Origin of the sequence: Micromonospora sp. CCTCC AA 2012012, from assembly GCF_040499845.1 — a bacterium.
GTDB lineage: Bacteria > Actinomycetota > Actinomycetes > Mycobacteriales > Micromonosporaceae > Micromonospora > Micromonospora mangrovi.
The window spans coordinates 336,375-392,769 of the sequence record NZ_CP159342.1; the positions used below are offsets into that span (position 1 = coordinate 336,375).

At 74.1% G+C, this 56,395-nt stretch carries 50 protein-coding genes (2 of these 50 only partly in view); 21 read left to right on the top strand and 29 right to left on the bottom strand.

Annotation, left to right across the window (positions count from 1 at the left end):
* On the bottom strand, nucleotides 1-625 hold the beginning of the coding sequence (locus ABUL08_RS01645; RefSeq protein WP_350933855.1) for a DUF2079 domain-containing protein. It extends 1,199 nt beyond the left edge of the window; only the first 625 of its 1,824 coding nucleotides appear in the window; it begins with the start codon at nucleotides 623-625; its stop codon lies off the left edge, out of view.
* A 190-nt stretch (nucleotides 626-815) separates the two neighbouring features.
* On the opposite strand from ABUL08_RS01645, the gene ABUL08_RS01650 reads away from it, so the two are divergent.
* Nucleotides 816-2,048, top strand: a complete 1,233-nt coding sequence (locus tag ABUL08_RS01650; RefSeq protein WP_350933857.1) for an extracellular catalytic domain type 1 short-chain-length polyhydroxyalkanoate depolymerase — start codon at nucleotides 816-818, stop codon at nucleotides 2,046-2,048.
* Between the two features lie 39 nt (nucleotides 2,049-2,087).
* On the opposite strand, the gene ABUL08_RS01655 is transcribed toward ABUL08_RS01650, so the two are convergent.
* Together ABUL08_RS01655 and ABUL08_RS01660 are read right to left on the bottom strand one after the other, a co-directional pair.
* Nucleotides 2,088-2,987 carry a TIGR01777 family oxidoreductase gene (locus ABUL08_RS01655; protein WP_350933858.1) on the bottom strand — a complete coding sequence of 300 codons (900 nt, stop codon included), beginning with the start codon at nucleotides 2,985-2,987 and terminating at the stop codon, nucleotides 2,088-2,090.
* 332 nt (nucleotides 2,988-3,319) lie between these two features.
* Nucleotides 3,320-4,330: an aldo/keto reductase gene (locus ABUL08_RS01660; protein ID WP_350933859.1), complete on the bottom strand. Its 1,011-nt coding sequence runs from the start codon at nucleotides 4,328-4,330 to the stop codon at nucleotides 3,320-3,322.
* Between the two features lie 53 nt (nucleotides 4,331-4,383).
* Between ABUL08_RS01660 and ABUL08_RS01665 the strand changes: the two genes are divergently transcribed.
* Complete coding sequence (locus ABUL08_RS01665) at nucleotides 4,384-4,791, top strand: MerR family transcriptional regulator (RefSeq protein ID WP_350933860.1); 408 nt, start codon at nucleotides 4,384-4,386, stop codon at nucleotides 4,789-4,791.
* Nucleotides 4,792-4,795: 4 nt separating this feature from the next.
* On the top strand, nucleotides 4,796-4,984 hold the full coding sequence (locus ABUL08_RS01670) for a hypothetical protein (RefSeq protein WP_350933862.1): 189 nt from the start codon (nucleotides 4,796-4,798) through the stop codon (nucleotides 4,982-4,984).
* Between the two features lie 4 nt (nucleotides 4,985-4,988).
* Here the strand turns inward: ABUL08_RS01670 and ABUL08_RS01675 are convergent, their stop codons facing one another.
* The 5 genes from ABUL08_RS01675 to lpdA all read right to left on the bottom strand — a co-directional run bounded on the left by ABUL08_RS01675 (nucleotide 4,989) and on the right by lpdA (nucleotide 11,726).
* Nucleotides 4,989-5,912 (bottom strand): LLM class flavin-dependent oxidoreductase, encoded by a 924-nt coding sequence (locus tag ABUL08_RS01675; protein WP_350933863.1) that lies wholly within the window; start codon nucleotides 5,910-5,912, stop codon nucleotides 4,989-4,991.
* An 81-nt stretch (nucleotides 5,913-5,993) separates the two neighbouring features.
* Nucleotides 5,994-6,884: an oxidoreductase gene (locus ABUL08_RS01680; RefSeq protein WP_350933864.1), complete on the bottom strand. Its 891-nt coding sequence runs from the start codon at nucleotides 6,882-6,884 to the stop codon at nucleotides 5,994-5,996.
* A 92-nt stretch (nucleotides 6,885-6,976) separates the two neighbouring features.
* Entirely contained in the window at nucleotides 6,977-8,308 is a 1,332-nt protein-coding gene (locus ABUL08_RS01685) for a low temperature requirement protein A (RefSeq protein WP_350933865.1), read from the bottom strand.
* A gap of 123 nt (nucleotides 8,309-8,431) precedes the next feature.
* Complete coding sequence (sucB, locus tag ABUL08_RS01690) at nucleotides 8,432-10,267, bottom strand: 2-oxoglutarate dehydrogenase, E2 component, dihydrolipoamide succinyltransferase (RefSeq protein ID WP_350933866.1); 1,836 nt, start codon at nucleotides 10,265-10,267, stop codon at nucleotides 8,432-8,434.
* A gap of 67 nt (nucleotides 10,268-10,334) precedes the next feature.
* The gene (gene lpdA / locus ABUL08_RS01695; protein ID WP_350933868.1) at nucleotides 10,335-11,726 is read right to left on the bottom strand and encodes a dihydrolipoyl dehydrogenase; all 1,392 of its coding nucleotides are present in this window, start codon (nucleotides 11,724-11,726) and stop codon (nucleotides 10,335-10,337) included.
* A gap of 178 nt (nucleotides 11,727-11,904) precedes the next feature.
* On the opposite strand from lpdA, the gene ABUL08_RS01700 reads away from it, so the two are divergent.
* On the top strand, nucleotides 11,905-12,234 hold the full coding sequence (locus tag ABUL08_RS01700) for a hypothetical protein (protein WP_350933869.1): 330 nt from the start codon (nucleotides 11,905-11,907) through the stop codon (nucleotides 12,232-12,234).
* A gap of 127 nt (nucleotides 12,235-12,361) precedes the next feature.
* On the opposite strand, the gene ABUL08_RS01705 is transcribed toward ABUL08_RS01700, so the two are convergent.
* A complete protein-coding gene (locus ABUL08_RS01705) occupies nucleotides 12,362-13,927 on the bottom strand; it encodes a leucyl aminopeptidase (RefSeq protein ID WP_350933870.1) in 1,566 nt (521 codons plus the stop codon).
* A gap of 161 nt (nucleotides 13,928-14,088) precedes the next feature.
* On the opposite strand from ABUL08_RS01705, the gene gcvT reads away from it, so the two are divergent.
* Nucleotides 14,089-15,219: a glycine cleavage system aminomethyltransferase GcvT gene (gene gcvT / locus ABUL08_RS01710; protein ID WP_350933871.1), complete on the top strand. Its 1,131-nt coding sequence runs from the start codon at nucleotides 14,089-14,091 to the stop codon at nucleotides 15,217-15,219.
* A gap of 128 nt (nucleotides 15,220-15,347) precedes the next feature.
* On the opposite strand, the gene ABUL08_RS01715 is transcribed toward gcvT, so the two are convergent.
* The 4 genes from ABUL08_RS01715 to ABUL08_RS01730 all read right to left on the bottom strand — a co-directional run bounded on the left by ABUL08_RS01715 (nucleotide 15,348) and on the right by ABUL08_RS01730 (nucleotide 21,084).
* The gene (locus ABUL08_RS01715; protein WP_350933872.1) at nucleotides 15,348-16,640 is read right to left on the bottom strand and encodes a DUF2314 domain-containing protein; all 1,293 of its coding nucleotides are present in this window, start codon (nucleotides 16,638-16,640) and stop codon (nucleotides 15,348-15,350) included.
* A gap of 65 nt (nucleotides 16,641-16,705) precedes the next feature.
* Nucleotides 16,706-17,479: an adenosylcobinamide-GDP ribazoletransferase gene (gene cobS, locus ABUL08_RS01720; protein ID WP_350933873.1), complete on the bottom strand. Its 774-nt coding sequence runs from the start codon at nucleotides 17,477-17,479 to the stop codon at nucleotides 16,706-16,708.
* Nucleotides 17,469-19,430, bottom strand: a complete 1,962-nt coding sequence (locus ABUL08_RS01725) for a bifunctional adenosylcobinamide kinase/adenosylcobinamide-phosphate guanylyltransferase (protein ID WP_350933875.1) — start codon at nucleotides 19,428-19,430, stop codon at nucleotides 17,469-17,471. Before ABUL08_RS01725 ends, cobS begins: the two co-directional genes overlap by 11 nt.
* A gap of 82 nt (nucleotides 19,431-19,512) precedes the next feature.
* The gene (locus ABUL08_RS01730; RefSeq protein WP_350933876.1) at nucleotides 19,513-21,084 is read right to left on the bottom strand and encodes a serine/threonine-protein kinase; all 1,572 of its coding nucleotides are present in this window, start codon (nucleotides 21,082-21,084) and stop codon (nucleotides 19,513-19,515) included.
* Nucleotides 21,085-21,231: 147 nt separating this feature from the next.
* Here ABUL08_RS01730 and ABUL08_RS01735 point away from each other — a divergent pair, with 147 nt between their 5' ends.
* Together ABUL08_RS01735 and ABUL08_RS01740 are read left to right on the top strand one after the other, a co-directional pair.
* Nucleotides 21,232-21,432: a hypothetical protein gene (locus tag ABUL08_RS01735; protein ID WP_350933877.1), complete on the top strand. Its 201-nt coding sequence runs from the start codon at nucleotides 21,232-21,234 to the stop codon at nucleotides 21,430-21,432.
* Nucleotides 21,432-22,226 (top strand): site-2 protease family protein, encoded by a 795-nt coding sequence (locus tag ABUL08_RS01740; RefSeq protein WP_350933878.1) that lies wholly within the window; start codon nucleotides 21,432-21,434, stop codon nucleotides 22,224-22,226. The genes ABUL08_RS01735 and ABUL08_RS01740 overlap by 1 nt, the downstream gene beginning before the upstream one ends.
* A 148-nt stretch (nucleotides 22,227-22,374) precedes the next feature.
* On the opposite strand, the gene ABUL08_RS01745 is transcribed toward ABUL08_RS01740, so the two are convergent.
* Nucleotides 22,375-23,373 (bottom strand): aldo/keto reductase family protein, encoded by a 999-nt coding sequence (locus tag ABUL08_RS01745; protein ID WP_350933879.1) that lies wholly within the window; start codon nucleotides 23,371-23,373, stop codon nucleotides 22,375-22,377.
* 56 nt (nucleotides 23,374-23,429) lie between these two features.
* The gene (locus ABUL08_RS01750; RefSeq protein ID WP_350933880.1) at nucleotides 23,430-28,901 is read right to left on the bottom strand and encodes a WG repeat-containing protein; all 5,472 of its coding nucleotides are present in this window, start codon (nucleotides 28,899-28,901) and stop codon (nucleotides 23,430-23,432) included.
* 163 nt (nucleotides 28,902-29,064) lie between these two features.
* Between ABUL08_RS01750 and ABUL08_RS01755 the strand changes: the two genes are divergently transcribed.
* Genes ABUL08_RS01755 through ABUL08_RS01765 form a run of 3 tightly spaced genes read left to right on the top strand, consistent with a single transcriptional unit; the run spans nucleotide 29,065 to nucleotide 31,722 of the window.
* Entirely contained in the window at nucleotides 29,065-29,916 is an 852-nt protein-coding gene (locus tag ABUL08_RS01755) for an ABC transporter permease (RefSeq protein ID WP_377521794.1), read from the top strand.
* Nucleotides 29,909-30,760 carry an ABC transporter permease gene (locus ABUL08_RS01760; protein ID WP_377521795.1) on the top strand — a complete coding sequence of 284 codons (852 nt, stop codon included), beginning with the start codon at nucleotides 29,909-29,911 and terminating at the stop codon, nucleotides 30,758-30,760. Before ABUL08_RS01755 ends, ABUL08_RS01760 begins: the two co-directional genes overlap by 8 nt.
* Nucleotides 30,757-31,722: an ABC transporter ATP-binding protein gene (locus ABUL08_RS01765; RefSeq protein ID WP_350933883.1), complete on the top strand. Its 966-nt coding sequence runs from the start codon at nucleotides 30,757-30,759 to the stop codon at nucleotides 31,720-31,722. The genes ABUL08_RS01760 and ABUL08_RS01765 overlap by 4 nt, the downstream gene beginning before the upstream one ends.
* A 62-nt stretch (nucleotides 31,723-31,784) precedes the next feature.
* On the opposite strand, the gene ABUL08_RS01770 is transcribed toward ABUL08_RS01765, so the two are convergent.
* The 3 genes from ABUL08_RS01770 to nadA all read right to left on the bottom strand — a co-directional run bounded on the left by ABUL08_RS01770 (nucleotide 31,785) and on the right by nadA (nucleotide 35,215).
* Nucleotides 31,785-32,393, bottom strand: coding sequence for a DUF3043 domain-containing protein (locus tag ABUL08_RS01770; RefSeq protein ID WP_350933884.1), 609 nt, complete (start codon nucleotides 32,391-32,393; stop codon nucleotides 31,785-31,787).
* A 75-nt stretch (nucleotides 32,394-32,468) separates the two neighbouring features.
* Complete coding sequence (gene murA, locus ABUL08_RS01775; protein ID WP_350933885.1) at nucleotides 32,469-33,881, bottom strand: UDP-N-acetylglucosamine 1-carboxyvinyltransferase; 1,413 nt, start codon at nucleotides 33,879-33,881, stop codon at nucleotides 32,469-32,471.
* 158 nt (nucleotides 33,882-34,039) lie between these two features.
* Nucleotides 34,040-35,215, bottom strand: a complete 1,176-nt coding sequence (gene nadA, locus ABUL08_RS01780) for a quinolinate synthase NadA (protein ID WP_350933886.1) — start codon at nucleotides 35,213-35,215, stop codon at nucleotides 34,040-34,042.
* Nucleotides 35,216-35,283: 68 nt separating this feature from the next.
* On the opposite strand from nadA, the gene ABUL08_RS01785 reads away from it, so the two are divergent.
* The 3 genes from ABUL08_RS01785 (at nucleotide 35,284) to ABUL08_RS01795 (ending at nucleotide 38,131) form a co-directional block, all read left to right on the top strand.
* Nucleotides 35,284-36,420: a glycerate kinase family protein gene (locus ABUL08_RS01785; protein WP_350933887.1), complete on the top strand. Its 1,137-nt coding sequence runs from the start codon at nucleotides 35,284-35,286 to the stop codon at nucleotides 36,418-36,420.
* A gap of 162 nt (nucleotides 36,421-36,582) precedes the next feature.
* Nucleotides 36,583-36,951 (top strand): iron-sulfur cluster insertion protein ErpA, encoded by a 369-nt coding sequence (gene erpA, locus ABUL08_RS01790; protein ID WP_242793048.1) that lies wholly within the window; start codon nucleotides 36,583-36,585, stop codon nucleotides 36,949-36,951.
* Between the two features lie 202 nt (nucleotides 36,952-37,153).
* Entirely contained in the window at nucleotides 37,154-38,131 is a 978-nt protein-coding gene (locus ABUL08_RS01795) for a carbohydrate kinase family protein (RefSeq protein ID WP_350933889.1), read from the top strand.
* 38 nt (nucleotides 38,132-38,169) lie between these two features.
* Here ABUL08_RS01795 and ABUL08_RS01800 read toward each other — a convergent pair whose 3' ends face one another.
* Nucleotides 38,170-38,397: a sulfurtransferase TusA family protein gene (locus tag ABUL08_RS01800; RefSeq protein WP_350933890.1), complete on the bottom strand. Its 228-nt coding sequence runs from the start codon at nucleotides 38,395-38,397 to the stop codon at nucleotides 38,170-38,172.
* Between the two features lie 114 nt (nucleotides 38,398-38,511).
* Complete coding sequence (locus ABUL08_RS01805; protein WP_350933891.1) at nucleotides 38,512-39,663, bottom strand: cysteine desulfurase family protein; 1,152 nt, start codon at nucleotides 39,661-39,663, stop codon at nucleotides 38,512-38,514.
* A 171-nt stretch (nucleotides 39,664-39,834) separates the two neighbouring features.
* Between ABUL08_RS01805 and ctaC the strand changes: the two genes are divergently transcribed.
* Both ctaC and ABUL08_RS01815 read left to right on the top strand, forming a co-directional pair.
* The gene (ctaC, locus tag ABUL08_RS01810; RefSeq protein ID WP_350933892.1) at nucleotides 39,835-40,806 is read left to right on the top strand and encodes an aa3-type cytochrome oxidase subunit II; all 972 of its coding nucleotides are present in this window, start codon (nucleotides 39,835-39,837) and stop codon (nucleotides 40,804-40,806) included.
* Between the two features lie 10 nt (nucleotides 40,807-40,816).
* Nucleotides 40,817-41,242 carry a cytochrome c oxidase subunit 4 gene (locus tag ABUL08_RS01815; RefSeq protein ID WP_350933893.1) on the top strand — a complete coding sequence of 142 codons (426 nt, stop codon included), beginning with the start codon at nucleotides 40,817-40,819 and terminating at the stop codon, nucleotides 41,240-41,242.
* A gap of 166 nt (nucleotides 41,243-41,408) precedes the next feature.
* Here the strand turns inward: ABUL08_RS01815 and ABUL08_RS01820 are convergent, their stop codons facing one another.
* The 4 genes from ABUL08_RS01820 to ABUL08_RS01835 form a co-directional block, all read right to left on the bottom strand.
* Entirely contained in the window at nucleotides 41,409-41,612 is a 204-nt protein-coding gene (locus ABUL08_RS01820; RefSeq protein ID WP_350933894.1) for a hypothetical protein, read from the bottom strand.
* Between the two features lie 303 nt (nucleotides 41,613-41,915).
* Complete coding sequence (gene trpD / locus ABUL08_RS01825; RefSeq protein ID WP_350933895.1) at nucleotides 41,916-42,962, bottom strand: anthranilate phosphoribosyltransferase; 1,047 nt, start codon at nucleotides 42,960-42,962, stop codon at nucleotides 41,916-41,918.
* 80 nt (nucleotides 42,963-43,042) lie between these two features.
* The gene (locus tag ABUL08_RS01830; protein ID WP_350933897.1) at nucleotides 43,043-43,441 is read right to left on the bottom strand and encodes a helix-turn-helix domain-containing protein; all 399 of its coding nucleotides are present in this window, start codon (nucleotides 43,439-43,441) and stop codon (nucleotides 43,043-43,045) included.
* A 93-nt stretch (nucleotides 43,442-43,534) separates the two neighbouring features.
* Nucleotides 43,535-44,488: a cytochrome c oxidase assembly protein gene (locus ABUL08_RS01835; RefSeq protein WP_377521799.1), complete on the bottom strand. Its 954-nt coding sequence runs from the start codon at nucleotides 44,486-44,488 to the stop codon at nucleotides 43,535-43,537.
* Between the two features lie 108 nt (nucleotides 44,489-44,596).
* Here ABUL08_RS01835 and ctaE point away from each other — a divergent pair, with 108 nt between their 5' ends.
* The 5 genes from ctaE to ABUL08_RS01860 all read left to right on the top strand — a co-directional run bounded on the left by ctaE (nucleotide 44,597) and on the right by ABUL08_RS01860 (nucleotide 49,793).
* Entirely contained in the window at nucleotides 44,597-45,196 is a 600-nt protein-coding gene (gene ctaE, locus ABUL08_RS01840) for an aa3-type cytochrome oxidase subunit III (protein WP_350933898.1), read from the top strand.
* Nucleotides 45,197-45,269: 73 nt separating this feature from the next.
* Nucleotides 45,270-46,106 carry a cytochrome bc1 complex diheme cytochrome c subunit gene (gene qcrC, locus ABUL08_RS01845; protein ID WP_350933899.1) on the top strand — a complete coding sequence of 279 codons (837 nt, stop codon included), beginning with the start codon at nucleotides 45,270-45,272 and terminating at the stop codon, nucleotides 46,104-46,106.
* Between the two features lie 67 nt (nucleotides 46,107-46,173).
* A complete protein-coding gene (gene qcrA / locus ABUL08_RS01850; protein ID WP_350933900.1) occupies nucleotides 46,174-47,259 on the top strand; it encodes a cytochrome bc1 complex Rieske iron-sulfur subunit in 1,086 nt (361 codons plus the stop codon).
* A complete protein-coding gene (qcrB, locus tag ABUL08_RS01855; protein ID WP_350933901.1) occupies nucleotides 47,256-48,887 on the top strand; it encodes a cytochrome bc1 complex cytochrome b subunit in 1,632 nt (543 codons plus the stop codon). Before qcrA ends, qcrB begins: the two co-directional genes overlap by 4 nt.
* Nucleotides 48,888-49,124: 237 nt before the next feature.
* Nucleotides 49,125-49,793 (top strand): DUF4142 domain-containing protein, encoded by a 669-nt coding sequence (locus ABUL08_RS01860; RefSeq protein ID WP_350933902.1) that lies wholly within the window; start codon nucleotides 49,125-49,127, stop codon nucleotides 49,791-49,793.
* 67 nt (nucleotides 49,794-49,860) lie between these two features.
* On the opposite strand, the gene ABUL08_RS01865 is transcribed toward ABUL08_RS01860, so the two are convergent.
* The 5 genes from ABUL08_RS01865 to ABUL08_RS01885 all read right to left on the bottom strand — a co-directional run bounded on the left by ABUL08_RS01865 (nucleotide 49,861) and on the right by ABUL08_RS01885 (nucleotide 55,447).
* A complete protein-coding gene (locus ABUL08_RS01865; protein ID WP_343445870.1) occupies nucleotides 49,861-50,148 on the bottom strand; it encodes an Lrp/AsnC family transcriptional regulator in 288 nt (95 codons plus the stop codon).
* A 52-nt stretch (nucleotides 50,149-50,200) separates the two neighbouring features.
* Nucleotides 50,201-51,184, bottom strand: coding sequence for a nucleotidyltransferase family protein (locus ABUL08_RS01870; RefSeq protein ID WP_350933903.1), 984 nt, complete (start codon nucleotides 51,182-51,184; stop codon nucleotides 50,201-50,203).
* On the bottom strand, nucleotides 51,181-51,720 hold the full coding sequence (locus ABUL08_RS01875; protein ID WP_350933904.1) for an NUDIX hydrolase: 540 nt from the start codon (nucleotides 51,718-51,720) through the stop codon (nucleotides 51,181-51,183). The genes ABUL08_RS01870 and ABUL08_RS01875 overlap by 4 nt, the downstream gene beginning before the upstream one ends.
* Nucleotides 51,721-51,769: 49 nt before the next feature.
* Nucleotides 51,770-53,563: a RelA/SpoT family protein gene (locus ABUL08_RS01880; protein ID WP_350938434.1), complete on the bottom strand. Its 1,794-nt coding sequence runs from the start codon at nucleotides 53,561-53,563 to the stop codon at nucleotides 51,770-51,772.
* Between the two features lie 129 nt (nucleotides 53,564-53,692).
* Entirely contained in the window at nucleotides 53,693-55,447 is a 1,755-nt protein-coding gene (locus ABUL08_RS01885) for a DEDD exonuclease domain-containing protein (protein ID WP_350933905.1), read from the bottom strand.
* A gap of 127 nt (nucleotides 55,448-55,574) precedes the next feature.
* On the opposite strand from ABUL08_RS01885, the gene ABUL08_RS01890 reads away from it, so the two are divergent.
* On the top strand, nucleotides 55,575-56,395 hold the 5' portion of the coding sequence (locus tag ABUL08_RS01890; protein WP_350933906.1) for an NYN domain-containing protein. 682 nt of this gene lie beyond the right edge of the window; the window shows 821 of its 1,503 coding nt (coding positions 1-821); it begins with the start codon at nucleotides 55,575-55,577; its stop codon lies off the right edge, out of view.

Genomic DNA, 56,395 nt, shown 5'->3' on the forward strand with positions numbered 1-56,395 from the left:
AGGCGACCGCCACCAGCACCCCGAGCAGCACGCCGCCGCGCACCGCGTTGCCGGGTCGGCGCAGCGCGAACACGCCCTGGATCAGCAGCGGCACCAGCCAGCCGGCGGTCCAGTTCAGGTGGGCGTTGGCGTGCGACACCATCGCCGGGCAGTAGCCGATGAAGAGCGCGCCCACCCCGGCGGCCAGCGGGCTGCGCACCAGGTGCCGGCTGAGCAGCCAGTACCAGGCGACCGCCGTGGCGGCCAGATTGAGGGTGAGGATCACCAGGAACGTCGCCGGCGGCCCGACCAGGTACGTCAGCGGCGCGAAGACCCACGCGTAGACGGTGATCGAGGTGTTGACCGCGAGGTTCACCCCGTCGGGCACGTTGATCAGGTGGGTGAAGAGCGGGTTCTGCCCGTGGGTGAGGGTGTGCCCGCCGAAGGCGAGCAGCCACTCGAAGAGCGCCTGGTCGCTGGAGTTGACGGTGATCATGCGGGTGCCCGGGTTCCGCCACATTCCGCTGGTCACCCAGAACGCCAGCGCGAGCGCCGCCAGCACCACGATCAGGTCGGCCCGGCGGTCCCGGACGGCGGGCGGCGACGCGGGCGACGGGTCGGTGGCCACGGACGGGGAGGTCGGCACGCAGCGGACGTTACCAATCGGACCGGGAACCACCGGTCAGACACGAAAGCTCACCGCGCCACGGCGGGGCCGGCCATATTGCCGCATCGACAAATGTGGTTGCCCTCGCCATGTCGGCCGGCGGAAACATCGACGTAACGTCACGGCAACTCGGGGGTGACCCAGTTCACATTTCTCTCAGGAGGTCGCCGTGCGCCGCTGTCCATCCATCCTCACTCGGCTCGCCGGGGTGGCCGCCGGGATCGTGCTGGCCGCCGCCGCGGTGCTGACCGTCGCCGTGCCCGCGCAGGCCGCCACCCTCACCCAGGTCACCGGCTTCGGCTCCAACCCGGGCAACCTCGCCATGTACGCGTACCGCCCGGACGGCCTGCCGGCGAACGCGCCGGCCGTGGTCCTGCTGCACGGCTGCACCCAGAACGCCACCGGCTACTTCACCAACTCCGGCTGGCAGAAGTACGCCGACCTGTGGAAGTTCGCGCTGATCGTGGCGCAGCAGTCCTCGGCGAACAACTCCAGCTCCTGCTTCAACTGGTTCGAGACCGGGGACACCGCGCGCGGCCAGGGCGAGGCACTGTCGATCAAGCAGATGGTCGACTACGCGAAGTCGAACTACACCCTCGACCCCAGCCGGATCTTCGTCAGCGGGCTGTCCGCCGGTGGGGGGATGAGCGCCGTCATGCTCGCCACCTACCCGGAGGTCTTCGCCGCCGGCTCGGTCATCGCCGGGCTGCCGTACCGCTGCGCGACCAGCACCACCAGCGCGTACTCCTGCATGAACCCCGGGGTGGACAAGACCCCGGCGCAGTGGGGCGACCTGGTCCGCGGCGCCTACCCGGGCTATGCCGGCGCCCGGCCGCGGGTGGCGATCTGGCACGGCACCTCGGACACCACCGTGGCGCCGCTGAACGCCGCCGAGTCCCGCGACCAGTGGACCGACGTGCTGGGCGTGTCGCAGACCCCGACCAGCACGGCGTCGCTGCCCGGCGGCACCAGCCTCGAGGTGTACGGCAATGACGCGGTCCGCCTCTACCGGGTCGCCGGGATGGGGCACGGCACCCCGGTCGACCCGGGTTCGGCGACCGACCAGTGCGGAACGGCCACCGCGTACTTCCTGGACACCATCTGCTCGACCTACCGGGACGCGCTCTTCTTCGGCCTCGGCGGCGGCGTGCCGCCCACCCCGACGGCCACCGCCTCGCCGACCGTCCCGCCCAGCCCGACGACCTCGCCGACGCCGACCCCGACGACCTCGCCGGTCTGCGTCACCGCCAGCAACTACGCCCACGTGACCGCCGGCCGCGCCTACCAGTCCGGCGGGTACGCGTACGCCCTCGGCAGCAACCAGCGGATGGGCCTCTACAACACCTTCTACACGACCACCCTCAAGCAGACCGGCCCGGGTTACTGGGTGATCGGCTGCTGACCCGCGCCCCGGTGACAGGAGGAGCGTCGGCTCCTCCTGTCACTCGGTCAGGGCGGCGTGCAGGGCGCTGGCCAGGTCGGGATGGGTGAAGGTGAAACCGGCCCTGGGCAGGACGCCGGGCAGCACGCGGGTGCTGGTGAGGGCCTCCTGGGCGAAGCCACCCAGGGCCACCTTGAGGGCCAGCGCGGGGATCGGCATGATCGCCGGGCGGTGCAGCTGGCGGGCCAGTTCCCGGGTGAACTCGGCGTTGGTGACCGGGTTCGGGCCCACCCCGTTGACCGGGCCGGCCACGTCGTCCCGGTCCAGCAGGAAGACCGCCGCGTCCAGCCAGTCCCGCATCGAGATCCACGGCAGCCACTGCCGGCCGCTGCCCAGCTTCCCGGCGATGCCCAGCTTGAACGGCAGGAGCTGCGGCTTGAGCAGGCCGCCGTCGCGGTGCAGTGGCAGCCCGGTGCGCAGCCGTACCACCCGGACCCCGGCGTCCTCGGCGGGCCGGGTCGCCGCCTCCCAGACCCGGCACACGTCGGCCAGGAAACCCTCGCCCGCCGGGGCGTCCTCCTCCACCACCCGGTCGCCGGTGTTGCCGTACCAGCCGACGGCGGAGGAGTTGAGCAGCACCTTCGGACGTTCGGCGGCGGGCAGCCCGGCGATGGCGATCGCCAGGGTGGTGGTGCTGTCCACCCGGCTCGACCGGATCAGCTTCCGGTAGTCGTCGTTCCAGCGCTCGTCGCCGACGCCCGCACCGGCCAGGTTCACCACCGCGTCCGACCCGGCCACCACGCCCGGGTCGAGCTGCGCGGCGGAGGGGTTCCACCGCCGCTCGTCCGGGGTACGCGCCGGCCGCCGGACCAGGCGGGTGACCTGGTGCCCGTCGGCGGTGAGCCGGTCGACCAGCCGGGTGCCGAGGAAGCCGGACGCGCCGGCCATGAGGATCCGCATGCTCCCATCTTCGGTCACGGACCCCGACTTGGATGCATTGCGTCGAATCGGTCCCGGTCACCTCGCGACTGCGGCGGCCCGGGTGGGCGCGGATGCCTGGTCGGTCGCTACGAGTTCGATGACGTGAATGAATCGGAGGCGTCAGGTCGGGGTCGCCCGGCTCGTGCCCCGGCCGATCGGCTCGGGTGGCGCCCACGCGTTCCACGAGCGTGTGGGCGGTCACCCGGCCGCTGGGGCGCGTCAGTGGAACGCCATGGAGGTGAAAGCGCCCCGATGACGTACCTGACGTTCCACTGACGCCCGAGGTTCGCGCCGGCGGCGCAGCGGTGCGGTCAGGCGGTCGCCGGGGCGCCGCGCAGGTCGGCGAGGAGCCGCTCCACCTCGGCGAAGGCCGCGTCGGGCAGCGGGCCGTACGCCAGGGCGCCGAGGTTCTCCTCGGCCTGGGCCACCGTCCGGCAGCCGGGGATCGGCAGGGTACGAGGGCTGCAAGCGAGCAGCCAGCCCAGCGCGCCCTGGGCGAGGGTCCGGCCGTCGGCGGTCAGCGCCTCGCGTACCCGGGCCACCCGGTCGGCCCACTCGGCGCGCGGCACCCCGTCGGTGAACCAGGGCAGCCACTCCGGGGCGACCCCGCGGACGTCGTCACCGCCCCGGGCGGCGGGTGCGCCCTGGTACTTCGCGGTGAGCAGCCCCATCGCGAGCGGCCCCCGGTTGAGGCTGGCCAGGTCGAACTCGTCGCAGACCGCGAACATCCCCGCGTTGTCGCGCAGCACCGACTGGTCGTGCTGGATCGCCGCGCAGTGCGGTCCGGCCGCGGCGAACGCCCGCGCCGAGGCGGGGTCGTCGGTGCTCCAGCCGTACGCCCGGATCTTGCCCTCGGCGACCAGTTCCTCCAGCGTGTCGACCAGGTCCAGTGCCTGCGGCACCGGCAGTCCGTTGATGTGCAGCTGGTACAGGTCGACGTGGTCGGTGTCGAGCCGGCGCAGCGAGCCCTCCAGGCTGCGTCGCGCGTACGCCGGGCTGGCGTCCTCGCCGGTGGCCTGCCGGGTGGCCTCGTCGGTGGGGTGACCGAACTTGGTCGCGATCACCGCGCGGTCGCGGCGGCCGGCGAGGGCCCGCCCGAGGACCCGTTCGCTGTGCCCCGCGCCGTAGTTGCTGGAGGTGTCGAAGAGGGTCGCCCCGAGGTCGAGTGCCCGGTGGACGGTCCGGACGGACTCGTCGTCGTCCACCTCGCCCCAGCCGAGCGGCTGGGCGCCCGCCCAGAGCGGGCCGCCGATCGCCCAGCAGCCCATGCCGATGGCGCTGACCTCGATGCCGCTGCGTCCCAGTCGTCGTGTCGTCGTCATGGGACCACTCTTCAACCTGGAGCGCGCTCCAGGTCAAGCGGTACCCTCCGACGGTGAGCGGACGACATTCGCCGTCGGAGACGGCCCGGCGCAGTGGGTTCAGCCTCGACACCCTCCGGTACTACGAGCGGATCGGCCTGCTCAGCGGGGTGAGCCGCACGTCCGGCGGGCGTCGCGTCTTCACCGACGACGACCTGGGCTGGCTGGCGGTGCTGCGCTGCCTGCGCGACACCGGCATGCCGATCGCCGAGATGTGCCGCTACGCGGAGCTGGCCCGGACCGGCGACCACACCGCCCGGGACCGGCAGGAACTGCTGGAACGGCACGCCGAACGGGTCGAGGAGCAGATGGTCCTGCTCGGCCGCCAGTACGACCACCTCCGCGAGAAGATCCGCTTCTACGAGGAGCTGCGGGGCGGGCCCGAGAGCCCCGTACCGGTCGCCGAACGTCAGGACGCCTGACGCCGTGTCGACGCACCGGCCGGTGGTGGCCGAACGACTGCTCCTGCTCGACCGGGTCGGGTGGTTCGTCCTCGCCCGGCCGGTGCTGATCGAGGCCGGCCAGACCTACCGGGTCGACCACGAGGCGAACGAACTCCACGTGGACCGAGGTGCCGGCCGGAGCAGCCGGATCCCCGGCCGGACCTGCCGCTGACCGGTCAGCGGGCCTCGGCCAGGCGGGGCAGCAGCGGGCCCAGCGGCCCGACCGCGTCGGCCCGGACGACGAAGCGGGTGACGCCCCAGCGGCGTCGGTGTGCCGCGACCGCCGCGACGATCTCCTCCGGCGTCCCGATCAGCACGAACGGCGTGGCGAGGAGTTCGGCGACGGTCAGGCCGGTGTCGGCGGCGATGGGCGCGGCGGCGGCCGCCGCGTCGTCGGTCACCGCCACGTGCTGGACCAGGACCTCCACCGCGGGCGGCGCGGCCCGACCGGCCGCGCCGGCCGAGACGTGGGCGAGCTGCGCGTCGAGCTGGTCGGCCCGCCACCGCACGTCGTGCGCGTGGCCGTCGGCGAGGGTACGACCGAAGCCGGTCAACCCCACCACGTCGGCGTACGCGCCGGCCCAGCGCAGCAGCGTCGAGTTGGCCGTACCCAGGGTGAGCGGCACCCGGGCCTGGACGGGCCGCGGCCCGGTCAGCCGGGCCGACCGGACGACCAGCTCCGGGGTGTCCACGGTGACCTCCTGACCGGCGAGCAGGTCCCGTACGGACTCGGCGACGGCGACGCAGCGGCCCACCCGGGTGGCGACGTCGGGCCGTTCCCGCCCGACGGCCCGCCACTCGGCGGGGGTGTGGCCGGCGCCCAGGCCGAGTCGGGCCCGACCCCCGGAGAGCACGTCCAGGGTGGCCACGTCGGTGGCGAGCAGGATCGGCTCCCGGACACCGGCGTTGGACACGTACGAGCCCAGGCCGAGCGTCGAGGTCACCGCCGCGGCGGCAGCGAGCGCGACGAACGGCGACGCGCCGTGACCGGGGTGGTCGCCGGCGAGCAGGGCGTCGAAGCCGGCCGCCTCGACCCGCCGGGCCAGGTCGAGCCAGCGCGTCGCGTCGGTGGGGTTGGCCTGCACGGAGAAGATCGCCATCGCCCCAGCATCGGGGGTCCGGGCCGGCGTGGCGACCCCGTCGCGCCCGCTTCTGCCGAGGGCCGAACCGGGCCCGACCGGTCAGCCGGCCCGGTGCAGGGCGTCGAGGCGGGCGAGATCGGTGGGGGAGAGGCGCAGCGCGCCGGCCGCCACGTTCTGCGCCACGTGGTCCGGGTTGCCGGTGCCCGGGATGGCCAGCACGTTCGGCCCCTGGTGCAGCGTCCAGGCCAGCCGGACCTGGGCCGGGGTCACCCCGTGCGCCGCTGCGACGGCCCGCACCTCGTCGTGCTCCGCGCCGCTCGCGCCGGCCTCGCGTCCGCTGGTGGCGAGCGAGAAGAACGGCACGAAGGCGATGCCCTGCGCCGCGCACTCCCGGACCAGCTCGTCCTGGCCCGCCCGGTAGCCCAGGCCGTAGGAGTTCTGCACGCAGACCACCGGGGCGACGGCCTGCGCCTCGGCGAGCTGCTGCGGGCGGATCGCCGAGACGCCGAGGTGGCGGATCAGCCCCGCGTCGCGCAGCTCGGCGAGCGCGCCGAAGTGCTCGGTGAGCGGCTCCGGGCCGTACACCCGGAGGTTGACCACGTCGAGGTGGTCCCGGCCGAGCTGGCGCAGGTTCTCCTCGACCTGGCCGCGCAGCTGGTCGGGCCGGGCCATCGGCAGCCACCCGCCGGACGGGTCCTTCCCCGGCCCCACCTTGGTGACGATCACCAGATCCTCCGGGTACGGCGACAGCGCGGTGTTGATCAGCTCGTTGGCCGAGCGCAGCGACGAGAAGTAGAACGCGGCGGTGTCGACGTGGTTGACGCCCAGCTCGACCGCCCGGCGCAGCACCGCGATCGCCCTCTGCCGGTCGCTCGGGCCGCCGTCGGCGTTCGTGGTCAGCCGCATCGCGCCGAGACCGATCCGGTTGACCGTCAGGTCACCCAGTCGCCAACTGCCCGCCGCCGCGGCGTCGATCGTCCCCGTGGTCATGCTCTGCTCCGTCCCCGTGGTCGGCGCCCGGGTGCCGGCCGCCGGTTCCCGACACGCACCGTACGACGTTCCGGTTCAGCCCGCCGTCCCGCTCAGGTGGACGGCTCGTCGCGCTCCGGCTCGTGCCAGCGGGCCCGGTACGCGGCCTCGTTCGCCTCGTGACTGCTCCGCTCCTCGAAGACCAGCGCCCGCAGCGCCTGCCGGGACTCGCTGAAGACCACCACCTCGGCGGCCACCAGCCCCACGCAGATGACGGTCAGCAGGATCAGGCTGACCAGCGCCGGCAGCACGCCGGCGACCGGGATACAGCCGGCCAGCAGGAGCACCGTGCCGACCCGGGTCCACGAAACGGTGCCCAGCGTCCGGAACTGAAACAGCATGTTGCCGCACAGATAGCAGATCACCCCGCCGAACAGCAGCGCCTCAGCCGAGTGGTGGGCCGACTCGTGGATGGGGACGTTCGGGGCCGCGATCTGGTGCACGATCTGCTCCGCGCCCAGCGCGAACAGGATGATGCCGGCGATCATCGGTAGGTAGAAGTAGGCGTAGGCGTCCCGGGCCATGGCCACCCGGGGGCCGTCCTTCGCGGCGTGCAGGGCGATCCGGGCCGCCGGCCCGATGACGTCGTAGTGCACCCACCACAGGGCGGCGGTGAAGAAGATGCCGAGCACCGCGGCGGCGACCGCGGGCCAGGTCGGCGGCTGGCCGAGCAGATTGCTCCCCACGCCGACGGAGATGACCGACTCACCGAGCGCGATGATCAGGATCAGGTCGTACCGCTCGGTCCAGTGCTCGGCGGAGGCGACGCCCCAACCCCAGGTGCCGGCGATGAGGCCGGTGGAGTACTGGAGCACCACGACGGTGGCCCACAGCCCGTCCCGCAGCAGCGCCGCCGAGGCCAGGCCCGCCAGTTGCGGCGGGATCAGCGCGGCGGCGAGGAGCAGCATGGTGCTGCCCACCAGCTCCGGCGCGAACCGCATCAGCTGTCGGCGCTCGACCGGACTGTCCCGCACGGCGTGCAGGTAGAGCGACAGGTGGATGATCCGGATCACGGTGTAACTGACCGCCGCCACCATCGGGCCGGCGGCGTTGCCGCGCGGGTCGCCGAACGCCTGCGGAAGCGACAGGGCGAAGGTGAACAGCGCCGCCATCGCGATGGTCATCAGGACCGGGACGAAGCCCTCGCCCAACCGGACCCGGGTGGCGACCACGCTGTGCACCACCCACGACCACCAGAGCACCGCGAGCACCAGCAGGGCGTGCAGCAGCGAGGTCCCGCTCGGGTTCAGCGCGGTGGCCCGGGTGATGATGAAGAACGAGAAGACGAAGACCAGGTCGAAGAAGATCTCGAACCGGCCCACCCGGGCGCCCGGGGAGACCGCGACCGCCGGCCCGAGCCGCCCACGCCACCTGCCGCCGCCCACCGACCGAGTCTGTCAGCCGTACGGTCGGCCCCGGGCTGGAATCCGCGCAGCCGCCGCCGGCCGGCCCGAACAGAAGTGGGCGCCCCGGTCCAGGAGACCGGGGCGCCCATTCCGTGCGGGGTGTTACAGGCCCAGCTCGGCCTCGAAGTTGCCGGCCTCCAGCCGCTCCTTGACCGCGACCAGGAAGCGGGCGGCGTCGGCGCCGTCGATCAGCCGGTGGTCGTAGGAGAGGGCCAGGTAGACCATCGAGCGGACCGCGACGACCTCGCCCAGCTCCGGGTCGTTGACCACGACCGGGCGCTTCACCACGGCACCCGTGCCGAGCATCGCCGACTGCGGCGACGGCACGATCGGGGTGTCGAAGAGCGCGCCCCGGCTGCCGGTGTTGGTCAGCGTGAACGTCGCCCCGGCGATCTCGTCCGGGCTGATCTTGTTGGTCCGGGTGCGCTCGGCCAGGTCGGCGATCCGCTTGGCGATGCCACCCAGGTTGAGGTCACCGGCACCGTGGATGACCGGCACCATCAGCCCACGCTCGGTGTCCACCGCGATGCCGAGGTGCTCGGCGTCGGGGTAGGTGATCGTGCCCGCGTCCAGGTCCATGCTCGCGTTCACGATCGGGTACGCCTGGAGCGCCTCGATGGCCGCCAGGGCGAAGAACGGCAGGAAGGAGAGCTTCACGCCGTGCTTGGCCAGGAACGAGTCCTTGGCCTGCGCCCGCAGCTTGGCGATCCGGGTGACGTCCACCTCGACCACCGTGGTGAGCTGCGCCATCTCGTGCAGCGACTGCTGCATCCGCTTGGCGATGGTGGCCCGGATCCGCGGCAGCTTCTCCGTGGTGCCCCGCTTGCCGCTCGGCTGCGGCTTCGCGGCCGGCTTGGCGGGGGCCGCACCGGCGGCGGGAGCGGCGGCCGGCTGCGCGGCCGGGGCGGCCTTCGCGGCCTTGGCCTTCTCGGCCGCCTCCAGCACGTCCTGCTTGCGGATCCGGCCGCCGACACCGGTGCCGGTGATCGAGGAGAGGTCCACGCCGTGCTCGCCGGCCAGCTTGCGCACCAGCGGAGTCACGTAGCCGGCCGCCTCCTCGCCGCCACCCTGCACGGGTGCCGAGGGACGCTGCGGGGTCGGGGTCGGCGCGGCGGGCTGGGCCGCCTGCTCGGCCTTCGCCGGCTCGGCGGCGGTCTCCGCCTCCGCGGCCGGCTCGTTGTACGACATCCCCGGGGTCGGCTCCTCGACCGTGGGCTCCGGCTTCGGCGCGGGCTTCGGCTCGGCCTTGGGCTCCGGCTTCGCCTCGGCCTTCGGCTCCGGCTTGGGCTCCGCCTTCGGCTGGGCCGGGGCGGCACCGGCCGCGCCGATGATCGCCAGGTCGGCGCCGACGTCGGCGGTCTCGTCCTCGGCGACCTTGATCTCCAGCAGGGTGCCGGCGACCGGCGAGGGGATCTCCGTGTCGACCTTGTCGGTGGAGACCTCCAGCAGCGGCTCGTCCACCTCGACGGTCTCGCCGACCTGCTTGAGCCAGCGGGTGACCGTACCCTCGGTGACGCTCTCACCCAGGGCCGGCATCTTCACCGGGGTGCCCTCGCCCGACGGCGCCGGGGCGGCCTCGGCCGCCGGCTCCTCGACGGCCGGCTGCTCCGCCTCGGCCTGCGGCTCGGCGGCGGCCTCCTCGGCCTGCTCGGCCGGGGCCTCCTCCTGCTGCTGCGGGGCGGCCTCGCCGGCCGACTCGCCCTCACCCGCGATGACGGCCAGCTCGCTGCCGACCTCGGCGGTCTCGTCCTCACCGACGACGATCCGGCTCAGCACGCCCGCCGCGGGCGACGGGATCTCGGTGTCGACCTTGTCGGTCGACACCTCGAGCAGCGGCTCGTCGACCTCGACGGTGTCGCCCTCCTGCTTGAGCCAGCGCGTGACGGTGCCCTCGGTGACGCTCTCGCCGAGCCGGGGCATGGTGACCGATACCGGCATGTTCTCCAGACTCCTTCATTCCCCTGGTGGGATCTTCGCCCGTCGCCGGACGCCGCGGGTTGTCGTGTCAGGCGTGCGCGTGCAGCGGCTTGCCGGCGAGGGCCAGGTGCGCCTCGCCCAGGGCCTCGTTCTGGGTCGGGTGGGCGTGCACGAGCTGCGCCACCTCGGCCGGGTACGCCTCCCAGTTGAAGATGAGCTGCGCCTCGCCGACCATCTCGCCGACCCGGGCACCCACCATGTGCACCCCGACGACGGGGCCGTCCTCCACCCGGACCAGCTTCACGAAGCCGGCCGTCTTGAGGATCTGGCTCTTGCCGTTGCCGCCGAGGTTGTAGTTGTAGGTCTTGATCTTGTCGGCGCCGTACTGCTCCTTGGCCTTCGCCTCGGTCAGGCCGACCGACGCCAGCTCCGGGTCGGAGTAGGTGACCCGCGGGATGCCGGCCTCGTCGATCACGGCCGGGTTCTGGCCGGCGATCTCCTCGGCGACGAAGATGCCCTGCTGGAAGCCGCGGTGCGCGAGCTGGAGGCCCGGCACGATGTCGCCCACGGCGTAGACGTTCGGCACGCTGGTGCGCAGCCGCTCGTCGGTCAGCACGTAGCCGCGGTCCATCTTGACGCCCTGCTCCTCGTAACCGAGGTCGGCGGTGTTCGGGCCGCGGCCGACGGCGACCAGCAGCAGCTCGGCCTCGACCGTGTCGCCGCCGGAGATGGTCAGCTTGACGCCGTTCTCGGTCTTCTCGACCTTCTCGAACGGCTTGCCGACCTTGAAGTTGATCTTCCGCTTGCGGAAGGCCCGCTCCAGCGCCTTGGACGACTCCTCGTCCTCGGCGGCGACCAGCCGGGGCAGCGCCTCGACGATGGTCACGTCCACCCCGAAGGACTTCCAGACGCTGGCGAACTCGACGCCGATCACGCCGCCGCCCAGCACGATCACCGACGACGGGACCCGGTCCAGGGTCAGCGCGTGGTCGCTGGTGATGATCCGCTCGCCGTCCACCTCCAGGCCCGGCAGGCTCTTCGCGTACGAGCCGGAGGCCAGGATGACGTTGCGGCCGGTGTAGCGCTTGCCGTCGACCTCGACGACGTTCTTGCCGACCAGCTTGCCGGCGCCCGCCACGAAGGTGATGTTCTTCGAGCTGCCCACCAGGCCCTGGAGGCCCTTGTAGAGCCGGGCGATCACGCCGTCCTTGTACGAGTTGACGCCGGCCATGTCGATGCCGACCAGCTCGGCCTTGACGCCGAACTGCTCCGACTCACGGGTCTGGTCGGCGATCTCGGCGGCGTGCAGCAGCGCCTTGGTCGGGATGCACCCGTTGTGCAGGCAGGTGCCCCCGAGCTTGCCCTTCTCGATGAGCGCGACGGAGAGATCCAGCTGGGCGGCACGCAGCGCCGCCGCGTAGCCGCCGCTGCCACCTCCGAGAATGACGATGTCGAAGGTTGCGTCGTTCGGCTCGCTCACGTCCAACTCCCAGGTCGCGTCGCTGCTTCGGGGGTTACGGCGGAGTAACAGGCACACCCCACCTCGGTCATCTTGTCACCACCCCGGCCGGAGCGCGTACCGAGGTGCCCAACGACACGTCGCCGACACGTACGCTTGGCACCGTCTTCGATGACGGCGCACGGGGGGAGAGGGTTCGGTGGGTCTGTTCCGACGACGCCGACGTTCGGGCGTGGTGAGCCGCGAGCGGACCGTCGACCCCGCCGATCTCGACCACCTGGAGAACTTCGTCCGCACCCGGCGCGGGGTCGAGGCGTACATCGAGCCCCGGACCACCGTCACCGAGACCACCGTCATGCTCATCGCCGACGACGGCGAGTGGACCCGCCGCCGCGTGCACACCCCCGAGGCCGCCCGCCGCTTCGCCCACAAGCTGGCCATTCCGATCTACGACGTCCGCCTGATGGGCTACCCGCAACGCATGCGCGACTACAACGAACGCCGCAAACGCCGCCCCGACCTCTTCTGACCCCCGCCGCCCCGCCGCCCGCCGCCGCCCCCGGGCGGGGTCTCTTTCACGGAAAGAGTGGCCATTCCGCACGGGATGGCCACTCTTTCCGTGAAATTGTTGCGGGTCGTCGGGCCCGCGGGGTGGGTCAGCCGTTGGTGGCGACGTCGTCGACCAGGTGGAGCAGGGTGCGGACGGGGACGCCGGTGCCGCCCTTGGTCCAGTAGCCGGTGGGCTCACCCGAGTGGTAGCCCGGGCCGGCGATGTCGATGTGCGCCCAGGCCACGTCGTCGGTGACGAACTCGCTGAGGAACACGCCGCCCTGCAGCATGTGACCGGCCCGGTCCATGCCGGCGTTGACCTGGGAGATGTCGGCGACGGCCGACTCCATGCCCTTGCGGACGTCGTCCGGCAGCGGCATCGGCCAGGCCGGCTCGCCGGTCGCGTCGCCGGCGACCTTGACCCGCTCGCACAGCTCGGGGCTGCCCATCACGCCGGCGATCCGCTTGCCGAGCGCGATGACCTGACCGCCGGTGAGGGTGGAGGTCTCGAAGAGGTAGTCGGCGCCGTCCTCGCAGGCCCGGGCGATGGCGTCGGCGAGGATCATCCGGCCCTCGGCGTCGGTGTTGAGCACCTCCACCTTCTTGCCGCTGTACATGGTGATCACGTCACCCGGGCGGTAGCTGGTGCCCGACGGCATGTTCTCCGCCATCGGCAGGTAGCCGGTCACCGTCACGTTCGGCTTCAGCGCCGCGATCGCCAGCATGGCCGCGCCGACCGCCGCCGCGCCGGCCATGTCGGACTTCATCTCCCACATGCCCTGCGCCGGCTTGATCGAGATGCCGCCGGTGTCGAAGGTGATGCCCTTGCCGACCAGCGCGACCCGCTTGCCGTTGCCCCCGCCCTCCGGCGTCCAGGTCAGCTTGACCAGCCGCGGCGGGGCCTCCGAGCCCTGCCCGACGGCGATGATGCCGCCGTACCCGCCGGCCTTCAGCGCCGCCTCGTCGAGCACCTCGACGCCGAGTCCGGCCTCGCGCGCGGCGGTCGCCACGGCGTCGGCGAACGACGGCGGGCGCAGCTCGTTGGGGGCGGTGTTCACCCAGTCCCGGCTGAGCCGGACCGCGCCGGCCACCGCCTGCGCCCGGTCGATCTCCGCCCGGGCGGTCGCGTCGCCCGCGTCCGGCACCGCGACCAGCACCTCGGCCACCGGCTCCCGCCGGGTCGGCTGCGGCCGGGTCTTGTAACCGGCGAACCGGTAGCCGCCGAGCAGCGCACCCTCGGCGACCGCGCGCAGCGCGGCCGGGGCGTCGGCGTCGTCCGGCAGCGGCAGGGCCAGCGCCACCCGGGGCGCGCCGGCCAGGGCGCGGACGGCCCCACCGGCGGCCCGGCGCAGCGTCTCCGGGGCCGGGGCGGCACCGGTCGGCTCGGCGCCGAGGCCGACGGCGACGACCAGCGGTGCGGTGACCGTGCCCAGAGTGGCCAGCTTGATCACCTCGCCGGGGCCGCCGGTCGCGCCGAGCAGCGCCAAGGTCTCGGTCAGCTTGCCGTCGAAGGCGGCGGCGATGCTCTCCGCGCCGCTGGCCAGCAGCAGCGAGCCGGCCGGGGTGGCGCCCTGCTCCGCGGGCTGGCAGTGCACGCCGATCACGATCGCGTCGACGGCGAGTTCGGCGGGGTCGGTGTCGACCAGGCTGAGGGTGGTGCTGGGCGATGTCACTGAAGCCACTCCGGGCGGGCCGGGCCGGTCGCGTCGTCGCGTACCGGCGATGAAGGTCTCCGGCGGCAACCTACCCGCCGGACGTCGGGTGTGCCCGCCGATCGTCCCGACGGGTCCCGCCGATGCTAACGAGCCGCTCATACACCGGTAAGTTGCCACCCATGACCGAGGTGACCTCCGCCGCCGCCGCGACCCGGCTGCGCCGTTCCCCGCTGCACGAGCGGCACACCGCTCTCGGCGCCAAGTTCGCCCCCTTCGGAGGCTGGGAGATGCCGCTGGAGTACGCCGGTGGCGGCGTGCTCAAGGAGCACACCGCCGTCCGTACCGGGGTCGGCGTCTTCGACGTCTCGCACCTGGGCAAGGCCCGGGTCACCGGGCCGGGCGCGGCGGACTTCGTCAACGCCTGCCTGACCAACGACCTGGGCCGGATCGCCCCCGGCAAGGCGCAGTACACGCTCTGCTGCGACGACGCGACCGGCGGCGTGGTGGACGACATCATCGCCTACCTGCACGCCGACGACCACGTCTTCCTGATCCCCAACGCGGCGAACACCGCGCAGGTGGTGCACCGGCTGCGGACCGCCGCGCCGAGCGGCGTCACCGTCACCGACCAGCACGAGCGGTACGCCGTCCTCGCCGTCCAGGGCCCCCGCTCGGCGGAGCTGCTCGACGCCCTCGGCCTGCCCACCGCGCACGAGTACATGAGCTTCTCCACCGCCACCCTGCACGGCACGCAGCTGACGGTCTGCCGCACCGGCTACACCGGCGAGCTGGGCTACGAGCTGGTCGTCCCGGCCGAGCACGCCGTCGCGGTGTGGGACGCGCTCTTCGCCGCGGGGGAGGCGTTCGAGCTGCGGCCCTGCGGGCTGGCCGCCCGGGACACCCTGCGCACCGAGATGGGCTACCCGCTGCACGGGCAGGACCTGTCGCTGGACATCACCCCGGTGCAGGGCCGCTCCGGCTGGGCCGTCGGCTGGGACAAGCCGGCCTTCTGGGGCCGCGACGCGCTGCTGGCCGAGAAGGCCGCCGGCCCCCGGCGTACGCTCCGCGGCCTCGCGGCGGTCGACCGGGCCATCCCGCGCCCCGGCATGGCCGTGTACGCCGGTGACACCCGGGTCGGCACGATCACGAGCGGCACCTTCAGCCCCACCCTCAAGCAGGGCATCGCCCTGGCCCTGATCGACACCGACCCGAAACTCCCCGACGGCGACGTGATCGAGGTCGACATCCGCGGCCGCCGCGCCCCGCTCCGCCTCACCCGCCCCCCCTTCGTCCACCCCTCCGTCAAGTAACCCCCACCCACGCGCCCCCCACCCGCCCTCGTGCGTTGATCATGAAGTTTGCGTCTCCGGACGGCCGGATCCTGACGCAAACTTCATGATCAACGCGGGTGGTGTGGGGGTGGGGTGGGGGTGGGGGGTTACTCGGGGGTGGGGCGTTCGCCGGCGTCGAGGACGGCCTGGGTCCAGCCGCCTTCGATGACGCCGGTGCCGTCGAGGAGGGCCCAGTCGACGACGTCGGTCGCTTCGACCACCACGGGGGCGCCGATCCGGACGGTGGGGTCGGTGGCGGCGTCGCTGGCGCTGGCGCCGACGATCCGCTCCGGCGTCTCCCACGACGTCACCCCGGCCCAGACGAACTCGGGGCCCTCGTCGCCGGGCAGGCCGTACTTGACCACGAGCTGCGTCTCGGTGGGCAGCTGACCGGCCAGGAACCGGGCCCGGATGTCGCCCAGCCCGGCCCGGGCGGTGGCGATCGCCCGGCTCATCGCGTCGCCCGGCCGGGCGTACCGGACGTCGGGCTGGATGCCGGCGAAGAGGGTGGCGCAGGCCGCCGCGAAGTAGCGCCCGTCCGGCCCCGGGTGCCCGGGCGGCGGGCGGAGGCTGAGGAACGAGTCGGCGTCCGGGTCGGTCGCCGGGTCCAGTTCCAGGCGCAGCAGCACCGGAGCCGTCGCGCCGTGCTGCTCCGGATTGCCGTACGCGACGGCGATGTCGTGGCCGGTCACCGTGGCCAGCACCGGCAGCTGCACGAACGCCGGCACCTCCTCGCCGGCCAGCCCTTCGGTCCAGTCCCGCAGCAGCCGCCGCGCGGCGCCGGTCATCACCGCGCCCCAGGCCCGGGTCAGGTGGTCCGGTACGCCCTGGGTCTGCAACTCCAGCAGCCCGAACCGGCGCAGCCCCTTGGTGGTGAACCAGAGCCCGTCGGCGTCCGACGAATAGGGCACCAGCACCCAGTCGACCAGCCGGATCCGGCCCTGCTCGTCGGGCAGCGAGCGCAGCGCGGTCGCCGGGTCGAGGAACTGGAGGCCGAAGACGTCCACCACGTCCCCGTCGACCGTCTCGGCGACCGCCGCGGCGACGGCCCGGGCGGCCCACTCGTGCGCGGGCGGCCAGCCCGGCCGGTACTCCGCCTGCACCACCACCAGGTGGGTGGCGGCGGCCAGCCGGGCGAGTTGCGCCTCGGTGGCCCCGAACGCGGTGAGCAGGTCCGGCGGCAGCTCGGGGAACTCCTCGATCGGCCGGGTGTCCACGCTCATCAGCGGGCTGTCCAGCATCTGCTTCGCCAGCCCGTACACCGGCTCGGCCAGCCGGCCGGCGAGCCCCGCCACGGCGGTCTTCGGGCTGACCTTCGGCAGCCCGCTGATCGGCACCAGATAGGTGGCGTCCAGCGACTCCGGGACCGGTACGGGCAGGAAGTCGTCCGTGATGAGCATGCCGTCCCCCATCGACCGCGCCGCTGCTGTCGTCTCAGCACGCTACCCGGCCCGGCGGTCCGCGCTCAGCCGGACAGCACCAGTCCCAGGTAGACCAGCGTGGTGACGATCTCCACGACCGCCCCGAGCACGTCACCGGTGATCCCGCCGAGCCGGCGTACCCCGTGCCGCAGCAGCCCCACCGCGACGGCGAGCGCGGCCAGCACGGCGACCGGGCCCTGCCACGGGCGGCCCGGCACGGCGGGCACCGCCAGCAGCGCGACGGCGGCCGTGCCGACGACCAGCGCGACCGGCCCCACCGTCCCGGCGACCAGCGCGCCCAGCCCGTCCGGCCGGGCGGCCGGCACCCCGCGTCGGCAGGCCACCGCGACGCCGAGCCGACCGGCGGCGGTCGCCGCGACCACCGCGGCCAGCGCCGCCGCCCACCCCCGCCCGGCCAGCTCCGCGAGCACCGCGGCCTGGAGCAGGAGTACGACCACCAGCGCGACCACCCCGAACGGGCCGACGTCCGGCTTCTTCATGATCTCCAGCGCCGCCGCCCCCCGCCGGTACGACCCCAGCGCGTCCACGGTGTCGGCCAGCCCGTCCAGGTGCAGGCCCCGGGTGAGCAGCGCGCCGAGCGCGACGGTGACCCCGGCGGCGACCAGCGGTGGCGCGAGCGCGGCGGTCAGCAGCAGCACCCCGCCGAGCAGCGCACCGAGCAGCGCGCCCACCGCCGGGGCGAGCGCCATCGCCCGGGCCGCCGCCGCCCGGTCCACCCGACCGGCGCGCAGCGGCAGCGTGGTGAAGGTGGTGACCGCCAGGCGGACGCCGTCGGCGAGCCGCGCCTCAGCCGGCACGCCGGCCGCTGGCGTCCGACACCGCCTCGTCCGTCCCGGTGGAGTCCGGCCCGGTGGTGGCGGGTCCGGGTCCGGGGCCGGCAGGCTCCGGCTCGGCGAAGTCCGGCTCGGCGGTGGCGGGCTCCGACCCGGTGGTGGCGGGTCCCGGGCCGGTCGGCGCCGGCTCGGTGAAGTCGCCGTCGTCCGGGTCGCCGCCGAGCGACGGGTGCACCGGCAGCGTGGCGGCCAGCGCCAGCGCCGAGCGCAGCAGCGGCAGCGCGGCCAGCGCGGCGGCCCCCTCGCCCAGGTCGAGCCGCAGGTCCAGCAGCGGGGTCAGGCCGAGCACGTCGGCGGCCAGCCGGACGGCCGGCTGCCCACCGTGGTCGGGCAGCAGGCACCAGTGCCGGGCCTGCCCGGCCAGGTCCCGGCTGACCATGCCGGCGGCCACCCCGACCGGCCCGTCGAGCAGCACCGGCAGCCGCCGGGCGGTCGCCCCGAGCAGCACCCCGGTGGCCACCGCCACGTCACCACCGCCCAGCTCGGCCAGCACGTCCTTGGCGTCGCGGGTCGAGCGCCGGGTCCGGTGCAGGGCGTCGCGGACCGCCGCGCAGCGCGTCATCCAGGCGGCGTCGTCGACCTCACCCGCCCCGTTCACCACCCGGCCGAGCACCGCCGGCGGTTCCGCCCCGGCGGTCGCCGCGAGCACCGCCGCCGCGGCGGCCTCGGTGCCCGCCCCGCACGCCGCCAGCACCAGCAGTTGCACGCCCGCCTCGGCGGCCTGCTCGGCCAGCCGCCAGCCCTGCCGCAGGGCCGCCTCCACCTCGTCGGGGGTCAGCGCGGGCCCGTCCTCGATCGGCGCGGCGGTCGGCGCGTCCACCACCTGGAGGCTCGCGCCGCTCTCGGCGGCCAGCCGGGCCAGGGCGCCCCGGCCGGCGCGGGCCTGCCGGGCCCGCCGGGCCGACTCGCCGGGCGCGGTGCCGGCCGCCGCGCCGCCGGTGTGGTCGCCGTGCAGCAGCAGCACCCGTACGGACGTCCACGGCGTGGGGGTGCTGGTGCCCTGGGTGGCGGCGGCGAAGCCGACCACCCGGTCGAGCACCCCGAGCCCGGCGCCGGGCACGTCCAGCGTGGCGAGCCGCTCCACCGCGAGCGGACCGGCGTAGTCGTCGGGCATCGGCAGTTCCATGCCGGGCTGGATGACCAGGCCGGTGCTGACCATCGGCAGCGCCATGGTCGGCGCCGCCCAGGCGGCGGCCGGCTCGGCGGGCGCGGGTGTCGGCGCCGGGGCCACGGTCGGGGTCAGCACCTCCGGCAGCGCCGGCTCGGCCGGCCGGCCCGGCGCGACGCCGTTGGACGCGGCGGTCGACCCGTCCGGCGCGCCGGCCTGACCGGGACCGGGCTGGACCGGCACGCCGAGCGGTCGGGGCGCGGCCGGCTTCAACCAGGACGGTTGACCGGCGACCACCAGCACCACGGCGTCGCAGGCGTCGGCGATCGCCCGGTTCGTCGCGCCCAGCGCGTCGGTGAAGGCCCGGCCCAGCGGCGTCGTCGGCACCAGGGAGAGCCCGACCTCCGGGCTGACCAGCACCAGCCGGGCGGCGCTCGCCCGCACCGCCGCCGCCAGCTCGTCCACCGTGGCGGTGTCGTCGGCGGGCTGGTGGGTCGGGTCGAGCAGCACCGTCACCCAGCCGCCCAGGTCGTCGACGAGCACGGTGTCGTGCGGCGCGGCACCGGCGATCACGTCGGCCAGCCGGCGCGGATCCCCGGCGGTCTCCTCGGTGGTCCAGCTTCCCGGCCGGCGGGCCCGGTGGGCGGCCAGCCGGTTGGCCCACTCCGTGTCGTCGGGGTCCCCGGCGGGGGCGGTCGCCACGTAGCGGACCGTCGGCGCGTCGGCGACCAGCGATTCCGCGAACTCGGACTTGCCGGACCGGATACCGCCGAGCACCAGGAGCGTGTTCCACCCGTCAACGGACATGCCCGTACCTTAAGGCCGTCCGGCGGACCGCCGCCCGCCGCCCCGGACGCCGCCCGGCCCGTGGGGCCACCCCGGCGGTGGCTCAGCCGCAGTGCTCGAACGCGCTGGCGTAGCTCGCCCCGCCGGTCGCGCCGCCCCACCGTACGCAGGCGCCGGCGGCGGCCGCCCGGACCGGCCCGGCGTAGTAGTCGAACGACCCGCTCGCGGTGTCCCGGGTCTTCCCCCGCACCTCCAGGTACGCCGACACGGCGGTGGCCCGGCCGACGTTCCGCTCCTTCAGGGTGACCACGCAGTTGGTGCCGGTGCCGCCGTTCCAGAGCAGGTACACCCGGCCCTGCCGCACCCCGCCGACGGTCAGCGCCGCCGAGTCGATCACCCGGTAGCCGCTGCCGCACACCTGCGTCGCCGGGTACGGGTTCGGCTTCTCGGGAGCGCTGGCGGTGGCTGACGGCACCGGCGTCGCCGAGGCGGTGGCGCCGCCGGTCGGACCGGTCGCCGACGCGCCGGTCGTCGGGTCGGCGGTCCGGTCGGGCACCGGCGACCGGCTGACCCGCCCGGTACGACCCGGCGTCGGCCGCGCCGACGTCCCGGTGACCACCGGCTGCGCCGACCCCGGCGCGGCGAACGCCGACCCGTCGGCCACCCCGGCGCGACGCTCCGGCCGGTCGGTGTCGCCGGAGGAGTGGCGCGCGGCCACGGCCACGGTGACCGCCACCGACAGCAGCACCACGCCACCGGCCCCGGCGAGCGCCAACCGCCGCCCCCACCCGGCCCGGCCACCGGTCGGCTCCGCCGCGGTCGGCTGCCCCGGCCGGACGACCGGCGTCGCGTCCCGGGCGTCCTCGGCGGCGTCGGCCATCGCGGCGGCGCTGGGATACCGGTCGCCGGGGTTCTTCGCCAGCGCCCGGCGCACCACCTCCCGGACCGCCGGCGGGGTGTCCGGCGGCAGCGGGGCCGGGGCGTCCTGCACGTGCCGCAACGCCACCTGTAACGGGTTCTCCCCGTCGAACGGCGGCCGGCCGGCCAGGCAGTAGTAGGCCACCGCGCCGAGCGCGTAGACGTCGGTGGCCGGCGAGACCGGCTGCCCGACGGCCTGCTCCGGCGACATGTACGACGCGGTGCCGAGCACCGTGTGCGCGGCGGTGATCCCGGCCGTGGCGCCCGAGCGGGCGATGCCGAAGTCCACCAGCACCACGCCGCCGTCCCGCTTCACCAGCAGGTTCGCCGGCTTGACGTCCCGGTGCACGATCCCGGCGGCGTGCGCGGCGTGCAGCGCGCGGGCGGCCCGGGCCACCACCGACATGGTGGTCGCCGGGTCGAGCCGCCCGGCCCGGCGCACCCAGGTCACCAGCGGCTCGCCGTCGACGTACTCCATCACCAGGTAGCTGACCCGGCTGCCGTCGGGCAGTGTCGCCGTACCGACGTCGTGCACCTGGACGATGCCGGGGTGCCGCAGCGCGGCCAGCATCCGCGCCTCGGCGCCGAAGCGGGTGGTGAACTCCGGATCGGCGACCAGCGCGGGCAGCAGCACCTTCACCGCGATCGGCCGGGCGAGCAGCGTGTCGGTGCACCGCCAGACGGCGCCCATGCCACCGGTCGCGATGCGGTCGGTCAGCAGATAGCGGTTGCCGAGCAGCAGTCCTGGAGTCAGCACCGCGCCACCGTACCGGCCGCAGCGGCACCCGTTGATCCACCCGGCGGCCCGTCCGGCGGTGGCGGGCCGGGCCGTCCCGCGTCCGGCCGACTACGCTTGCGGGGGTTCGCGTCCCGTGGGGACGACGGCGGCGAGGGGAGACGCGGCATGGCGTGGAGCTGGCGGTACGAGGGCACGAACGGCGAGTCGGTGGAGGGACCGGCCGAGTCGTTCAGCAGCCAGGCGGATGCCGAGTCGTGGATCGGCCAGACCTGGCGGGAGCTCGCAACGTCCGGCGTCACCTCGGTCGCACTCGTCGAGGACGACCGGGTGGAATACCGGATGAGCCTGCAGCCCCCGGCCGAGTGATGGGCTACGACCGCCCGGGCGAGCGCCTCGTGCTGGGCGTGCCCCGGGCGGCGTTCCGGCCCAGCCCGGTCTTCCTCGCCCTGGTCGCGCTCTTCGTGACCAGCGGCGTCATGGCCTGGCAGCGCTACGGCAACGCCCGGTTCGACGTCTTTCTCTTCGTCGTCTCCGGCTGGCTCGTCTCACTCTGCCTGCACGAGTACGCCCACGCGGTGGTCGCGTTCCGGGCCGGTGACCGCGACATCGCGCACCGGGGCTACCTGACGCTCAACCCGTTCAAGTACACCCACCCGCTGCTGTCGATCGTGCTGCCCGTGGTGGTGGTGCTGCTCGGCGGCATCGGCCTGCCCGGCGGCGCGGTCTGGGTGGACCGGCACGCCATTCCCGGTCGGCTGCGGCACACCCTGGTCAGCCTGGCCGGCCCGGCCACCAACGTGCTGTTCACCCTGCTGCTGGTGGCCGCGCTGCGGGTCGGCTCCGGCACCGGCGGCTCGCCGGAGTTCTGGGCCGGGGTCGCGCTGCTGACGTTCCTCCAGCTCACCGCCAGCGTGCTCAACCTGCTGCCGGTGCCGGGCCTGGACGGCGGCAACATGATCCAGCCGTGGCTGAACCCGCAGTGGCGGCGCGGCTATGACCTGATGGCCCCGTGGGGCTTCATCCTGCTCTTCGCGCTGCTGTGGAACCCGCGGATCAACGGCTGGTTCTTCGGCGCGGTCTTCTGGCTCGCCGACCTGCTCGGGCTGCCGCCCGGACTCTACCTGCGCGGGCTGGACCTGATCCGTTTCTGGCAGGGCTGACCACCGGCCGGCGGCCGACCCGACCGGTGGTCGGTGGCGGGGCCGACCGGGCACCGGCAGCCGGCGCGCAGCGCCGGGGCGGCGTCGGCCCGGCGTACCCGGAAAGGGGCCCGGGCCGACGCGGAGGCCGCGCCGGCCCGGGGGAGCGTCACGGCCGCTGGGCCGGGCTCTCGGTCTTCGCCGCGTCCCGCTCGGTGACCGGCTCGACGATCTCGTCGATGGCCTTGAGCAGGTCGGCGTCGAGCTTCACGCCGGCCGCCTTGACGTTGTCGTGCACCTGCTCGGGCCGGGACGCCCCGACGATCGCCGAGGCGACGTTCGGGTTCTGCAGCACCCAGGCGACGGCGAGCTGCGGCATGGTCAGCCCGGCCTGCTCGGCGAGGGGCTTGAGCCGCTGCACCCGGGTCAGCACCTCGTCGTTGAGCCAGGCCGCGATGAAGTTCGCCCCCGACTTCTCGTCGGTGGCCCGGGAACCGGCCGGCGGCGGCTGACCCGGCAGGTACTTGCCGGAGAGCACGCCCTGCGCCATCGGCGACCAGACGATCTGGCCGAGCCCCAGCTCCTCGCTGGTCGGCACCACCTCGGTCTCGATGACCCGCCACAGCATCGAGTACTGCGGCTGGTTGGAGACCAGCGGGATACGCAGCTCACGGGCGAGCGCGTGCGCCTCCCGGATCTGCGACGCCTTCCACTCGGAGACGCCGATGTAGTGCGCCTTGCCGGCGCGCACCACGTCGGCGAACGCCTCCATCGTCTCCTCCAGCGGGGTGCTGTAGTCGTACCGGTGGGCCTGGTAGAGGTCCACGTGGTCGGTCTGCAGCCGGCGCAGCGAGCCGTCGATCGACTCCATGATGTGCTTGCGGGACAGTCCCCGGTCGTTGCGGCCCGGCCCGGTCGGCCAGAAGACCTTCGTGAAGATCTCCAGCCCCTCGCGGCGCTCGCCCTTGAGCGCCCGGCCGAGGACCGACTCGGCCTTCGTGCCGGCGTAGACGTCGGCGGTGTCGAAGGTGGTGATGCCGCTGTCCAGGGCGGCCCGCACGCAGGCGGTCGCCGCCTCCTCCTCGACCTGCGAACCGTGGGTGATCCAGTTGCCGTACGAGATCTCACTGACCATCAGGCCGGAGCGGCCCAGGTGACGGAATTCCATGCTCCGACCCTAGCGCCGCCCGATCATGGTCGCCGTGCGGCGCTCCCGTGGCCCGGTCAGAGCACCGGTGTGGCATCCGTCAGCAGCCGGTCGAGCGCCGTCACCACCTCGGCGCGGCCGGGATGCACCGGGTCGAGCAGCGGCTCGCCCCGCCGGTCCAGCGCCCCCCACCGGCCGGCGGCCGTACCGACCAGGAACGCCACCGGGTGGATCACCAGGGTCGGGTACGCGGGCTCCACCAGCACCCGCCCCGCCCGGTCCACCACCCCCCGACGACCGGCCAGCTCCACCACGGCCAGCCCCTCCTCGGTGAAGCCGTCCACCTCCCGCCCGTCGGCCAGCGGGGTGCGGAAACCGTGGTAGCGGGTCGGCACGACGAGCTGACCGGTCCGGTCCACCGCGCCCCAACCGCCGTCCCGACGGACCACCGCCACCCCGCCGGTGAACGGGCGGACCTCCTCGAACCCCGGCGGGACCTTCACGATGTTGGTCGGGTCGACCGCCATCCAGTTGCCCTTGCCGTCCATCGAGACCCAGGCCAGGCCGTCGGCGAACGAGCCGACCGCCCGGTAGCCGTTGTTCGCCGCGATCAGCACCGCACCCGACGCGTCGAGCAGCGCCCAGCGGGACGCCTCCGGCCGGCGTACCCAGGCCATCCCCTCCCGGAAGGGCTGCACCTCGGCGAACTCGCAGGGGATCACCAGGTTGCCGTCGGCGTCGGCGTACCCCCAGCGGTCCTCCTCCTCGTCGAAGGTCGGCGCCGGCGGCCGCCCGCTGCCCAGCAGCTCGTCGCGGCTGCGCGGCCGGGGGCCGAACCCGTCCGCCGTGGCCCGCTGCCGGACCGCGTCCAACGCCACCGCCGCCCGGGCCGCCAACTCCGCGTCCGCACCCTGGCGCAGGTCCAGGGCCAGCTCGACGTGCTGGCACGCCTCGATCAGCCGCCCCTGGTCATAGCAGGACCGGCCGGCGTGCTCGTGCAGCACCGCCCGCAGCCGGTCGGGCAGCTCCGGCGAGTTGGCCTCCGCGAAGAGCCGGTCGGCCTCCGCGTGCTCACCCCGCCAGCGCAGCACCTCCGCGAGGCGCGCCCGCGCCAGCGCGGTCCGCCGCAACTCACCGGTGGCTTCCGCGTACGTCAGGGCGAGCCGACCGTCGGCCAGGGCGTCGTCCAGGTCACCGAGGATCCGGGAGGCGACCGCCCGGAGGCTGAGCAGCCGGGCCCGGCTCCGGTTGTCCAGCGCCACGCCCAGCTTGGCGGTCAGCCCGTCCCGTACGCTCCGCAGCTCGGCCGGGTCGGTCACCTCCTCGCGCAGCGTCTCCGGGTTCAGCCGCCACCGGAAGGCGGCGAGCGCCTGCTCGGGATCCGTCGGCGGCGTCTCCCGGCGGTTCTCCGGCAGCGTCTCCGACCGTTCTTCCGGCGTCGTCCCCCGGTCGTTCTCCGAGGGCGCCGCGTCCGGCTGGCGCTCGGCCGGCGCGGTGTCGAGGGTCGGGTCGGTGTCAGCGGTGCGGGACGGCGACTGCGTCGGCGCGGCGACGGGTCGTCCGGCCGGCTCGGTCCCCTCGGACGCGGGCGGCGCGGACACCGGCCGGGTCGCCGCACCGGCCACGGCGGGCGCCGGTGGTCCCGACACCGGCCGGGTCGCCGCGTCGGCCACGGCGGGCGCCGGTGGTTCCGGGACCGGCTGTGCCGGCGTGTCCGGTGCCGCCGGGGCCGGTGGCCTGGGCACGGGCAGGGCGGGCGGCGCGGACACCGGGTGGGCCGAAGCGTCCAGTGCCGGTGGCGTGGACAGGGGTCGAGCGGGCGGCGCGGACACCGGGTGGGCCGAAGCGTCCGGTGCCGGTGGCGTGGACAGGGGTCGAGCGGGCGGTGCGGAGACCGGGGTTGCCGACGCCGCCGGTGCCGGTGGTGCGGAGACGGGTCGGACCGTCGGTGGGGAGGCCGGGGTTGCCGACGCGTGGGGTGCCGGTGGTGCGGAGACCGGCCATGCCGAGGCGACCGTTCCCGGCGCGGCGGATGCGGAGACGGGTCGGGTGGGTGGTGCGGAGACCGGGTGTGCCGAAGCGTCCGGTGCCGGTGGTGCGGAGACGGGTCGGGCGGGCGGTGCGGAGACCGGATGGGTCGAGGCGTCCGGTGTCGGCGGCGCGGACACCGGCCGGTCGGACGGCGATGGTGCCGCCGGACGGGGTGGTGGCGGCAGCTCCGACTCCGGGACGGTGTCGGCGGGTGGCGCCGAGACGGGCCGCACGGGCTGCGGACCCGCCGGGCCCGGCACGGGTGCAGCAGGCGGCGCGGACACCGGCGTGGCCGGTGGCGCGCTGACCGGTGCGGAGGCCCCTGGCGGGACCGGTCCGGCGTGGGGCTGCGTCACCTCCGCCACCTGCTCCGGTGGCCTGCCCACCGGCCGGTACGCGGGCGGCGCCGGAGCCGGACCGGCGACTGCGGCCGTACCGGCCTGCGGCGCGGGCCGGTACGCGGGCGGTGCCTCGGCCCGCAACCGCTCCAGGTCGGGCCGGTAGGCCGGTGGCGCGGACACCGATGCGTCCCGTCGACCGGAGGCCGGCCCGTCGGCGGTGGACTGCCCGGCCGGCTCGTCGGCGGCGGTCTGCCGGGCCGCCGGCTCGTCAACCGGAGGCGCGGGCGGATTCGGTCGGAACCACGCTGCGGCTGCCTCGGCCCGGGGGCGGTCGGCCGCCGTGATCGGGCCGTCCGCGTCCGACCCGGTCGTCTTCGACGGGCCGGAGGCGGCAGCGTCGGCGCGCCGCTCCGCGGTGGGCCGGGAGGCCGCCGGGTCGTCTCCGGCGGAGGCGGGAGCGGCTGCCGGCCGGTTAGTCCCCGGCTCCGGCTCCCCGTCGGCCGGTGCCGCCGGGGTCCCGGAAAGCCCGGCCCCTTCGGCCCGGACCGGTGGCGTCGGTGGCGCGGAGACGGGCGCGCCCGCCGGCCCGGACATCTGCGGAGCCGGTGGCGCGGAGACGGGTGTCGTGGACTCCGGTGGTGCCGGTGGCGCGGAGACGGGTGTCGTGGACTCCCGTGGTGCCGGTGGCGCGGAGACGGGTGCCATGGATTCCCGTGGTGCCGGTGGCGCGGGTGCCGGTGTGACCGGCGGCGCGGAGACCGGCTCCGGAGCCGGCTCGGACATCGGCGCGACCGGCGGGGCGGAGACCTGCGCCGCCGGGGCCGGCACGACCGGCGGGGCCGGGATCGGGGTGGCCGGGGCCGGGGTGGCCGGCGGAGCCGACCCGGGCCGTGGCGGTGGGCCGACCTGGTCCGGACCGGCGGCGGGGACGGCCGGGGCCGACCGGACGACGGGCTGGTCGGCCGGCGGCCCGGAGACGGGCCGCCGTGGCGTGTCGGGTGCCGCCGGGCGGACCGTCGCGGCGGTGGGAGTCGACGGCGGGACCGGACGGGACGTCGGGACCTCGGTCGACTCGGGACCGCGTGCGTCCCCCGGGCTCCCGCCCGACGTGGCGGGGGGACCCGGAACGGAGGGTGCCTCCGGCGGGCCGGCGACCGGCCGTACGGCTGCGGGGCGCTGGTCCCGGTCGGTGCCGGCCGGGGGAGGGGGCGGCGAGCGGAACTCGACTCGCAGCCCGGCGGCGGGCGGTGCGGAGACCGGCGGCGGGACCGGCCCGGCGGCCCGGTCGCGGCTCCCGTCGGTGGGCGGGTACGCGGGCGCGCCCGAGGTGGGCGCGGTCGACCGCTCGTCCGGCCGGGTACGCGCGGCGGGCTCGACGGGTGGCCGCCGGTCGTCCTGCCGTGGCGGGACCGGGGCAGCCGCCCGGTGCGGCTGTTCCTCGGGCCGGACCCAGCCGTCCGGTCCGGTACGCGGGCGCCAGCCCTCGCCCGGGCCGCGTTCGCCCCGGTGGTCCTGCCACTGCTCGGGCCGGGCCCGACCGGTCGGCCGGTCCTCGGGCCGGGAAGCCGTCCGCTCCTCGGGCCGGGAAGCCGTCCGCTCGTCGGGCCGGGAAGCCGTCCGCTCGTCCGGGAGCCGTCGGCCGTCGTACCGGGCGGCGGCCGGGTCGGCCGGGTGCCCGGGCCGGTGTTCGGGGCGCACGCCTCGCCACTCGTCCCGACCGGGGACAGCGGGCGGCGCCGGGTGGCCGGGTCGCGCCTCGGGCGGGACGACCGGCCCGGCCGCCTGCCGGTACCGCTCGTCGGGCCCACGCCGCTCGTCGGACCGGGGGCGCTCGTCGCTGCGGTACCGCTCGTCGCCGCGCGGGCGGCCGTCGGTGCGGGAACCGTCGTCGGGACGCCGGCGCTCGTCGGGGTGGAAGGCCGCCTCGGTGCGGGCGCGCTGCTCGGTCGGCCGCGCGTCCGGGCGGGAGCGGGTCGGGTCGTCGTGGTGGCGGTCCGCCGGGCGATGACCGGGCGGGAGATCGCCGGGACGGGGCTCGTCGCGGTACCAGGGCCCTCGGGCCGGTTCCGGTTGGCGCGGGTCGGCCGGCCACCGCAGCCCGTCGGGCGTGGTGCCGGTGCCGCGGTGGGTCTCGGCCCGGGCCGCCGCGTCCCGACGCGGGTCGCGGGCCGGGTCGTGCCGAGGGTCGCGGGCCGGGTCGTGTCGAGGGTCGCGGGCCGGCTCGTGTCGGGGGCCGCGGGTGGGGTCGTGCCGGGGGTCCAGGTCGGCCGCCCGGCGCGGATCGGCGGCGCGGCGCGGGTCCGGCGTGCCGGGCCGGTGGGGCGGGGTGTCGCGGCGCGGGTCGTCGGCGGCGGGTCGCGAGGACCGGCCGTCGAACCCGGGGTCCCGGCGATCCGCCGGACCGTCCGGCCGGCCGTCGGTCACCGGGCGGCTCCAGCGCCGCTCCGGCCAGGCGGCCGCGTCCGCACCGGCGGACGGGCGCGCGGCGGGGCGGTGCGGGAACTCGTCGGGCTCCGCGAGCCAGCCGGGCTCGGCGGGGGAGGAGGGACGCTGCGGCACGCCGTCAGGCGCCCGCCGGCCCGCCTCGGGACGGGCCCGGTCGCGCTCGCCGTGCCAGCCCGCGCCGTTGCGCTCCACGGTCCACTCGGGGGCGCGCTGGCCGTACCGGCCGGGGTCGCGCTCCGCCGGGCCGCTCCAGCCGCGCCGGTCCCGGTCGGTGGGCGCCGACCGAACGGCGGCACCGTCGGCCGCCGGGCTGACCGGCCAGGTCGCCCGTGGATCCCCGCCCGCCGGGCTGACCGGGTACGTCCCGCGCGGGTCACCGCCCGCGGGGCTGACCGGGTACGTCCCGCGCGGGTCACCGCCCGCCGGGCTGACCGGGTACGTCCTGCGGGGGTCACCGCCCGCAGGGCTGACCGGGTACGTCCCGCGCGGGTCCCCGCCCGCCGGGCTGACCGGGTACGCGTCGTCCTCGCCGGCCGGGGCGGGGCTGACCGGGTGCACCTCGGCGCGGCCCACGGCGGTGGCCCGCCCACGGGGCGGGGGCGGGGTCAGGTATTCGATGCCGATGTCGCCCGGGTAGCGCTGACCAGGGAACTGTGGACGCCACTCGGTGGTGGGTTCCGCCGCCCAGGACGGCTCGGCCGGGTCACGCCAGCGGTCGTAGCCGCCGCTCATCTCCGGACCCTTTCGCCGCCCGCGCGGCGCGGCCCCGGGGCCGGCTCGCGTCGCTCGCTCACGGCGATGTCACCTCGTCGGAAAATTGTCGCGCTGGGCACCCGGGCGTGCCGGTAGAGTCGCCCGGTCCGGCACGTCATGGCTGCGCAAGGAGGGTAGCGGCGTGGGCTCGGTCACCGCCACTGTGGCACTGCGCACCGGCGCAAACGTTACCCCATGGTTTCGGACATTTGGCGCATTGGTCGCAGCCGGCTTCCGTCGGCACGCCACCTACCGGCAGGCGGCCCTGGCCGGGGCGGTGACGAACTCGGTCTTCGGGTTCCTGCACTGCTACGTCTTCCTCGCCGTGGCCGGCGCGGCCGGCACCGCCGCCGGCTACGACCGCGCCCAGCTCGCCACCTTCGTCTGGGCGGGCCAGGGGCTGCTCGCGGTGATCCTGCTCTGGGGCTGGACGGACCTGGCCGACCGCATCCGTACCGGCGAGGTCGCCAGCGACCTGCTCCGGCCGGTGCACCCGGTGACCAGCCACCTCGCCACCGACCTGGGCCGCGCCGGCTGGGCGGCGGTCGCCCGGCTGGTGCCGCCGGTGCTGGTCGGGCCGCTCTTCTTCGACGTCCACCTGCCCCGGCGCTGGGCCACCCTGCCGCTCTTCGTGCTCTCCGTGCTGGTCGCGATCGTGGTCTGCTTCGGCTGCCGGTTCCTGGTGAACGCCACGGCCTACTGGCTCCAGGACGTACGCGGGCCGATGATCCTCTGGACCCTCTGCTCCGGGGTGCTCGCCGGCCTCTACTTCCCGCTGGGCTTCCTGCCCGACTGGCTGGAGCTGCCGCTGCGCTACGCCACCCCGTTCCCGAGCCTCTTCCAGACCCCGCTCGACGTGCTGGTGGAGCGGCACAGCACCCCGGTCCAGGTCGGGCTGGTCGGCCTCCAGGTGGGGTGGGCGGTGCTGCTCGTCGCCGCCTGCCGGCTGGTGCAGCGCCGGGCGGAACGCCGGATGGTGGTGCAGGGTGGCTGACCGGGTGGCGCTCGCGGAGCCCGGGGCGGCGGCCGACCGGCGGCCGGGGGCGCTGGCCGCGTACCGGGCGCTGCTGGGGGCGCAGGCCCGGGCGCAGGCCAGCTACCGGGTGTCGTTCGTGGTGGACCTGGTCGGCAACGTCGGGGCCACCGTCTTCGACGTGGTGACCATCCTGGTGCTGTTCGGGGTGACCCGGGAACTCGGCGGCTTCACGCTGCGCGAGGCGCTGGTGATGGTGGGCCTCTCCGCCTTCGCGTTCGCCACCGCCGACCTGCTGGTCGGCAGCATCGAGCGGCTGCCCCGGTACGTCCGGACCGGTCTCTTCGACGCCGTGCTGGTCCGCCCGTTGGCGGCGCTGCCGCAGCTGCTGCTGATGGACCTGCCGGTCCGCAAGGTCTCCCGGGCGGCCTTCGGGCTGGTCGTGCTGCTGGTGGCGGTCACCTCGGCGGGCATCGACTGGACCCCGGGGCGGCTGGCGCTGCTGGTGGTCGCCCCGGCCGCCGGCGTGGTCTTCTTCGGCTCGGTCTTCGTGGCCACCGCCACGGTGTCGTTCTACTGGGTCGACTCCGGCGAGCTGGCGAACGCGGTCACCTACGGCGGGCGCGACTTCACCTCGTACCCGATCACCGTCTACGGCGGCTGGTTCCGCGGCATCTTCGCGTACGGGCTGGGGTTCGCCTTCGTCAGCTACCACCCGGCGCTGGCGCTGCTCGGCCGGGCCGACCCGCTCGGCCTGCCGTCCTGGGTGGGTAGGGCCGCGCCGGGCGTCGCGCTGGTCGCCGCCACCCTCGCCGCCGCGGCCTGGCGCGTCGGCATCCGCCACTACCGGAGTACGGGGTCATGAGCGTCATCGAGCTGAGCGGGCTGCGCAAGGAGTTCACGGTCCGGGTGAAGGCCGGGCGGCTGCGCCGCGAAAAGCGGACGGTCACCGCGGTCGACGGGATCGACCTGCGGGTGGAGCGCGGCGAGATGCTGGGCTACATCGGCCCGAACGGCGCCGGCAAGTCGACCACCCTGAAGATGCTGACCGGGGTGCTGACGCCCTCGGCCGGCGAGGCCCGGGTCTGCGGGCTGCGGCCGGTGGCCGAGCGCACCCGGCTGGCGCTGCGCGTCGGGGTGGTCTTCGGCCAGCGCTCGCAGCTGTGGTGGGACCTGCCGTTGCGCGACTCGTTCGACCTGCTGCGGCACGTCTACCGGGTGCCGGCGGGGGAGCACGCGACCCGGCTGCGCCGCTGCCGGGGCCTGCTCGACCTGGACGAGTTCCTGGACACCCCGGTACGGCAGCTCTCGCTGGGCCAGCGGATGCGCGGCGAGCTGACCGCCGCCCTGCTGCACGGCCCCGAGGTGCTCTTCCTCGACGAGCCGACCATCGGGTTGGACGTGGTGAGCAGGCAGGCCGTCCGGGGTTTCCTGGCCGAGCTGGGCCGGGCCGGTGACACCACGCTGGTGCTGACCACCCATGACCTGGCCGACATCCAGCGGCTGTGCCGCCGTCTCGTGGTGATCGACCACGGCCGGGTGGTGCACGACGGTTCGATCGCCGCCCTGCACAGCCGGTACGGCTCCCGCCGGCTGGTCGTCGCCGAACTGGACACCGTGCTGGCCGTGCCGCCGGTGCTGCCGGGCGCACCGCTTCAGCGGGTGGAGGCCGACGGACACCGGCTGGTCTTCGCGTTGGAGTCGGCGGGTGTCGCTGAGGTGGTCGCCGGGCTCGCCGGCCTGGCCACGCTCCGCGACATCTCGATCGTCGAGCCCGACATCGAGGACGTCGTCGCCCGCCTCTACCGCAGCCCGGCGCAGGTGTGACGAAGGGCCCCCTCCGCCACGCGTCCGGTGGCGGAGAGGGCCCTGTCGACGGCCGGGCCGGGTCAGATCTTGTCGCCGATCTCCACCTGGGGTGCCGGGGCGCGCATCCGGCGGAAGGTGATCGACCGCATGATCGCGTACAGGTAGAGCGAGCCGAGCTTCTGGTCGCTGCGCGGGAACCGCTCCCGCACCAGCTTCTTGATCTTGCGGGAGATCAGCACCGAGTCGATCACCACGCCGAGCGCCAGCGCGCCCCACAGCAGGTTGGAGACCAGCCGGACGATCGGCGGCATGGCCTGGTTGGAACCGACCAGCACGATCAGCGCCCCACCGAAGAACCAGGTGCCGACCGTACGCCGGGAGTCGACCACGTTGCGGGCCAGCAGCCGCTCCGGGCCGCGGTCACGCGGGCCACCCTCGCGACGGAACTCCGCCGCCGCCTCGGCGCGGGCGACCCGGCGCTGCTCCCGCGCCTCCTCCTTGGTCAGCGGCCCGGCCGGCGCGCCGGGACGTCGACCGGCGGTGGGCCGCTTCGGCGTGACCCGGCCCAGCTCCTTCTTGCTCGGGGTGTAGCCCCGGGGGCGGGCAGCGGCGGACCCCTCGTCGGTCGTCACCGTGGTGACGGAATCCTCGACGAGGTCGGCGGGCTTACGACGAAACAGCGACGGCACGTGGTGCAGGGTAGCCAAACGGTCGAGCCCGGTGCACATCGCGGTGCACCGGGCCCGGCTGCGGGTCGTGTGACGTTACGGACGCTCGACGTGCGCGCCCAGGTCGGCGAGCTTCGCCTCGAAGTCCTCGTAGCCCCGGTTGATCAGGTCGACGCCGTACACCCGGGAGGTGCCCTCGGCGGCGAGCGCCGCGATCAGGTGGCTGAACCCGGCGCGCAGGTCCGGGATGACCAGGTCGGCCGCGTGCAGCTTGCTCGGGCCGGCGATCACCGCGGAGTGCTTGAAGTTGCGCCGGCCGAAGCGGCACGGGGTGCCGCCGAGGCAGTCCCGGTAGACCTGGATGTTGGCGCCCATCGTGTTCAGCGCCTCGGTGTAGCCGAGCCGCTGCTCGTAGACCGTCTCGTGGACGATCGACAGGCCGCGGGCCTGGGTCAGCGCCACCACCAGGGGCTGCTGCCAGTCGGTCATGAAGCCGGGGTGCACGTCGGTCTCCAGCGCCACGGCGTTCAGCTCGCCGCCCGGGTGCCAGAACCGGATGCCGCCCTCCTGGCCCGGGTCGCCGAGCTTCGGCGGGCGGGCGTCGGTGACCTCGTACTCGCCGCCGACGGAGCGGAAGATGTTCAGGAACGTCATCATGTCGGCCTGCTGCGCGCCGAGCACCTCGACGTGGCCGCGGGTGGCCAGCGCGGCCGCCGCCCAGCTGGCCGCCTCGATCCGGTCCGGGATCGGCCGGTGCGTGTAGCCGTGCAGCTTCTTCACGCCCTGGATCTCGATCACCCGGTCGGTGTGGACCTTGATGATCGCGCCCATCTTCTGCAGGATGCAGATCAGGTCGATGATCTCCGGCTCCACCGCCGCGTTGCGCAGCTCGGTGACGCCCTCGGCCATCACCGCGGTCAGCAGCACCTGCTCGGTCGCGCCCACGCTCGGGTACGGCAGGGCGAACTTGGTGCCGTGCAGCCCGTTCGGCGCCGACAGGTGCAGCCCCTCCGGGGTCTTCTCCACGGTCGCGCCGAACTCGCGCAGCGCCTGGAGGTGGAAGTCGATCGGGCGCGGGCCGATGTGGCAGCCGCCCAGGTCGGGGATGAAGGCGTGGCCCAGCCGGTGCAGCAGCGGCCCGCAGAACAGGATCGGGATACGGCTGGAGCCGGCGTGCACGTTGATCTGGTCGGTGCTGGCGCTCTCGACGTTGGTGGGGTCGAAGACCAGCTCACCGTCCTCGCCGCCGTCGGTCACCTTGACCCCGTGCAGGCCGAGCAGCCCGCGGACCACCTCGACGTCGCGGATCTTCGGCACGTCGAACAGCCGGCTGGGGGAGTCGCCCAGCAGGGCGGCCACCATCGCCTTGGACACGAGGTTCTTCGCGCCGCGCACGCGGATCCGCCCTTCGAGCGGAGTTCCTCCGTGTACGACCAGGACGTCGTCGGTCAACGCAACCTCCAGCGCGTTGGTGCTGCCGTGTGAGTGAGTGGGGTCCACGATCTGCATCGCTACCCGGTACGCGGCCTGTCGAAAACGGCCCGCGGTTTGTCGTCGCCCCGGCAGCATAGCCCTCCGTGACGAAAATGGAATCGGTCACATCACCAGCGAGGGCACGAACCGGGGTGTCCGGCGCGTTTCCGTACCAGTGACGTGACCGTCCGTGATCAGGCGCCCGGCAGGGCGAGCATCTGGTCGAGGGCCACCCGGGCGTGGTGCGCGGTGTCCGGGTCGACCGTGATCCGGTTGACCACCCGACCCGCGACCAGCTCCTCCAGCGCCCAGACCAGGTGCGGCAGGTCGATCCGGTTCATCGTCGAGCAGTAGCAGACCGCCTTGTCCAGGAACATGATCTGCTTGTCCGGGTGGGCCAGCGCCAGCCGGCGGACCAGGTTCAGCTCGGTGCCGACCGCCCAGGCCGAGCCGGCCGGGGCCGACTCGATGGTCTTGATGATGTATTCGGTGGAGCCGACCTGGTCGGCGGCGGTGACCACCTCGTGCCGGCACTCGGGGTGCACCAGCACGTTGACCCCCGGCACCCGCTCCCGGACGTCGTTGACGCTGTCGAGGGTGAAGCGGCCGTGCACCGAGCAGTGGCCGCGCCAGAGGATCATCTTCGCGTCGCGCAGCTGCTCGGCGGTGAGCCCGCCGTTCGGCTTGTGCGGGTCCCAGAGCACGCAGTCGTCGAGCGAGAAGCCCATCTCCAGCACCGCCGTGTTGCGGCCCAGGTGCTGGTCGGGGAAGAAGAAGACCTTCGACCCCTGCTCGTACGCCCACTCCAGGGCGCGCCGCGCGTTGGAGGAGGTGCAGACCACGCCGCCGTGCCGGCCGACGAAGCCCTTGATGTCCGCCGAGGAGTTCATGTAGGTCACCGGGACCGTGTCGGCCGCGATGCCCAGCTCGGTCAGCACGTCCCAGGCGGTCTCGACCTGCGACAGCACCGCCATGTCGGCCATCGAGCAGCCGGCGGCCAGGTCGGGCAGGATCACCTGCTGCGCGTCCGAGGTGAGGATGTCGGCGCTCTCGGCCATGAAGTGCACGCCGCAGAAGACGATGTATTCCGCGTCGGGTCGGGCCGCCGCCTCGCGGGCCAGCTTGAACGAGTCGCCGGTCACGTCGGCGAACTGGATCACCTCGTCGCGCTGGTAGTGGTGGCCCAGCACGAAGACCTTCGTGCCGAGCGCGGCCTTCGCCGCCGCCGCGCGAGCCACCAGGTCGGGGTCGCTCGGCGCGGGGAGGTCACCCGGACACTCCACGCCACGCTCGGTGGCGGGGTCGCTGCCGCGGCCGAGGAGCAGCAGCGCAGTGGCGGTGTTGGAGGGCTCAACCCAGGTCGAAGTCACGCCTCCCATGGTCCCACAGCGCGGCGGGCCCGCAGCCGCCGCCGGTGTGGCCTGCCACACTGCTCGACATGCGCGTGCTGCTCTGCCCCGACAAGTTCGCCGGCACGCTGCCGGCCCAGGAGGTGGCCGCCGCGGTGGCCGAGGGCTGGCGGACGGTCTCCGGCACCGACGACCTGCTGCTCCGGCCGCTCGCCGACGGCGGGCCCGGCTTCGTCGCGGTGCTCGCCGAGGCGCTCGGCGGGCGGCGGCTGCCGGTGCCCACCCTGGACCCGCTCGGCCGGCCCGCCGCCGGTGAGATCCTGCTCACCGACGACGGCACCGCCTATCTGGAGAGCGCCCAGGCCTGCGGACTGCACCTGCTCACCGCCGCCGAACGCGACCCGAAGGCCACCACGTCGTACGGGCTGGGGCTGCTCGTGGCGGCCGCGGTGGAGGCCGGGGCGCGGCGGGTGGTGGTGGGGCTGGGCGGCTCCGCCACCAACGACGGGGGCGCCGGCATGCTGACGGCGCTCGGCGGCACGCCGCTGGACGAGGCCGGCCGGGCCCTGCCGTACGGGGGAGCGGCGCTGGTCGCCACCGCGACGCTGGACGGCGTGCCGCGGCTGCGCGGGGTGGACCTGGTCGCCGCCACCGACGTGGACAACCCGCTGCTCGGACTGCACGGCGCCAGCAACGTCTACGGCCCGCAGAAGGGCGCGGACCGCGCCGACGTGCTGCTGCTGGACGCCGCACTGGAGCGCTGGGCGGCGGTGCTGGAGAAGGACCTGCCCGGCTGCCCGCCCGGCCTCGGCGCGCTCCCCGGCGGGGGCGCGGCCGGCGGGCTGGGCGCCGCGATCCTGGCGCTGGGCGGTCGCTGCGAGTCCGGCATCGGCCTGGTCGCCCGGGCCATCGGGCTGGACGCGGCGCTGGACCGCGCCGACCTGGTGATCACCGGGGAGGGCTCCTTCGACCACCAGTCGCTACGCGGCAAGGTGGTGGCCGGGGTGGCCGGGGCCGCCCGCGACCGGGGGGTGCCCTGTGTGGTGCTGGCGGGACGGTTGAGCACCGGCCGGCGGGAGGCCGCCGCGGCCGGCGTCACCGAGGCGTACAGCCTGGTGGAGCACTTCGGCGGCGAGGAGCGCGGCGGCGTCGAGGCGGCGATGGCCCGGCCCGCCGAGGGGCTGCGGGCGCTCGGCGCCCGGCTGGCCCGGCAGTGGAGCCGCTGAGCGGGCCCGCCTGCGGCGCGGCTCACCGGGCCCGGACACGCCACCGGAGGTGACCGCGGCCGGGGCGGCGTACCATCGGTGCTGGACCACACCGGGAATCACTGGGCGACGAGCGACGTTGGCCAGTGCGTCCGGACCCATACCGCGCAGGGAGATTTCCACGTGACCACGCCAGCGCAGACCGAGTCGACCGAGGCCAAGGCCCCTACTTCCGTCGTCCTCACCGACGTCGCGGCGCAGAAGGTCAAGGCCCTGATCGAGCAGGAGGGCCGCGATGACCTGCGGCTCCGGGTCGCGGTGCAGCCGGGCGGCTGCTCCGGCCTGCGGTACCAGCTCTTCTTCGACGAGCGGTCGCTCGACGGTGACGTCGTGACCGACTTCGGCGGTGTCGAGGTCGTCGTCGACCGGATGAGCGCCCCCTACCTGGCCGGCGCGACGATCGACTTCGCCGACCGGATCGACGCCCAGGGCTTCACCATCGACAACCCGAACGCCGGCAACTCCTGCGCCTGCGGCGACTCGTTCAGCTGAGTCGTCCGCTCGCCCGGCCGACGTCGGGAAGCTGATCAGAAACGGCGGAACCATCCCTCGTGGGTGGTTCCGCCGTTTCTGTCGTGGCTGGGGGTTTCCCTAGAGTGACGCCCGGATGTGCGGTGGTGCACCGACCGGAGGCCGGCCGGTGACCCGGACCGGTAGGCTGACCCGCGCCGTGCTCCCGACCACGAGGGTTGACATGAAGATCGCCGTGACCGGCTCGATCGCGACCGACCACCTGATGAGCTTCCCGGGTCGCTTCGCCGACCAGCTCATCGCCGACCAGCTGGACAAGGTCTCGCTCTCCTTCCTCGTCGACGAGCTGGTGCTCCGGCGCGGCGGCACGGCCGCCAACATCGCCTTCGGCATGGCCCAGCTCGGGCTGCGCCCGGTGCTGCTCGGTGCCGTCGGCGCCGACTTCGCCGACTACCGCTCCTGGCTGGAGCGGCACGGCGTCGACTGCGACTCGGTGCACGTCAGCGAGGTCGCACACACCGCCCGGTTCGTCTGCACCACCGACACCGACATGTGCCAGATCGCGTCCTTCTACGCCGGGGCGATGAGCGAGGCGCGCAACATCGAGCTGGCCCCCGTCGCGCAGCGGCTCGGCGGCCTGGACCTGGTCCTGGTCAGCGCCAACGACCCGGCGGCGATGATCCGCCACTCGGCGGAGTGCCGGGACCGCGGCTTCGCCTTCGTGGCCGACCCGTCCCAGCAGCTCGCCCGGATGGACGGCGCGGACGTGATCGGCCTGATCGACGGCGCCGAGTACCTGATGACCAACGAGTACGAGAAGTCGCTGCTGCAGAGCAAGGCCGGGCTGAGCGACGAGCAGCTCCTGGACCGGGTCCGGGTCCGGGTCACCACGCTGGGCAAGCAGGGCGTCGAGATCGCCGGGCGGGGCTTCGACACCATCCGGGTGCCGATCGCGCGGGAGATCCAGGCGACCGACCCGACCGGCGTCGGCGACGGCTTCCGGGCCGGCTTCTTCGCCGCCCTCAACTGGGGCGTCGGCCTGGAGCGGGCCGCCCAGGTGGGCTGCCTGCTCGCCACCCTGGTGCTGGAGAACTTCGGCGGCCAGGAGTACGAGGTCCGCCGTGACCTCTTCGTCAAGCGGCTGGCCGAGTCGTACGGCGACGCGGCAGCCGACGAGGTCCGGCCGCACCTGCTGCCCTGACACCGGTGGCGCAGGGGCCCCACCGAGGGCTCCTGCGCTCACCCCAGTCGGCGCACGTCATAGCCGGGGCCGTCGGGGGAGGCGCCGACGAACTCCTGGCCGCGCATCCGGCACCAGGCCGGGATGTCCACCGCCGCCGCCGGGTCGTCGGCGAGCACCCGGACCACCGTCCCGACCGGCAGCTCCGGCAGCCGGCGGGCGAGATTGATCACCGGCAGCGGGCAGCGCTGCCCCCGGCAGTCGAGCACCTCGTCCGGTCCGCTCACAGGCCGACCTCCGTTCGCGACTGCGGGGCTCGCAAGGGCGGCTCACTCCTCGCGCTCACAGGCCGACCTCCGTTCGCGACTGCGGGGCTCGCAGGGGCGGCTCACTCCTCGCGCTCACAGGCCGACCACCCCGGCCTCGGCGCGCAGGTCGGCGACGATCCCCGGCAGCTCGGCGAGGAAGCGGTCCACGTCCGCCGCGGTGGTCTCCCGGTGCAGCGACACCCGCACGTTGCCGTGCGACAGCACCCCCATCGCCTCCAGCACGTGCGACGGCCGCAGCGTCGACGAGGTGCAGGAGGAGCCGGAGGAGACGGCGAAGCCACGCCGGTCCAGCGCGTGCAGCAGCGCCTCGCCGTCCACGTACAGGCAGGAGAAGGTCACCAGGTGGGGGAGCCGGTCGACCGGGTCGCCGACCACCTCCACGTCCGGGACCTCGGCCGCCACCCGGGCCCGGATCCGATCCACCAGCGGCGCCAGCCGGGCCGCCTCGGCCGCCGCGTCGGCCGTCGCCGCGCGCAGGCTCGCCGCCGCCGCCACGACCGCCGGCAGGTTCACCACCCCGGGGGTACGCCCCGACTCCCGTTCGTCGGCCGGATAGGGCGACTCCCAGCGGGTGCCCTTGCGGACGACCAGCAGCCCGACGCCGGGCGGCCCACCCCACTTGTGCGCACTGGCGGTCAGCACCGACCAGCCCGCCGGCACCGGCACCCGGCCGACCAGCTGCGCCGCGTCGACGTGCAGCGGCACGCCCGCCCCGGCGCAGGCGGCCGCCGCCGCGGGCACCGGCTGGACGGTCCCCACCTCGTGGCTGGCCCCGATCAGCGTGGCGAAGGCCACGCCGGGTGCCGCCACCGCGGCCGACCAGGCGTCCAGGTCGAGTCGACCGGCCCGGTCCACCGGCACCGGGACGGCCGTGCCGCCGGCCGCCACGTGTCGCTCGGCGGCGTGCAGCACGGCGGAGTGCTCGATCGCGGAGTGCACGAGCGTCGTGCCGACCCGCCGTCGCCCGGTCAGGCCGCCGAGCACGGCGGCGTGCGCCGCGGTCGTACCGCTGGGGGTGAAGGAGACCTCGTCGGCGCGGACGCCGAGGGTCTGCGCGGTGGCCTCGCGGGCGGCGTCGAGCAGCTGGCGGGCCCGGCGGGCCTGGGTGTAGAGCCTGCCGGGATCGGCCCAGCCGTCGTCCAGCGCGGCCAGCAGGGCCTGCCGGGCGACCGGGTGCAGCGGCGCGGCGGTCGCCGCGTCGAGATAGACCGGGGGCGCGCTCATGGAGTCAGACGCTATCGCGCCGGTATGCCCGGGATCCCCCCGATGGGGGCGGAGAGTGACCCCACCACGGTCCGGCCCCTCATGGTCGAGTAATCTGCGACCGTCGGTGACGCCTTTGCCGTCGGCGTAGAGAAGAACAACCGCCGCGGCGCGCTAGGGAGGCAGGACCAGGTGGTCGCAAGGAGTTCGGAGGTACGGCCGTCGGCCGTACGGCACAACGCTTCCCCAGGGGCCGGTGGGCGCCGGCGGCGTGGTGCTGGTCGGCTGGCCGGGCTCGGTCTCGGCGGAGCGGCGTTGCTGGTTCTGCTCACCGGCTGCGATGTCGGCAAGACGTTCGGCGGCTTCGGCTGGCCGCAGGGCGGCATCACCCCCGAGTCGCACCGGATGTACGACCTGTGGATCGCCTCCTGCATCGCGGCGCTCGCGGTCGGCGTCTTCGTCTGGGGTCTGATCTTCTGGTGCGTGGTCCGCTACCGGAAGCGCGGCAACGAGCTGCCGGTGCAGACCCGCTACAACATGCCGATGGAGTTCCTCTACACCATCGCGCCGATCCTGATCGTCTCCGTGCTCTTCTACTACACGGCGATCGTGCAGACGGACGTGAACAAGACGACGAAGAACCCCGACGTCACCGTCGAGGTCGTCGCCTTCAAGTGGAACTGGCAGTTCAACTACCGCGACGGCCAGGGCCGCGACGCCAACACCGTCGCCTCGACGCTGGGCACCAGCGAGGTCATCCCGGTCCTGGTGCTGCCGACCGGCAAGTCGATCCGGTTCGAGGAGCAGAGCCGCGACGTCATCCACTCCTTCTGGGTGCCGGAGCTGCTGTTCAAGCGGGACGTCATGCCGGGCAACGTGCGCAACGTCTTCGAGGTCTCCAGCCTCGACCAGGAGGGCGCGTACGTCGGCCGCTGCGCGGAACTCTGCGGCAGCTACCACGCCTTCATGAACTTCGAGCTGCGCGTCGTCTCCCCGGAGAAGTACGACCAGTTCCTCGCGGCGAAGAAGGCCGGCAAGTCGACGCAGGAAGCGCTCACCGCCATCGGTGAGAACCCGTACGCGACGACGACCGAGCCGTTCAAGACGCGCCGCAACACGGCCAACTTCAACCCGGACAGCGCCTCCGCCGGCGCGGGAAGCTGAGGGGGCGGGCATGAAGACCGAGTGGCGGATCTTCCTGATCATCGCGACGTTCCTGCTGGGTGCCACGATCCTCTACGGTGCCTGGACCGCCGGTGAGTCCGGCCGGGTCGAGTGGGTCGGCACGGTGGCCCTGCTGCTGTCGTTCCTGCTCTGCTCGATGTGCGGCGGCTTCTTCTGGTTCGTGTCCCGCCGCATCGACCTGCGCCCCGAGGACCGGGCGGACGGCGAGATCGCCGACGGTGCCGGCGAGATCGGCTTCTTCAGCCCGGGCAGCTACTGGCCGTTCGGCCTGGCGCTGGCCGCCGCGCTCGCCGGCCTCGGCCTGGTGTACTGGCAGTTCTGGCTGCTGGGCCTCGGCCTGGTGTCGGTCATCTTCGCCGCCTGCGGCCTGCTCTTCGAGTACTACACGGGCACCCGGCGCACCGCCGAGCACTGACCCGCACAGCACCTCGAAAGCCCGCCTTCCCCAGGGGAGGCGGGCTTTCGTTTTTGCCTCTGCCGTCGGCGCGAGGGTCGGGCCGACGGCGCGAGCCGGCTGCGGAGGCCCGGGGTCAGGCCCCGTCGGCGCTCACGCCGTGGTGGTGGTCAGGCCGTGGTGGTGGTCAGGCGGCGCGGCGGTGGGCCGAGGGCCGGCTGCGGCGCGCCAGGCGCGGGGCGTGGAAGGCGAAGGTGGCGATCAGCACCGCCGCGCCGCACCCGGTGCAGACCAGCTCGGGGCAGTCGGCACCGTGGTCGTCGACGCAGGGCGGCATCTCGAACAGCTGAACGCCCTCGCAGGTGTCGCAGTAGAGCTCGCGGTCCGACACGGGCGTCTCCTCTCGCTCCGGTGCCCGCCGACGGGCAGGGCCGCCATCGGCGGAAAACGGAAAATTACTCCCGTGTAGTTTGGCACGCCGGTCCGACACTTCCGGACCGGGCCCGCCCCGCGACGGCCGGTACGCCGCCATCGACACGGTCACCCTCTGGGTACCACCCACCCCCGACAGTCCCGTCAGCCGACGGCCCGCACGCCGGGGTGCGGGGGGCGCCGCGCGCGGCGGCAGCGGGGGAGTCCGGAAGCGGGACCGCAGGGAAAGGCGCGGCGGCGGCCGGGAGATCGGCGGCCAGGTTCAGAGGGAGCGGGCGACCTCGAGCCAGCGGTCGAGGGCGCGGGCGGCGGCGCCGGAGTCGACGGACTCGGCGGCCCGCGCCATCCCGGCCCGCAACGCCTCGTGCAGGTCACCGTCGAGCGGGCCCTGGGTGGCCAGCGCGGCGGCCGCGTTGACCAGCACGGCGTCCCGGACCGGGCCGGGCTCGCCGGCCAGCAGCCGACGGGCCACACCGGCGTTGTACGCGGCGTCCCCGCCCCGCAGGTCGGCCAGGGTGGCCCGGGGTACCCCGAGGTCGGCCGCGTCCAGCAGCGCCTCCCTGACGGTGCCCTGCTGGGCCACCCAGACGCGGGTCGGCGCGGCGGTGGTGAACTCGTCGAGCCCGTCCTCGCCGCGCAGCACGATCACCGAGTCACCGCGAGCGGCGAAGACGGCGGCCATCACGGGGGCCATCCGCAGATCGAAGCAGCCGACCGCGCCGGCCCGGGGGCGGGCGGGGTTGGTCAGCGGACCGAGGAAGTTGAACGCGGTGGGCACGCCGATCTCCCGGCGGACCGGGCCGGCGTGCCGCATGCCCGGGTGGAACCGGGCGGCGAAGCAGAAGCCGATGCCCGCCTCCGCCACGCACTCGGCGACCTGCTCGGGGCCGAGGTCCAGCGGGATGCCGAAGTGTTCGAGCAGGTCCGCGGTGCCGCAGAGGGACGAGGCGGCGCGGTTGCCGTGCTTCACCACCCGGACCCCGGCGCCGGCCACCACCAGGGCGGTCATGGTGGAGATGTTCACCGTGTGCGCGAGGTCACCGCCGGTGCCGACCACGTCCAGCGCGGTGCGCCGCAGCTCCTCCGGCAGGTGCACCTCGACCGACCGGCCGAGCATCGCCTCGACCAGCCCGGCCAGCTCGGCCGGGGTCTCGCCCTTGGCGCGCAGCGCGACCGCGAAGGCGGCCACCTGCGCCGGGCTGGCCGCCCCGGTCATGATCTCGTCCATCGCCCACGAGGTGTCGGCGGTGGAGAGCTCCTCGCCGCGCAGCAGCGCGTTGAGCAGCAGCGGCCAGGTCCGTTCGCCCATGGTGGGCCTCCCGAGCGTGCGGATGGGGGTGGAACGGCGGCGACGCCACGGCCGCGGTGCCGTGGCGTCGGGGAGTCCGGTCAGGCGGCGGCGGGCGTCCGCCGGAGCACCTCGGCGACGGTCGTGCCGGTGGTCACCGGGTCGAGCGGGTGCAGCAGGGTGGCGTCGACCTGGGCGTACGCGGCCAGCCAGCGGTCGGCGGCGCGGGCGATCACCACGCAGGTGGGCGGGGCGTCGTCGCGGTCGTCCTTGATCTGCCGGGCGATGCCGATGCCGCCGCCCGGGGAGGCCTCACCGTCGAGCAGGAGCAGGTCGATCTCGTAGTCGTCGACCAGGCGCACGCACTCGGCGTAGTCGGCGGCCTCGACGAACTCGATCTCCAGGCCGGGCGCCGGCCGGGTGCCGACGGCCAGCCGCATCCGGTCCCGGACCAACGGGTCGTCGCTGTAGAGCAGGACGGTGCACAGACGATCGCTCATGGCTGGCTTGACTCCCACCTTCGTAGCTGCCCGCCGATCGTAGCGGGCATCACATTCCGTCGGGTGAGCCGCCCCGCGTACCCCTCCGGTGGGTCAGGCGGCGGATTCCGCGGCGCGCTGGCGGGCCTCCTGGCGGTCCAGCTCGCGGTCGGTCCGGCGGGCCTCGCGCTCCGACTGCCTGATCCACTGCAGCACCAGCACGGCCAGCATGGTGACGCTGACGAACTCGCCACCGGCCCACAGGACGCCACCGGCGACGACCTGGTCGTTCCACGGGTCCGACCAGCTCAGGTGCAACGACGGGTACCAGTCGCCGCCGAAGAGCGTGGTGCTCTGCATGATGGTGAGACCGAGCACGGTGTGGAACGGCACGGAGAGCACCATCAGCAGGGCCCGGGCCGGGTACGGCCAGCGGCCCGGCAGCGGGTCCAGGCCGACCAGCGGCCAGAAGAACACGCAGCCGGTCATGATGAAGTGCGCGTGCACCAGCTCGTGCGCCCACTCGTGCTGCAACGTGAAGTGGTAGAGATCCGTGAAGTAGAGCGCGAACGGGTTCACCACGAAGATGGCGAACGCCACCAGCGGGAAGCTGTAGATCCGCGCGATCCGGCTGTGCACGATCGCCAGCAGCCGCTTGCGCGGCCGGACCGGCAGGGTGCGCAGGGCGAGCGTCACCGGGGCGCCGAGCGCCAGGAAGATCGGCGCGATCATCGACAGCACCATGTGCTGGACCATGTGCACCGACAGCAGCACCGTGTCGTAGGCGTGCAGCCCGCTGACGGTGACCGACGCGATACCGCCGAGGCCGGGGCCGAGGAAGGCGACTGTCCGGGCGACCGGCCAGCGGTCGCCGCGCAGCCGCAGCCGGTGTACGCCGTACAGGTAGAGACCGGCGGCGACGACCAGCCCGAGGGCGAGCCAGCTGTCGAACCGGGTCTCGGTGAACACCCGGACGACGGTGAACGGTGGCGGGACGGCCTCGCCTCCCGCCGCCAGGCTCGGCGGAGCGGCCGAGGTCGCGGCGAAGATCGGATCGACGTGCAGCACGCTTTTCAGCGTATGCCAGGCGAACCGGACCACCCCGATCGGGCCACGGATGGCGCTGGTTTGCCACCCCGCTGATCGCCGGCCCCGGTCAAGGGCAATAATGACCGCGTGACTGCGGCCCCAGCCATTGACAAGAGCCGGATCCACTCCCTGACGCGTCCCAACATGGTCAGCGTCGGGACGATCGTGTGGCTCTCCAGCGAACTCATGTTCTTCGCGGCGCTGTTCGCGATGTACTTCTCGATCCGCGCGGCGGCGCCGGAGCAGTGGGAGAAGCACACCGAGGTTCTCAACATCCCCTATGCGACCACCTTCACGGTGATCCTGGTGTTGTCCTCGGTGACCTGCCAGCTCGGTGTCTTCGCGGCCGAGAAGGGTGACGTCCACGCCCTGCGGCGTTGGTTCACGATCACCTTCGTGATGGGTCTGATCTTCGTACTCGGGCAGGCGAACGAGTACCGCAACCTGGTGCACGAGGGTGTCAAGATCAACGGAGACGGGTACGGGTCGATGTTCTACCTGACCACCGGCTTCCACGGTCTGCACGTGACCGGCGGTCTCATCGCCTTCATCATCTTCATGATCCGCACCACCATGGGCCGGTTCACCCCGGCGCAGGCCACGTCGGCGATCGTCGTGTCCTACTACTGGCACTTCGTCGACGTCGTGTGGATCGGGCTCTACGCCATGATCTACTGGCTTCAGTGATCTTGGCGCGTCACGAACAGCGCCGCTGCTCCGTCCCCTGAGACAAGGTCCAACCCGGTTAAGGACACAGGTCATGACTTCTGACAACGACCGCCGACGCGGTCTGCTCGCGCTGTTGCGCGGGCGGCCCGTGGCGCGCAGCAGGGGCCGCCGCCGGCTGGGCGCCGCGGTCCGGCTGTTCGCCGCGCTGATGCTGGCCGGCGGCGCCTACACCGTCTTCGCCCCCGGCGCCCAGGCGCAGGACAACCCCCCGCTGAGCGCCGCCGCCGGTGAGGGCAAGGCGCTGTTCGACGTGAGCTGTGTGACCTGTCACGGTCGCAACGCCCAGGGCATCGAGGGGCGCGGCCCGAGCCTGATCGGCGTCGGCTCGGCGTCGGTCGAGTTCCAGGTGGGCAGCGGCCGGATGCCGATGGCCCGGCAGGAAGCCCAGGCCATGCGGAAGCCGCCGCAGTTCACCGACGAGCAGGTGCGTCAGCTCGGTCAGTACATCCAGGAGCTCGGCGGCGGCCCGCAGGTCCCCGCGGGCAACGACCTGCACCAGGGCGCGAACGTCTCCGCCGGTGGTGAACTCTTCCGGATCAACTGCTCGCAGTGCCACGCCTTCGGTGGCGGCGGCGGTGCCCTCTCCTCCGGCAAGTACGCCCCGAGCCTGCGGCCGGCGAGCGACCGGCAGATCTACGCCGCCATGCTGAGCGGCCCGCAGAACATGCCGGTCTTCGGCGACAACCAGCTGCGGCCGGAGCAGAAGGCGGAGATCATCGCCTACATCCAGGAGAACCTGAAGCACACCCAGGACCAGGGCGGCTTCAACCTGGGCCGGTACGGTCCGTCGACCGAGGGCCTGGCGATCTTCCTGGTCGGCATCGTGGCGCTGGTCTTCGCGAGCCTCTGGATTGCGGGCAAGTCGTGACCGGAGCAATCATTGGTTTCCGTGCTGTGGTGCCGTCCGCCGGCACCGCCCGTAGCGAGGTGACGGCATGAGCACCCACACCGAGCACCAGGCCCCGCAGGGCCGGGAGCCGCTCGACGTGAACGACCCCCGGCTCTCCCGGTTCGAGATCATGCAGGAGGGCGCGCGGCGGGACGACATCGAGATCGTCCACTACGAGCCGCAGGTCGTCCCCGGCACCAAGGCGGAGCGCCGGCTGACCCGGCTGGTCGCCTCGATGTTCCTGCTGACCGGCCTCGCCGCGACCGCGTTCCTGGTGATCTACATCTGGTGGCCGTGGAAGTGGGAGGCCGGCCGGGGTGGTGACAAGTACTACACCCCGCTGCTCGGCCTGACCCTGGGCCTCGCGCTGCTGGGCATCGGCTTCGGCATCCTCACCTGGGGCAAGAAGCTGCTGCCCAAGGAGGTGTCGATCCAGGACCGGCACGACCAGCCGGGTTCCCCGGAGGACCGCAAGATCACCGGCGAGACGATGCTCTTCCTCGCCGACGAGATGGGCGTCCGGCGCCGGCCGCTGCTCGGCATCTCGCTGCTGGCCGGTCTCGCGCCGGTCGGCGCGGTGGCCGCGGCCCCGCTGGTCGGTGGCCTGATCTCCAACCCGCACAAGAACAACCAGATGTTCACCACCGGCTTCGCGCCGGCGGAGGGCAAGCGGATCCGGCTGGTCCGTGAGGACGGCCGGCCGATCCGCCCGGCGGACGTCAGCGCGGGTGGTCAGCTCACCGTCTTCCCCGGCATCGAGGAGGGTGTGAGCAACAAGCACGCCGACTCCCCGACCCTGCTGATCCACCTGCGGGAGGACGACGCGCAGGCGTCCCGGGAGGCCAACTCCCGGGTCGGCCACGGTGACTACATGTGGGGCAACTACGCGGCGTTCTCCAAGATCTGCACGCACGCCGGCTGCCCGGCCAGCCTCTACGAGCAGCAGACGAACCGGCTGCTCTGCCCGTGCCACCAGTCCCAGTTCCTGATCACCGACAACGCCCGACCGGTCTTCGGCCCGGCCAGCCGACGGCTCCCGCAGCTGCCGATCGAGGTGGACGAAGAGGGCTTCTTCGTCGCGAAGTCCGACTACACCGAAACCATCGGTCCCGACTTCTGGGAGCGGCCATGAAGCGCCGAAAGTTTGACGTAGCAGCGGTGCCGGCCAAGACCGCCGGAGCGGTGGACGACCGCTTCCAGGTGGCGACCCCGCTGCGCAAGCTCCTCAACAAGGTCTTCCCCGACCACTGGTCCTTCCTGCTCGGCGAGATCGCGCTCTTCTCGTTCGTCGTGCTGCTGATGACCGGTGTCTTCCTGACCTTCTTCTACGAGCCGGCGATGACCGAGGTCGTCTACAACGGCAGCTACGCCCCGCTGCGGGGCACGCCGATGTCGGCCGCGTACGCCTCCAGCCTGGACCTGTCGTTCGACGTCCGGGGTGGTCTGATCATGCGGCAGATGCACCACTGGGCGGCGCTGCTGTTCATGGCCGCGATCGTGGTGCACATGCTCCGGGTCTTCTTCACCGGCGCGTTCCGCAAGCCGCGGGAGACGAACTGGATCATCGGTTCGCTGCTGTTCTGGGTCGGCTTCCTGGCCGGCTTCACCGGCTACTCGCTCCCGGACGACGGCCTCTCCGGCACCGGCCTGCGGATCGCCTCCGGCATCATGCTCTCCATCCCGGTGATCGGCTCCTGGCTGACCTCGTCGATCTTCGGCGGGGAGTTCCCCGGCGAGATCATCATCAGCCGCTTCTTCATCGCCCACGTGCTGCTCATCCCGGGCCTGCTCGTGGCGCTGATCAGCGCCCACCTCGGCCTGGTCTTCAAGCAGAAGCACACCCAGTGGCCCGGCCCCGGCCGGACCAACGAGAACGTGGTCGGCGAGCGGATGTTCCCGCGCTACGCGCTCAAGCAGGGCGGCTTCTTCATGGTCGTCTTCGGCGTGATCGCGCTGATGGGTGGCCTCTTCCAGATCAACCCGATCTGGTACTTCGGCCCGTACGAGGCGTGGGTGGTCTCGGCCGCCAGCCAGCCCGACTGGTACGTCATGTTCCTCGACGGCTCGACCCGCCTCATGCCGGCGTGGCAGATCAACATCCCGATCGGCGACGGGTACGTCATCCCGCCGCTGTTCTGGCCGACGGTCGTGCTGCCGGGCATCCTGGTCGGCCTGTCGACGATGTACCCGTTCGTGGAGGCCCGCCGCCTCAAGGACTACAAGCACCACAACCTGCTCCAGCGGCCCCGGGACGTACCCGCCCGGACCGCGGTGGGTGCCATGGCGGTGGCCTTCTACGTCGTGCTGACCCTCTCCGGCGGCAACGACGTGATCGCCGACAAGTTCCACATCAGCCTCAATGCGATGACCTGGGCAGGTCGGGTCGGTCTGCTGGTCGTCCCGCCGCTGGCCTACTACGTGGCCTACCGCCTCTGCCTCGGTCTGCAGCAGCACGACCGTGAGGTGCTGGCCCACGGCGTGGAGACCGGCATCATCAAGCGGCTGCCGGACGGCCGGTTCGTCGAGGTCCACCAGCCGCTCACCGCGGCCGACGGGCACGACGGCCACGCCCCCGCGCTGGACTACGTCGGCTGGGTGGTGCCCAAGAAGATGAACCGGCTCGGTGCCCTCGGGCCCGCCATCCGGGGCTTCTTCTATCCGATCGAGCGGCCGGCCGAGGCGCCGGTCTCGCCGGGGCACCCCCCGGTGGAGCCCCGCCCCGAGCGGGAGGAGATCGGCAGCGGCGAGAGCCGCCGCTGACCGCCCCGGAACGACCGACCGTGGCGCCCACCGGATCTCCGGTGGGCGCCACGGCCTTTCGCGTACGCGAAACGCCCCACCGGGGCGCTCCGGCGGCCGGAACGGACACCGCGCGGGTGTGCCGTGGCGGTCGTCCTGCCCGTCCCTCCCCACCCCCGACCCGGACGGGTGGAATCGCAGGAATAACCCCGGTCAGCCGGGTATCCGTGCGGTCCAACGTCTCAAGGGGGGGAAAGCATGTTGGGAATCAAACGCCTGGGTCTGCTGGCGGCGCTGGTGCTCGTGGGGCTGGCACCGGCGGCGGCCGCGCAGGCGGCGGCACAGCCGTCGACGCAGGACACCCAGTACCTGCAGGCGGTGCACCAGGTGAACCTGGCGGAGATCGTCACCGGCAACCTGGCGCAGCAGAAGGGGCAGAACCAGCAGGTCAAGGAGCTGGGTAAGCAGTTCGTGACGGACCACACCCAGCTCGACCAGTCGGTGCAGAGCACGGCTTCGCAGCTGAACGTGCAGCTGCCGAGCCAGCCCACCGCCGACCAGCAGAAGGTGGTCGACAAGCTGAACAAGCTCAGCGGCGCCGAGTTCGACAAGGCGTGGGTGACGGCCGAGCTGGCCGGTCACGTGCAGGCCATCCAGGCCACCCAGACCGAGATCTCGCAGGGCTCCGAGCAGTCGGTGATCCAGCTCGCCCAGGACGCCCTGCCGGTCCTCCAGGCGCACTACGACGCGCTGGTGGCCCTGGCCCAGACCCTGGGCGTCCCGGTCCCGCAGACCAGCGCCAGCGGCACGCCCGGCCCGGGCGTCAGCACCTCGCCGGCCCCGGGTGGCACCCAGTCCCCGGCTCCGGGCGGCACCGAGTCGCCGGCTCCGGGCACCACGGAGACGCCTGCTCCGAGCCAGAGCTGACGTCGACACACCGGCGGTGGCCGGTCCGCCCTCCGGGGCGGGCCGGCCACCGGCGCGTACGGCGGGATCAGTCGGCGCTGGCCAGCCCGATGGCGAAGGCCTCCTCCAGGTCGTGCTGGGAGTAGGCCCGGAAGGCGATGTGCGACTCGGTGTTGAGCACCCCGGGCACCTTGGAGATGCTGCCGGCGATGACCTGGGCGATCTGTTCGAACTCCCGGACCCGGACCATGGCGATCAGGTCGACGTGCCCGGCCACCGAGTAGACCTCGCTGACGCCGGGGAGGTTGGCCAGGTTCTCGGCCACCTCGGGGATGGAGTCGGTGGCGCAGTCGATCAGCACGATCGCGGTGATCACGGGACATTTCTCCGTTCGTCGGCGTCGTCGCCCATGCTAGAGGTTCTCGTGGTCACGCCGTCCCCGGCTCGTCGATCCGGCCGGCCGGCACGGTCAGGTCGACCCCGGCCCGGACGGCGTCGGTGAGCCGCTCGTCGGGGCCGACCGTGGCGCCCGGCCAGACCACCGTCCGGGTCACCTCGCCGACCACCGTCGCGCCCGCCCCCACCACCGACCGGCGGACCCGGCCGGTGACCGTCGCCGACGGGTCGACCAGGCTGTCGACCCCGGCCGCGTGCAGGTTCGCCGCCAGGTAGTCGGCCGGGGTGCCGGTGTCCCAGAAGGTGCCGGGATAGGCCACCACCTCCAGCGCGCCGGCCGCCTCCGCCGGCCGCCACACCGCCCGGACCAGGTCGCCGAAGGCCGCCGGCAGGTCCCGGACCAGCCGCCACGGCAGCAGCGAGAACCCGACGAACCGGTGGCCGGCGAAGGTGCCGGGTTCGGCCGGGTCGTCGGCCGGCTGGCCGAGCAGGCGTACGCTCCGCCCGTCCCAGCCGTCCAGCAGCGCGGCGATGTCGGGGCCGGGCGGGGCCGCCGGGTCGGCCAGGTAGGCGTCCGCGTTGCCGACCAACACCCCCCGGCCGGCGATCCAGTCCCGCAGGTTGCCCAGGCCGCCGGCGGTGCCCAGCGGGTCACCCGGCTCGACCGACAGGTGGGCCCGCGACCCGACGTGCGCCACCACCTGCTCGCCCAGATAGCAGGCGTTCACCGCGACGCGTCCGGGACCGGTGAGCCCGAGACCGGCCAGCCGGTCCAGGGCGCGGTCGAGCAGCGGCACGTTGCCGACCGGGCAGAGCGCCTTGGGCAGCCGCGCGGTCAGCGGCCGCAGCCGGGTGCCCTCGCCCGCGGCGAGCACCACCGCGCAGACCTCCACCGCCGCCCGCCGGCCCGGGTCCGTGGTCCTGCCCGGCCCGGCGGTCCCGCCCGGTTCCCTGGTTCCGCCCGGTCCCGTCGGGACGGGGGTGGTGCGGCCGGGGACCGGCCGGGAGTCGGTCATGCCCCCGGTCGGGTGGCCGGCGGGACCTGTCCGGCCTGCGGGCCGATGCCGTAGCGGCCGAGCAGCCCGGCGGTGGCCCGGGCCAGCCGGGGCAGGTCGTCCAGCGGGTGCCAGACCGCCTCCAGCACCTCCGCGCCGTCGACCGTCAGCGCGGTGGTCGACGCCGGCAGCTCCACCTCGAAGACCATGTCCACCCAGCCCTTGGCGTGCACCACGGCGTTCGGCACCGCCGGTCGCAGCCGCTCGGGGGCGAGCCGGATGCCGGTCTCCTCGAACAACTCCCGGGCCGCGCCCACCACCGGAGACTCACCCCGTTGCAGCAGGCCGGCCGGGAGGGTCCAGCTGTAACCCGGCGGCTGGCGCAGCAGCAGCAGGCGCCCGGCGCCGTCGGCCTCGCTGTCCCGGACCAGGGTGACCGCCCCGACGATGTACTTCGGCACGGTCAGCCGGACCAGTCGGCGGCGTACCGGGACGGGGAGGCGGTAGAAGAACCGGTAGCCGAGGGCCCGCCCGGTGGCACGTGCGCGAGGGATCATGCCTCCAGGCTAGTGGGCGCACCGGCCCGTGCGTCCGAGTGGCGTGCGGCTACTGCCGGTGGTCGACCAGGTCGATGAGCTGACGGACGACGGTGTCCGGCTCGACCGCCCGGTCGAAGACCGCCACCAGCAGGGTCTCCAGGTCGGGATAGCCGAGTTCCTCCGACAGCCGCAGCAGGGGCAGGTCACTGGCCAGACCCCGGTTGTGCTGGCGCAGGGCCAGCCCGATGGTGGCCCGCCCGAGGCGTACCTTGTCGGCGATCGAGATGCCGGGCTCGGTGTGCTCGGCGAACCAGCGGTTGATCTGCTTCTGCGCGTGCGGGGACTTGACGAAGCCCAGCCACTCCCGGCGCGGGCCGCGCGGGGCGGAATCCGCCTCGAAGCCGCTCTCCGCGTCGGACTCGGTGAAGATCTCCACCACGTCGCCCTCGTCCAGTTCGGAGGAGAGCGGCACCAACCGGCCGTTGATCCGGGCCGCCAGGCAGTGGTCGCCCCGCTCGGTGCCCAGCTCGTACGCCAGGTCGACCGGGGTGGCCCCGGCCGGGAGGACGACCTGCCGGCCGTCGGCGACCACCTGGATCTGCGCCTCGGCCAGGTCGCAGCGCAGCGACTCCAGGAACTGCGCCGGGTCGACGGTGTCCTGCTCCCAGTCGAGCACCCGGCGCAGCCAGGCCAGCTCGTCGTCGGCGCGGTCGGCGGAGCGCCCGGCGGCGCGCGGGAAGCGGTAGTGCGCGGCGACACCGTATTCGGCGGCGCGGTGCATCTCCTCGGTGCGGATCAGCACCTCGACGACGCGGTCCTGCGGGCCCCGGACGGTGGTGTGCAGCGACCGGTAGAGGTTGTTCTTCGGCGAGGCGATGAAGTCCTTGAACCGGCCGGGCACCGGCCGCCAGAGACAGTGCACCGCGCCGAGCGCCGCGTAGCAGTCGGTGGCCGGGCCGTCCACCACGATCGCGATCCGGGGCAGGTCGAACGGGGCCGGGTAACCGCCGGCCACGGTGTCCTTCCAGATCGAGTAGAGGTGCCGGGGCCGGGACGAGACCTTCGCGTCGACCCGGCTGCGCCGCAGCGCCACCTTGGCCTTCGCCACCACGTCGTCCAGATAGGCGTCCCAGCCGGGCCGGTCGTGCACGTGCCGGGCGATCCGGGCGTGCTCGTCGGGCTCCAGGTGCAGCAGCACCACGTCGTCCAGCTCGCGCTTGAGGGTCTGGATGCCGAGCCGGTCGCAGAGCGGGACCAGCACCTCCTGCGTCTTGCGGGCGATCCGCTCCCGCGACGCGGCCGAGCGGACGCCGAGGGTACGCATGTTGTGCAGCCGGTCGGCCAGCTTGATGATCAGCACCCGGACGTCCTTGCCGGCCGCCACGATCATCTTGCGGATGGTCTCCGCCTCGGCGTTCTTGCCGTAGAACGCCTTGTCGAACTTGGTCACCCCGTCGACCAGGTGGGCCACCTCGCGGCCGAAGTCCTCGGCGAGGGCCTGGAGGGTGTAGCGGGTGTCCTCGACGGTGTCGTGCAGCAGCGCGGCGACCAGGGTGGTGGTGTCCATGCCCAGGTCGGCGCAGATCTCGGCGACCGCGAGCGGATGGGTGATGTACGGCTCACCGCTCTTGCGGAACTGACCGCGGTGCATGTTCTCCGCGATCGTGTACGCCCGGCGCAGCACCGAGGCGTCGGCGCTGGCGTGAATGCCCCGGTGGGTGCGGACCAACCCGTTGACCGGGTCGGTGTCGGCGGTGGGCCAGGTGAGCAGGGAGCGTAACCGGCGGGCCAACGGCAGTTCGCCGGGCTGGGTCGGAAGGGCGCCCCCCAGGGCGGCGCCGTGTCCGGCGTCGACGTCCACCTGGGACACCTCCTCACCCCGGCTCCACGGTACCCCTGCCGGGACGACCGGAAGCAGGCCCACGAAACGGGCAGGACTGCACTTCTCCAACAGCCTAAGCGAGTCGACGTAGTCCGATCGGACACTTGGTCATGAGCGTTCGGTCGAGAGTTGGTGGGAACCGCCCCGTTCGGCCTTGGTCAACAGGTCCCGGAAGCGGCCCGCTCCGGTGATCGGTGAGGCCCAGCCGGAGGAGAGTTCCAGCAGCCGGGTCTCCGGTCGTTCCAACCAGGACAGGATGCGCTCGGACTCCTCGGCGGAGGCGCGGGGGACCGGACCGTGCCCCGGCGGCACCGTCTCGGCGGTGGCCCGGATCAGGGTGAGGGTCGGTCGCGGATGGACACCCGGCGGGGACACCCCGGCGCCGGCCAGCCGGCCGTGCCGCACCAGGGCCAGCTCCCAGCCACCCCCGGCGGCCGGCCGGGCGGCGGCCAGCTCGGCGATGGACGTCAGGCCGGCCAGCCGCTGCATCCGGACGGTGGCCCGCAGCACCGCGGCGAGCCGGGCGCGGACCACCGCCGCCTCCTCGTAGCGCTGGTCGCCGGCGAGCACCTCGATCCGGGCGAGCAGGGCGTCCACCACCTGCTGCGGATCGCTGGTGGTGGCGGTCCGGAAGGGGGCGGCGGCGCGGTGGTCGTACTCCTCGGGGGTGATCCGGTGCTCGCAGGGCGCCGGGCAGCGACCCAGCTCGGCCAGCGCGCAGGCCGGTGTGACCGTGCGCAGCGAGAGCCGGTGCGTGCACTGGCGCAGCGGCACCGCGTCGTGGAAGCCGGCGGCGGCCAGCTCCGCCGCCCGGCGCGAGGTGAACGGCCCGAGGTAGGCCTGGTCGCCGGGGGCGAGGCTGCGAACCACCGACAACCGGGGGTACGGCCCGTCGGTGAGCTTGAGCCAGACCATCCGCTCCGGGTACTTCGAGCGCCGGTTGTACGGCGGCGCGTGCGCGGCGATCAGCCGCAGCTCGCGGACCTCCGCCTCCAGCGAGTGGGCGCACTCGAGGGCCTCCACCCGCTCCGCGGCGGCGAGCATCTCCGACATCCGGGCCCGCTTCTCCGCGGCGGTGAAGTAGCTGCGCACCCGGGTCGCGATGTCGCCGGAGGTGCCGACGTAGAGCGGCCGGTCGTCGGCGGCCCGGAAGATGTAGACCCCGGGGACCTTCGGCAGCCCCTCGGCGAGGTGCCGCTTGCGCCGCTGGGTGGGGGTGACCGCCCGGGCGAACTCGATCGCCTCGCCGACGGTGTCCACCCGGTGCCCGCCGAGCCGGCCGATCAGCCCGTGCAGCACGTCCACGGTCGCCTTGGCGTCGTCGAGCGCCCGGTGGGTCGGCTGGGTGGCGGTGCGGAAGTAGGCCGCCAGGGTGCCCAGCTTGCGGTTGGGCACCTCGTCGCGGGTGAGCACCCGGCGGGCCAGCGCCGCGGTGTCCAGCACCCGCGGGTTGGGCCAGCGGTAGCCGTGCTTCGCGCAGGCGGCCTTGAGGAAGCCCACGTCGTAGGGGGCGTTGTGGGCGACCAGCACCGCGTCGGAGATGAACTCCAGGAAGCTCGGCAGCACCTGCTCGATCGGCGGCGCGGGGATCAGCATCGCCTGGGTGATGCCGGTCAGCACGGTGATGAACGGCGGGATCGGCACCCCCGGGTTGACCAGGGTGGCCAGCACGCCCAGCTCGTCACCGCCGCGCACCTTCACCGCGCCGATCTCGGTGATCCCGCCCCCGTCGGGGGCGCCGCCGGTCGTCTCCAGGTCGACCACCACGAAGGTCGTCGCGTACAGCGGCAGCGCCGGATCGACGCCGCCGACGGTGGGATCCAGCCCGGCCAACGCCGGCTGGAGGTATTCCTGTCGGGCCACCCGCGGGACGCTAGCGACCGGGTCCGACACTCCCGTACCAGCGGCCCCAGAAGTCACCATCGGTCTAGGATGAGAGATCGGCTCACTCACCGGGCGGTGGGCCCGCTCGCGGTGGGAGACTTGCCACATGCCCCTCACCGAGCCGTACGACGACCACCTCCCCGAACAGGAGTGGGTGGCGGGCGTGCAGGACGCCGGTGAGGACGAGTCGGCCCAGCTCGGCGCGGGTCCCGTCGACGCCGAGGACACCGCCGGAGTCGAGGACACCGCCGGAGCCGAGGACGCCGCCGGAGTCGAGGACGCCGCGGACGCCGACGCGCCCGAGGCGGAGCCGGTGCTGCCGGAGCCGGTCCGGCAGCGGATCGTCTCGCTGACCGCCGCGGTCCTGCCCGGCCTGCCCGGCGACGAGCTGCCCGTGCCGCTGCGCCGGGTGGCGAAGTTCGCCCCCAACCGGCGGGCCCGACTCGGCGCGCCCGCGATCGCCGCCCAGCTCACCGCCGACCCGCTCTTCCGGCAGCGGGTCACCGCCCGGGTGCTGACCGACGCCGGCGACCTCGGCGCGGCCGTGGTGGAGGGGACCGCCCCGGCGGCGGCCGACCCGGTCGAGGTGGCCGCCCTGGCGTACCTGGTCCGGCCGAAGGGCTGGCGGGACCTGATCGAGGCCAGCGGCGCCGCGGTGCGCGCCGAGGCGGACAGCGCGGTGGTGGCGGAACTCGTCCGCGAGGCCGAGCAGCGGGCCACCCGCGCCGAGCACGACCGGGCGGTGGCCCGGGTGGAGGCCGAGAAGCTCCGCGACGAGCTGGCCCGCGTCCGCGAGGAGCTGGGGCAGCTGCGCGAGGAGAACCGGCAGCTCGGCCGTACGCTGCGGGAGACCCAGGCCCGGGAGCGCCGGGCCAACGAACTGCTCGCCACCGAGCGGGGCCGGGCCGCCCGGGCCACCGCCGACAC

Bases quoted from the DNA above. Each gene is read 5' to 3' on its own strand.
- ABUL08_RS01830 (WP_350933897.1), bottom strand. From the start codon at position 43,441: ATGAGCGATCGTCTGTGCACCGTCCTGCTCTACAGCGACGACCCGTTG.
- ABUL08_RS01725 (WP_350933875.1), bottom strand. From the start codon at position 19,430: ATGTCCGTTGACGGGTGGAACACGCTCCTGGTGCTCGGCGGTATCCGG.
- ABUL08_RS01715 (WP_350933872.1), bottom strand. From the start codon at position 16,640: ATGCTCATCACGGACGACTTCCTGCCCGTACCGGTCCCGGAGTCGCTG.
- ABUL08_RS01875 (WP_350933904.1), bottom strand. From the start codon at position 51,720: ATGATCCCTCGCGCACGTGCCACCGGGCGGGCCCTCGGCTACCGGTTC.
- ABUL08_RS01860 (WP_350933902.1), top strand. From the start codon at position 49,125: ATGTTGGGAATCAAACGCCTGGGTCTGCTGGCGGCGCTGGTGCTCGTG.
- qcrB (WP_350933901.1), top strand. From the start codon at position 47,256: ATGAAGCGCCGAAAGTTTGACGTAGCAGCGGTGCCGGCCAAGACCGCC.
- ABUL08_RS01740 (WP_350933878.1), top strand. From the start codon at position 21,432: ATGGGCTACGACCGCCCGGGCGAGCGCCTCGTGCTGGGCGTGCCCCGG.
- ABUL08_RS01750 (WP_350933880.1), bottom strand. From the start codon at position 28,901: ATGAGCGGCGGCTACGACCGCTGGCGTGACCCGGCCGAGCCGTCCTGG.
- ABUL08_RS01675 (WP_350933863.1), bottom strand. From the start codon at position 5,912: ATGGCGATCTTCTCCGTGCAGGCCAACCCCACCGACGCGACGCGCTGG.
- trpD (WP_350933895.1), bottom strand. From the start codon at position 42,962: ATGGGCGAACGGACCTGGCCGCTGCTGCTCAACGCGCTGCTGCGCGGC.
- ABUL08_RS01765 (WP_350933883.1), top strand. From the start codon at position 30,757: ATGAGCGTCATCGAGCTGAGCGGGCTGCGCAAGGAGTTCACGGTCCGG.
- ABUL08_RS01815 (WP_350933893.1), top strand. From the start codon at position 40,817: ATGAAGACCGAGTGGCGGATCTTCCTGATCATCGCGACGTTCCTGCTG.
- qcrC (WP_350933899.1), top strand. From the start codon at position 45,270: ATGACTTCTGACAACGACCGCCGACGCGGTCTGCTCGCGCTGTTGCGC.
- gcvT (WP_350933871.1), top strand. From the start codon at position 14,089: ATGACCGAGGTGACCTCCGCCGCCGCCGCGACCCGGCTGCGCCGTTCC.
- ABUL08_RS01735 (WP_350933877.1), top strand. From the start codon at position 21,232: ATGGCGTGGAGCTGGCGGTACGAGGGCACGAACGGCGAGTCGGTGGAG.
- murA (WP_350933885.1), bottom strand. From the start codon at position 33,881: ATGCAGATCGTGGACCCCACTCACTCACACGGCAGCACCAACGCGCTG.
- sucB (WP_350933866.1), bottom strand. From the start codon at position 10,267: ATGCCGGTATCGGTCACCATGCCCCGGCTCGGCGAGAGCGTCACCGAG.
- ABUL08_RS01870 (WP_350933903.1), bottom strand. From the start codon at position 51,184: ATGACCGACTCCCGGCCGGTCCCCGGCCGCACCACCCCCGTCCCGACG.
- ABUL08_RS01785 (WP_350933887.1), top strand. From the start codon at position 35,284: ATGCGCGTGCTGCTCTGCCCCGACAAGTTCGCCGGCACGCTGCCGGCC.
- ABUL08_RS01660 (WP_350933859.1), bottom strand. From the start codon at position 4,330: ATGACGACGACACGACGACTGGGACGCAGCGGCATCGAGGTCAGCGCC.
- ABUL08_RS01795 (WP_350933889.1), top strand. From the start codon at position 37,154: ATGAAGATCGCCGTGACCGGCTCGATCGCGACCGACCACCTGATGAGC.
- ABUL08_RS01680 (WP_350933864.1), bottom strand. From the start codon at position 6,884: ATGACCACGGGGACGATCGACGCCGCGGCGGCGGGCAGTTGGCGACTG.
- qcrA (WP_350933900.1), top strand. From the start codon at position 46,174: ATGAGCACCCACACCGAGCACCAGGCCCCGCAGGGCCGGGAGCCGCTC.
- ABUL08_RS01805 (WP_350933891.1), bottom strand. From the start codon at position 39,663: ATGAGCGCGCCCCCGGTCTATCTCGACGCGGCGACCGCCGCGCCGCTG.
- ABUL08_RS01655 (WP_350933858.1), bottom strand. From the start codon at position 2,987: ATGCGGATCCTCATGGCCGGCGCGTCCGGCTTCCTCGGCACCCGGCTG.
- ABUL08_RS01745 (WP_350933879.1), bottom strand. From the start codon at position 23,373: ATGGAATTCCGTCACCTGGGCCGCTCCGGCCTGATGGTCAGTGAGATC.